At 46.2% G+C, this 54,898-nt stretch carries 46 protein-coding genes and 1 pseudogene; 24 read left to right on the forward strand and 23 right to left on the reverse strand.

Features of this window, described 5'->3' with window-relative positions:
• Positions 1 to 327 precede the first annotated feature (327 nt).
• Entirely contained in the window at positions 328 to 1,047 is a 720-nt protein-coding gene (locus QUA23_RS25325; RefSeq protein WP_333110569.1) for a TMEM175 family protein, read from the forward strand.
• A gap of 313 nt (positions 1,048 to 1,360) precedes the next feature.
• Here the strand turns inward: QUA23_RS25325 and QUA23_RS25330 are convergent, their stop codons facing one another.
• The gene (locus tag QUA23_RS25330; protein ID WP_333078706.1) at positions 1,361 to 1,507 is read right to left on the reverse strand and encodes an AraC family transcriptional regulator; all 147 of its coding nucleotides are present in this window, start codon (positions 1,505 to 1,507) and stop codon (positions 1,361 to 1,363) included.
• A 436-nt stretch (positions 1,508 to 1,943) separates the two neighbouring features.
• Between QUA23_RS25330 and QUA23_RS25335 the strand changes: the two genes are divergently transcribed.
• Positions 1,944 to 2,324 carry a DUF4342 domain-containing protein gene (locus tag QUA23_RS25335; RefSeq protein WP_333078672.1) on the forward strand — a complete coding sequence of 127 codons (381 nt, stop codon included), beginning with the start codon at positions 1,944 to 1,946 and terminating at the stop codon, positions 2,322 to 2,324.
• An 86-nt stretch (positions 2,325 to 2,410) separates the two neighbouring features.
• Here QUA23_RS25335 and QUA23_RS25340 read toward each other — a convergent pair whose 3' ends face one another.
• From QUA23_RS25340 to QUA23_RS25355, 4 genes are all read right to left on the reverse strand, one after another.
• Positions 2,411 to 3,742, reverse strand: coding sequence for a serine hydrolase (locus tag QUA23_RS25340; protein WP_333078673.1), 1,332 nt, complete (start codon positions 3,740 to 3,742; stop codon positions 2,411 to 2,413).
• 121 nt (positions 3,743 to 3,863) lie between these two features.
• A complete protein-coding gene (locus tag QUA23_RS25345; protein ID WP_333078674.1) occupies positions 3,864 to 4,004 on the reverse strand; it encodes a hypothetical protein in 141 nt (46 codons plus the stop codon).
• Positions 4,005 to 4,033: 29 nt separating this feature from the next.
• Positions 4,034 to 4,366: a hypothetical protein gene (locus QUA23_RS25350; RefSeq protein WP_333078675.1), complete on the reverse strand. Its 333-nt coding sequence runs from the start codon at positions 4,364 to 4,366 to the stop codon at positions 4,034 to 4,036.
• 40 nt (positions 4,367 to 4,406) lie between these two features.
• Positions 4,407 to 4,580 (reverse strand): hypothetical protein, encoded by a 174-nt coding sequence (locus QUA23_RS25355; RefSeq protein ID WP_333071041.1) that lies wholly within the window; start codon positions 4,578 to 4,580, stop codon positions 4,407 to 4,409.
• 276 nt (positions 4,581 to 4,856) lie between these two features.
• On the opposite strand from QUA23_RS25355, the gene QUA23_RS25360 reads away from it, so the two are divergent.
• Both QUA23_RS25360 and QUA23_RS25365 read left to right on the forward strand, forming a co-directional pair.
• Positions 4,857 to 6,722 carry an AAA-like domain-containing protein gene (locus tag QUA23_RS25360; protein ID WP_333078676.1) on the forward strand — a complete coding sequence of 622 codons (1,866 nt, stop codon included), beginning with the start codon at positions 4,857 to 4,859 and terminating at the stop codon, positions 6,720 to 6,722.
• 271 nt (positions 6,723 to 6,993) lie between these two features.
• Positions 6,994 to 7,593, forward strand: a complete 600-nt coding sequence (locus tag QUA23_RS25365; protein ID WP_333078677.1) for a Uma2 family endonuclease — start codon at positions 6,994 to 6,996, stop codon at positions 7,591 to 7,593.
• A 13-nt stretch (positions 7,594 to 7,606) separates the two neighbouring features.
• Here the strand turns inward: QUA23_RS25365 and QUA23_RS25370 are convergent, their stop codons facing one another.
• Positions 7,607 to 8,365 carry a 5-formyltetrahydrofolate cyclo-ligase gene (locus tag QUA23_RS25370; RefSeq protein ID WP_333078678.1) on the reverse strand — a complete coding sequence of 253 codons (759 nt, stop codon included), beginning with the start codon at positions 8,363 to 8,365 and terminating at the stop codon, positions 7,607 to 7,609.
• Positions 8,366 to 8,482: 117 nt separating this feature from the next.
• Here QUA23_RS25370 and QUA23_RS25375 point away from each other — a divergent pair, with 117 nt between their 5' ends.
• Positions 8,483 to 11,224, forward strand: coding sequence for an AAA-like domain-containing protein (locus QUA23_RS25375; protein ID WP_333078679.1), 2,742 nt, complete (start codon positions 8,483 to 8,485; stop codon positions 11,222 to 11,224).
• A gap of 33 nt (positions 11,225 to 11,257) precedes the next feature.
• Here QUA23_RS25375 and QUA23_RS25380 read toward each other — a convergent pair whose 3' ends face one another.
• Both QUA23_RS25380 and QUA23_RS25385 read right to left on the reverse strand, forming a co-directional pair.
• Complete coding sequence (locus QUA23_RS25380) at positions 11,258 to 11,722, reverse strand: COP23 domain-containing protein (protein ID WP_333071047.1); 465 nt, start codon at positions 11,720 to 11,722, stop codon at positions 11,258 to 11,260.
• A gap of 79 nt (positions 11,723 to 11,801) precedes the next feature.
• Positions 11,802 to 12,068, reverse strand: a complete 267-nt coding sequence (locus QUA23_RS25385) for a hypothetical protein (protein WP_333078680.1) — start codon at positions 12,066 to 12,068, stop codon at positions 11,802 to 11,804.
• On the opposite strand from QUA23_RS25385, the gene QUA23_RS25390 reads away from it, so the two are divergent.
• The 5 genes from QUA23_RS25390 (at position 12,068) to QUA23_RS25410 (ending at position 20,414) form a co-directional block, all read left to right on the forward strand.
• Complete coding sequence (locus tag QUA23_RS25390; protein ID WP_190659271.1) at positions 12,068 to 12,565, forward strand: HNH endonuclease; 498 nt, start codon at positions 12,068 to 12,070, stop codon at positions 12,563 to 12,565. The two genes, QUA23_RS25385 and QUA23_RS25390, sit on opposite strands and share 1 nt — an antisense overlap.
• Before the next feature lie 246 nt (positions 12,566 to 12,811).
• A complete protein-coding gene (locus tag QUA23_RS25395) occupies positions 12,812 to 14,086 on the forward strand; it encodes a bifunctional oligoribonuclease/PAP phosphatase NrnA (RefSeq protein ID WP_333078681.1) in 1,275 nt (424 codons plus the stop codon).
• A 745-nt stretch (positions 14,087 to 14,831) separates the two neighbouring features.
• Positions 14,832 to 18,473 carry a diguanylate cyclase domain-containing protein gene (locus QUA23_RS25400; RefSeq protein ID WP_333078682.1) on the forward strand — a complete coding sequence of 1,214 codons (3,642 nt, stop codon included), beginning with the start codon at positions 14,832 to 14,834 and terminating at the stop codon, positions 18,471 to 18,473.
• A gap of 67 nt (positions 18,474 to 18,540) precedes the next feature.
• A complete protein-coding gene (sixA, locus tag QUA23_RS25405; RefSeq protein ID WP_333078683.1) occupies positions 18,541 to 19,035 on the forward strand; it encodes a phosphohistidine phosphatase SixA in 495 nt (164 codons plus the stop codon).
• Positions 19,036 to 19,268: 233 nt separating this feature from the next.
• Positions 19,269 to 20,414, forward strand: coding sequence for a citrate synthase (locus tag QUA23_RS25410; protein WP_333078684.1), 1,146 nt, complete (start codon positions 19,269 to 19,271; stop codon positions 20,412 to 20,414).
• A gap of 418 nt (positions 20,415 to 20,832) precedes the next feature.
• Here the strand turns inward: QUA23_RS25410 and QUA23_RS25415 are convergent.
• From QUA23_RS25415 to QUA23_RS25430, 4 genes and pseudogenes are all read right to left on the reverse strand, one after another.
• Positions 20,833 to 21,338, reverse strand: a pseudogene (locus QUA23_RS25415) (DUF29 family protein).
• 132 nt (positions 21,339 to 21,470) lie between these two features.
• Positions 21,471 to 23,585 carry a bifunctional arginine dihydrolase/ornithine cyclodeaminase gene (gene argZ, locus QUA23_RS25420; protein ID WP_333078685.1) on the reverse strand — a complete coding sequence of 705 codons (2,115 nt, stop codon included), beginning with the start codon at positions 23,583 to 23,585 and terminating at the stop codon, positions 21,471 to 21,473.
• A gap of 385 nt (positions 23,586 to 23,970) precedes the next feature.
• Positions 23,971 to 26,736, reverse strand: coding sequence for a PAS domain-containing protein (locus QUA23_RS25425; protein ID WP_333078686.1), 2,766 nt, complete (start codon positions 26,734 to 26,736; stop codon positions 23,971 to 23,973).
• A 574-nt stretch (positions 26,737 to 27,310) separates the two neighbouring features.
• The gene (locus QUA23_RS25430) at positions 27,311 to 28,249 is read right to left on the reverse strand and encodes a glycosyltransferase (RefSeq protein ID WP_333078687.1); all 939 of its coding nucleotides are present in this window, start codon (positions 28,247 to 28,249) and stop codon (positions 27,311 to 27,313) included.
• A gap of 308 nt (positions 28,250 to 28,557) precedes the next feature.
• Between QUA23_RS25430 and QUA23_RS25435 the strand changes: the two genes are divergently transcribed.
• A complete protein-coding gene (locus QUA23_RS25435; RefSeq protein ID WP_333078688.1) occupies positions 28,558 to 29,766 on the forward strand; it encodes an argininosuccinate synthase in 1,209 nt (402 codons plus the stop codon).
• A 286-nt stretch (positions 29,767 to 30,052) separates the two neighbouring features.
• Here QUA23_RS25435 and QUA23_RS25440 read toward each other — a convergent pair whose 3' ends face one another.
• From QUA23_RS25440 to QUA23_RS25460, 5 genes are all read right to left on the reverse strand, one after another.
• Positions 30,053 to 32,695 (reverse strand): polynucleotide kinase-phosphatase, encoded by a 2,643-nt coding sequence (locus QUA23_RS25440; RefSeq protein ID WP_333078689.1) that lies wholly within the window; start codon positions 32,693 to 32,695, stop codon positions 30,053 to 30,055.
• A 9-nt stretch (positions 32,696 to 32,704) separates the two neighbouring features.
• On the reverse strand, positions 32,705 to 33,028 hold the full coding sequence (locus QUA23_RS25445; RefSeq protein WP_333078690.1) for a type II toxin-antitoxin system PemK/MazF family toxin: 324 nt from the start codon (positions 33,026 to 33,028) through the stop codon (positions 32,705 to 32,707).
• Positions 33,022 to 33,360: an AbrB/MazE/SpoVT family DNA-binding domain-containing protein gene (locus QUA23_RS25450; RefSeq protein WP_333078691.1), complete on the reverse strand. Its 339-nt coding sequence runs from the start codon at positions 33,358 to 33,360 to the stop codon at positions 33,022 to 33,024. The genes QUA23_RS25445 and QUA23_RS25450 overlap by 7 nt, the downstream gene beginning before the upstream one ends.
• 60 nt (positions 33,361 to 33,420) lie before the next feature.
• Complete coding sequence (locus QUA23_RS25455) at positions 33,421 to 34,821, reverse strand: 3' terminal RNA ribose 2'-O-methyltransferase Hen1 (RefSeq protein ID WP_333078692.1); 1,401 nt, start codon at positions 34,819 to 34,821, stop codon at positions 33,421 to 33,423.
• An 80-nt stretch (positions 34,822 to 34,901) separates the two neighbouring features.
• Entirely contained in the window at positions 34,902 to 36,353 is a 1,452-nt protein-coding gene (locus QUA23_RS25460; RefSeq protein WP_333078693.1) for a GTP-binding protein, read from the reverse strand.
• A 212-nt stretch (positions 36,354 to 36,565) separates the two neighbouring features.
• On the opposite strand from QUA23_RS25460, the gene QUA23_RS25465 reads away from it, so the two are divergent.
• Together QUA23_RS25465 and QUA23_RS25470 are read left to right on the forward strand one after the other, a co-directional pair.
• On the forward strand, positions 36,566 to 37,399 hold the full coding sequence (locus tag QUA23_RS25465; RefSeq protein WP_333078694.1) for a CPBP family intramembrane glutamic endopeptidase: 834 nt from the start codon (positions 36,566 to 36,568) through the stop codon (positions 37,397 to 37,399).
• A gap of 81 nt (positions 37,400 to 37,480) precedes the next feature.
• A complete protein-coding gene (locus QUA23_RS25470) occupies positions 37,481 to 37,855 on the forward strand; it encodes an S-layer protein (protein ID WP_333078695.1) in 375 nt (124 codons plus the stop codon).
• An 81-nt stretch (positions 37,856 to 37,936) separates the two neighbouring features.
• Here the strand turns inward: QUA23_RS25470 and QUA23_RS25475 are convergent, their stop codons facing one another.
• The 4 genes from QUA23_RS25475 to psbH form a co-directional block, all read right to left on the reverse strand.
• Positions 37,937 to 38,203, reverse strand: a complete 267-nt coding sequence (locus QUA23_RS25475; RefSeq protein ID WP_006633689.1) for a DUF3146 family protein — start codon at positions 38,201 to 38,203, stop codon at positions 37,937 to 37,939.
• The gene (gene pth, locus QUA23_RS25480; RefSeq protein WP_333078696.1) at positions 38,200 to 38,862 is read right to left on the reverse strand and encodes an aminoacyl-tRNA hydrolase; all 663 of its coding nucleotides are present in this window, start codon (positions 38,860 to 38,862) and stop codon (positions 38,200 to 38,202) included. The genes QUA23_RS25475 and pth overlap by 4 nt, the downstream gene beginning before the upstream one ends.
• Positions 38,863 to 39,123: a TatA/E family twin arginine-targeting protein translocase gene (locus QUA23_RS25485; RefSeq protein ID WP_333078697.1), complete on the reverse strand. Its 261-nt coding sequence runs from the start codon at positions 39,121 to 39,123 to the stop codon at positions 38,863 to 38,865.
• A 151-nt stretch (positions 39,124 to 39,274) separates the two neighbouring features.
• Positions 39,275 to 39,478 carry a photosystem II reaction center phosphoprotein PsbH gene (gene psbH, locus QUA23_RS25490; RefSeq protein WP_172189685.1) on the reverse strand — a complete coding sequence of 68 codons (204 nt, stop codon included), beginning with the start codon at positions 39,476 to 39,478 and terminating at the stop codon, positions 39,275 to 39,277.
• A gap of 213 nt (positions 39,479 to 39,691) precedes the next feature.
• On the opposite strand from psbH, the gene psbN reads away from it, so the two are divergent.
• The 7 genes from psbN to QUA23_RS25525 all read left to right on the forward strand — a co-directional run bounded on the left by psbN (position 39,692) and on the right by QUA23_RS25525 (position 46,561).
• Positions 39,692 to 39,823 carry a photosystem II reaction center protein PsbN gene (gene psbN / locus QUA23_RS25495; protein WP_006633693.1) on the forward strand — a complete coding sequence of 44 codons (132 nt, stop codon included), beginning with the start codon at positions 39,692 to 39,694 and terminating at the stop codon, positions 39,821 to 39,823.
• A gap of 249 nt (positions 39,824 to 40,072) precedes the next feature.
• Complete coding sequence (aroC, locus tag QUA23_RS25500; protein WP_190659307.1) at positions 40,073 to 41,173, forward strand: chorismate synthase; 1,101 nt, start codon at positions 40,073 to 40,075, stop codon at positions 41,171 to 41,173.
• Between the two features lies 1 nt (position 41,174).
• Positions 41,175 to 42,086: an MBL fold metallo-hydrolase gene (locus QUA23_RS25505; RefSeq protein WP_333048652.1), complete on the forward strand. Its 912-nt coding sequence runs from the start codon at positions 41,175 to 41,177 to the stop codon at positions 42,084 to 42,086.
• 561 nt (positions 42,087 to 42,647) lie between these two features.
• Positions 42,648 to 43,643, forward strand: a complete 996-nt coding sequence (locus QUA23_RS25510; protein WP_333110573.1) for a hypothetical protein — start codon at positions 42,648 to 42,650, stop codon at positions 43,641 to 43,643.
• Between the two features lie 825 nt (positions 43,644 to 44,468).
• Positions 44,469 to 45,101, forward strand: coding sequence for a class II aldolase/adducin family protein (locus tag QUA23_RS25515; protein ID WP_333078698.1), 633 nt, complete (start codon positions 44,469 to 44,471; stop codon positions 45,099 to 45,101).
• 262 nt (positions 45,102 to 45,363) lie between these two features.
• Positions 45,364 to 45,918 carry an Npun_F5560 family protein gene (locus tag QUA23_RS25520; protein WP_333078699.1) on the forward strand — a complete coding sequence of 185 codons (555 nt, stop codon included), beginning with the start codon at positions 45,364 to 45,366 and terminating at the stop codon, positions 45,916 to 45,918.
• Positions 45,911 to 46,561, forward strand: coding sequence for a hypothetical protein (locus QUA23_RS25525; protein WP_333078700.1), 651 nt, complete (start codon positions 45,911 to 45,913; stop codon positions 46,559 to 46,561). Before QUA23_RS25520 ends, QUA23_RS25525 begins: the two co-directional genes overlap by 8 nt.
• A 44-nt stretch (positions 46,562 to 46,605) precedes the next feature.
• Here the strand turns inward: QUA23_RS25525 and QUA23_RS25530 are convergent, their stop codons facing one another.
• Complete coding sequence (locus QUA23_RS25530) at positions 46,606 to 46,950, reverse strand: STAS domain-containing protein (protein ID WP_333078701.1); 345 nt, start codon at positions 46,948 to 46,950, stop codon at positions 46,606 to 46,608.
• A gap of 346 nt (positions 46,951 to 47,296) precedes the next feature.
• On the opposite strand from QUA23_RS25530, the gene QUA23_RS25535 reads away from it, so the two are divergent.
• Positions 47,297 to 47,920, forward strand: a complete 624-nt coding sequence (locus QUA23_RS25535) for a DedA family protein (protein WP_333063240.1) — start codon at positions 47,297 to 47,299, stop codon at positions 47,918 to 47,920.
• Between the two features lie 921 nt (positions 47,921 to 48,841).
• Here QUA23_RS25535 and purM read toward each other — a convergent pair.
• Entirely contained in the window at positions 48,842 to 49,870 is a 1,029-nt protein-coding gene (gene purM, locus QUA23_RS25540) for a phosphoribosylformylglycinamidine cyclo-ligase (protein ID WP_333078702.1), read from the reverse strand.
• A gap of 492 nt (positions 49,871 to 50,362) precedes the next feature.
• Here purM and QUA23_RS25545 point away from each other — a divergent pair, with 492 nt between their 5' ends.
• From QUA23_RS25545 to QUA23_RS25555, 3 genes are all read left to right on the forward strand, one after another.
• Entirely contained in the window at positions 50,363 to 51,439 is a 1,077-nt protein-coding gene (locus QUA23_RS25545; protein WP_333078703.1) for a septal ring lytic transglycosylase RlpA family protein, read from the forward strand.
• Between the two features lie 195 nt (positions 51,440 to 51,634).
• The gene (locus QUA23_RS25550) at positions 51,635 to 53,251 is read left to right on the forward strand and encodes a bifunctional pantoate--beta-alanine ligase/(d)CMP kinase (RefSeq protein WP_333078704.1); all 1,617 of its coding nucleotides are present in this window, start codon (positions 51,635 to 51,637) and stop codon (positions 53,249 to 53,251) included.
• Between the two features lie 498 nt (positions 53,252 to 53,749).
• Entirely contained in the window at positions 53,750 to 54,685 is a 936-nt protein-coding gene (locus tag QUA23_RS25555) for a polysaccharide deacetylase family protein (protein WP_333078705.1), read from the forward strand.
• The last annotated feature ends 213 nt before the right edge of the window (positions 54,686 to 54,898 follow it).

The raw sequence follows: 54,898 nt of genomic DNA on the forward strand, positions 1-54,898 counted from the left end.
TTATGTTGAGCGTGGGCGGGCAATAGCGCGCTCGAACTTTTTTGAGTTTTTTGGACTTATTCAGCAAGCCCTAATTATGAAGAATTTGGCAGCCCTAGAGCGGCAAAAATATTGCCACTACTCGCTCGCACCTTAATTTCCTCGCTCATTTTTCTCCTCCTTTAGGGTTGGAACAGTTATTAGATCATAAAACACACTATTACGATCTGCGATAAATATGGCATGATTCACGAAGCCATAAAGATTTGCCAGAGGACGAGCTAAAGATTAATTGTATTGAAGCTTTGGCAGAACTTGAAGACAACGAATGTCACACAACAACAAAATTTGCCAACAAGGAAAATCGTTAGCTTTGTTGGTAAGTGCAACCGGGCGATCGGTATAACACTTCACTGCAACCGACCTTATGCTAAGTTATTTTTGGAATTAGGAGCGATCGCCAGCGCAAGCAGAAAAGGAGGATGTACAAAAATGGGTAAAGGCAGGTTAGAAGCGTTCAGCGATGGTGTAATCGCAATTCTCATCACCATTATGGTGCTGGAATTGAAAGTGCCCCATGAAGCCGATTTAGCTGCGCTGCGTCCGCTAGTTCCAGTATTTCTGAGCTATGTACTCAGTTTTATTTATCTTGGTATCTACTGGAACAACCACCATCACTTGTTACAGGCGGCTCGGCACGTCAATGGTAATGTGTTGTGGGCTAATTTGCATCTGCTGTTCTGGTTGTCACTCATTCCCTTTGTCACTGCCTGGACAGGCGAGAACCACTTCGCGGCCTGGCCAGTTGCGCTTTATGGCACAGTGCTGTTGTTGGCTGCGATCGCTTACTTCATTCTTACTCGTGTTCTTATTTCTCACCACGGTAAAGATTCCACTCTGGCAATCGCACTTGGGCGAGACTTTAAGGGTAAGGTATCAGTGGTGATTTATGCCGTAGCAATCCTGCTTTCCTTTGTGAACTCATGGTTGGCTTTCATGCTGTATGTTTTAGTTGCAATAATGTGGCTGATCCCCGATCGGCGTATTGAGAAAACTCTGAATTCGTGAAGAAGATTCCACAAAAAGCCATCCCAGCCAGCTAATACTTCGCTTTACCAATTAACAAATTACAATTCATCAAAACGGACTTTTTGTTGAACCCGGTCAAGGTCATTCTTACTACTTTGGTCAAGACCTCTATACCTTCAAGGCAGTTGGTGAACAGACAGGGGAAGCCTATGCGCTTTGTGAGGTAATTGTTGCACCTAGTGGCGGTACGCCGACCCATCGGCACAACCGAGAAAATGAATCATTTTATGTTCAAGCTCGAAAGTTTCAACAATTGCTTTGCCCGTTTTACCCGTTGGGCGATCGAATATTCTCAAGGAGATGTGCCTATCAACTGCTTCAACAGATGGCTGAAATGAAATTGACTCATGCCCAGCAATTGAGCTAAATCTGCAAGCTTAATATCTTGATTCAGATGTTCGTTGATGTAGTCGGTTGGCCTTCCAGATTTTATTGTAATTCGCCAGTGCGATCGCTATCTCTGCGGTGCTTTTGAGAACTGGCATTGCAAGCCATAGCTTGATTGTGCCTAGATAGCAATCACTTTTGAAGTCATTGTAGAAATATAAAGTTTTAATTTTAATAATTTTCCCTGACTTTAGTTCGCTTGGTGTCCCACTTAAAAATCCAACACAAAGCAGCCACCTTGACAGGGCTGGCAGTACGCATCTTACTTGTATCTAAAGACGGGTTGTTTCAACAATGTTTTCTCTACCTTTGGGAAGAGATAAGCCCGCCCTGATATAACGCCACAAAAATAATGTTTTGCATAAAAGGCGGGGGTGGAAAGTACGAATGCAGATTGTAGGGTTTCCTGGCCTGTCGTTATCAAGTGCGATCGCCGAAGATAAGAGTATAGAAATTAAACGGCTGGTTTTCACCCGCCCTTACACAAAATGAACTCACAAGTAAATCGCACAGAAGAACAAGTAACGATTTTGCAAGACGAAACAACAGCGGCCGGGAATTCAGCCAACCCAACAGTTGAAACTCATGTATTCGCCTCAGAATTTGTAACAGAGGAAAAAGTCAGAGTGGAAGAATTTAAGATTAGCGCCGATAGTTTAATTGCTAAAGTCAAAGAACTAATTCAGCAAGGAAAACTCCGCCGCCTCGTCATCAAAAACTCGCAAGGGCGGACTTTGGCAGACATTCCGCTGATGGCGGGATTGGTAGGTGGCGTTGCAGGATCAGTAGTCTTTCCAATTGCTGCTGTACTTGCTACAGTGGGAGCAGTTGTGGCTCATTTGACTGTAGCCATCGAGCGCAAAGAATAGTCATTACTCATTAAAAATCTTCTCTTCAAGTCCGCGAAGGCGGACTTTGTTTGTTTAGTAGCGATTTTAATCACCGAAGTGTCTGATCAACGCAAATTCTCTGGTAGTTTCGCCGCAGATTGGTCTAAGTAATTGTAAACAATCCGCGAAATCCGACGCACAAAATCTCTCACAATCGGGTCATTGTAAGGACGTTTGACAAAGATTGCGGCCAAATAACGCTTGCCGTTGGGCATATCAATAATTCCTGCATCGCCAACTACAAAGCCGATATCTCCGGTTTTGTCAGCAATCACGGCTCCCGGGCCTAAACCGGAAGGAAGCAGCGTTCTAGTTGTTGTGTGCCGCAGTAATTCTAAAGCTTGTTCCCGACTCGATTCAGAGACTAATTTATCGCGAGACAGCATCGCCAGCAACTTTACCATATCCACAGAACTTGTGGTATTTGTTCCTTGAAAATCGCCGAGCCAATTGCGAATTCTGGTATCAGTTAATCCCCAACTGCGAAAACGCTCGTTGAGTTTAGCAATTCCCCCCAAACGTTCAATAATCATGTTGGTGGCTGTATTGTCGCTGATGGTAATCATTTTATCTACGGTTTCTCTGATGCTAAACCGAGTGCCATTTGGTCTGTCTTGCATAGTTCCAGAACCGCTGGCCACTAAGTCGGACTTCATAACTAATGTTTCGTCTAGGCTAACTTTGCCTGCGTCTACATCTTGATAAAAGGCTATCAGAATAGGTAATTTGATGGTACTCGCGGCCGGAAATACTCGATCGCCCTTGATATCCAAATAGTTTCCTGTATCTAAATCCAGAAAAAACATTCCGGCGCTCAGGGATCTATACTGTTCGATCGCACTTTCAATTTGAGGCTTAATTGCGGTCATTTCCGAGCCTGTGGACATCACCAAATCAGCCGAATAGTTTCTCTGATTTCCCGGCGAAACAGGGGGCGTAACTTGACCTGCTGCTTGTTCTATGCGGGTAATAGCTGTGGGTATAAAAGACTCGCTGCCCGCTATTTGCTCTGGATTTGGCAACTGAAACGACCAGCGCGTGGCAGATTCTCTAATGACTCGGACTTTTTGCGGGTCTAACTTATAACCGGGAGTTAATTGTATGACTAACCTCGTTGTTTCGGTGTCAAACTGTCCGACTCTAATTTGTTGAATAGCTGAGTTGTAGCTTTGAGGACTTTCGGGATACTCCAAGACTATTCCCGGTAAGTCAATTACTAAGCGGGTAGGATTAGCAATTAGTTTAACTTCAGGCTGAACTCCTGAATCTGTGGTTAAATTGAGCTGATTTCCCCTGGGATCGAAGTGCCAAGATGTTAGTGTATCAGCTTTTGCGGGCAGGGCGATCGAGAAAAGGCTAAGGGCGGCCGGCAACAGCCATCGCAGTTTAGGAGTCATGTGTGAAGAGAAAGAGTTTAACGGCTGCAACGAGAAAGCGGCTGAAAAAACCTTATCAACCGCTTTCGAGACGAAGCACCTAGCATCATACAGTCAACTCTTGCCTGCAGCCGTAAGTTTTTTATTTTCTTTGGGAGTATTCCGTTTCCGGCACTCCTATCAAATCCGGTTCTATTACCCCTTCTTGTTCCAGTTTCGCGCAGGCAGACAAAACTTTGTACACTGGCGGATTCTCTTGGCAGAATTCTTGTTTTGCAGGCACAAAATTTATTCACCTGCGATGAATTCAAGTTAGGCGACTTCTCGATTTCTAGCATCTTCGAGCGAGTCGATCGCGGCTTTTAAAAACACTTTTCCTTTAGCAACAAATCGGCGATCGCTCAAAGGATCGTAAGCTTCCCAATTACCGCTAACTTCGCGATCGCGCCACAAAAACCAGCAGCGGTAGATTTCCCCGCTATCTATATCATCGCACAAAGCCAGCCAATCATCCCCCGTGAGAGCGCTAGCATCTAATGCTACCAATTCCATCCATGCAAGTGCAGTGCAGGCATCGATCGCCTCAGCGTCAACGGAGTCAGGTTTGGTAGCTATAGGTTGTGGCGAACACAGTGTAGACTTCATAATTTCTCCTTAATTCAATTAAATCAATCAATCAATTGCCCTATTTATGCAACTGACCCGGTACGCCAAGTGGAAAAACTGTGTTTTGATGAATTTCTGGTTGGTCAAATTTACCCGCGGCTGATGCTTCTGTTAAATTATTAAGTGTATTAATTGTGAAAATGGCGGCGGTTCCCAAAGCGGCCATTGCCAGTCTGTGTAAGATTTTGCTCATTTGGCTGCTCCTTTTTTGCTTGGTGTATCTACTCTAAAAAGTTAAGTGGTGATTAGCGGCGGAGATTGGGGAGTTAAGAAAAACTTTTTCTCCTCAAATATATTCAACTGTTGAAGCCGTTATCAGGACAGAGTTTGAGGAGTCGATCGCCCCAAAAACCTCTCCAAGTAAAATCCCTTAAATTCCGGCTGGCTGATTATCTTCCTTAAAATCGCCCAAAATAGGAACTTAAGGCGTTAAAATTTCTAGATTCGTTCCCCTTTCACTGCAAGCGAAGTGCTCAAGTCAAAACGCGATCGCGGTCGCATTCTCACTGCCTCTGGCTTAAAGAAACTTAACGAGGCGCTCCAAGAATGGTCTGACCGAAATAACATTAGAGGTACTCTGACTGAAATCGAGGCTGAATCTGGCGTTGGTGCCGATACAGTCAGCAAAATTAAGCAGGGTAGAGAAGGTGCGGATTTGAGTAAAATTCGACAGTTGTTCGCGGCTTTTGAAATGACTCTGGCTGCTAGCGACCACCGATCGGCTAAACTTGAGGAACCGGAAAATTTAGACGAGCTGGACAATTCGCCGGCAGCGGAAGATACAGCCAGCAGCAGAATTGTTAAAGTATTTGTCAGTTATCGCAGCGCCGAACCCGATCGCGAGTTAGGAAAACAGTTAGAAATAGCCTTAAGCGCGATCGGTCATACAGTTTTTACAGCAGAAAATAACATTAGATTGGGAGATAATTGGTTCGACCGCATTAATTTGTTCCTCCAAGAATGCGATTATTTGCTGATACTTTTGCCGCCAACGGGAAATCAAAGCGAACTGCTAACATATCAAGTTCAGCAAGCAAAAGAACTGCAAGACTCCCGCCCAGACAGAAAACCAATAATTCTCCCCATCCGCGTCGGCTTTTCCCTGAACGCGCCTCTAAATCACGACTTGCGGGGCTATCTGTACCGCATCAAACAGAGGGAATGGAAAACCCCCGCCGACACTCCAATTATTATCGAAGAGGTTCTGAATTTACTAGCAGAACAACCCGCACCCGTCATAGAAGAAACGGAAGATTTAACACAAAAACAGCTATTAGAAATTAGCAGCGACGAAATACCTCTACCTGCAGCCGAACCTGAATTACCGGGAGGACAAGTCGATGTCGCTTCTCAATTTTATGTAGAACGCCCGCCCATCGAAGAACGCTGCTATCAAACTATTGTGCAGCCCAGCGCGTTAATTAGAATCAAAGCACCAAGACAAATGGGCAAAACTTCCTTAATGGCAAGAATTTTGCATCACGGAGCCCGTCAAGGCTATTGCACCGTTCCGCTAACTTTTCAGTTAGTAGATAAAGGCGTATTTGCCAACTTAGATAAATTCTTAAAGTGGTTTTGCGCTTACGTGGGCCGCGAGTTGCACTTACCCAATCAATTAGACGATTATTGGGACGAAATTTTCGGCAGCAAAGTCAACTGCAAAGACTACTTTGAAAAATACATTTTACCGCAAATCGACAGTCCTTTAATTTTAGGATTAGACGAGATCGATCGCGTTTTCCAATATCCCGACATTGCCGAAGACTTTTTAGGACTGCTGCGGGCGTGGCACGAAGAATCGAAGCGGCGGGACATCTGGAAAAAACTGCGATTAATTGTAGTTCACTCCACCGAAGTTTACATCCCGATGAACATCAATCAATCGCCCTTCAACGTCGGATTACCAGTCGATTTGCCAGAATTCAACCATCAGCAAGTACAAGAGTTAGCAGCGCGGCACAACTTGAATTGGTCGGAGGCAAAAGTTGAGGAATTGATGGCTATTGTCGGCGGTCATCCGTATTTAGTGCGAGTTGCATTATATCACATTTCGCGATCGGGTTTGACACTCGATGAATTAAAAGAAACGGCGATCGCAGATGCGGGAATTTACAGCGACCATTTGCGCCGACAGTTGTGGAATTTAGAAGAATATCCAGAGTTGGCGCAGGGGATGAGAGAGATTGTGGCGGCGGACTCTCCGGTGCCATTAAAGGCAATGCAGGCGTTTAAATTAGACAGTTTGGGGTTGGTGAAGTTGCAGGGGAACGAGTGCGTTCCGAGGTGCGAACTCTACCGGGAATATTTTCGATCGCACTTAAGCGCGATCGTGTAAAATTTTGTGCGTAAGTGCGGTAAGTAAAAATTAGGTGAATGATATCCATGAACGATATGTTTTTGATAACTTCCGATAATTGGCTAGATTGGATAACCGTGTTTGGTTATCTAGGTTTTACAGCTTTCATTGCATGGCGAGTGTTCACCACAAAGTAGATAGATTATGAAATTACCTTCTTCTTCTTCTTTCTTGCTTCGCGTCCTTTGCGCCTTCGCGGTTCGTTAAATAAACACTAAAATAAGACAAAAATCAACTCGCCCATACAGTTATGTCGCCCGTAGAAAGCGTTGCAGCAATTCCGAACGATCTGATTTTGCGCTTGAGCATCGAGCAGTATCATGCGATAATTCAAGCTGGCATTCTCACCGATGACGACTCTGTAGAATTGCTGGAAGGTTGGCTGGTTTTCAAAATACCAAAAAATCCACCGCATCGAGTCACAACTCGTCTTGTCAGAACAGCTTTAGAGAATATTTTACCCCGTGGTTGGTATGTCGATTCCCAAGAACCGATCACGCTATCCAACAGCGAACCCGAACCTGATATAGTGGTTGTCCGAGGGGATACGCGACAGTATCTCGATCGGCATCCGGGGGCTGAAGATATTGCCCTGATTATTGAAGTATCCGATACGACGCTTCAGCGCGATCGAACTGTAAAGAAACAGATTTATGCCCGCGCTGGAATTACGATTTATTGGATTGTGAATCTTGTGGAAGAACAGGTTGAGGTGTACTCTCAACCTCTTGTTGAAGTTGAGCAGCCAGATTACAGTCAAAGGTTGGATTTCGGGCGATCGGCTGTTATACCGATTATTATTGAAGGGAGAGAAATTGGTGCGATCGCTGTAGATGCTCTTTTGCCTTGATTTTGATTGAAAGCTATTGATTATTGGTTAATTGCTCTCTCAACTTTCGCAAAATCGGAATTTGTTCCAACTGTTCCGGCCGTATACTATCCCAGTTTAAGCCAATTGGACGCGGATAACTTGTATTAGTCTCAATTACATCCTCAGCAGTAACAATCCAATTCAGCGCCCAATCGTGAGCATGCATTGGCAAACGCGAATCGGCGACTATTTGCAAAGGATGCACTGTTGTTACAATTGGCGTATCGATTTGTACTAACCCGAATTCCTGCAACATAGCCAATTCCAAATCGGCAAATCCTGCACCTTTCCCGGTTCTTCCACCGTTGGGGCCGGCAGCTACGCAGCCGACTATTACTAAATCAATTGGCTCCATTTCTGCAAAACTTACCAATTTTCCGCAAGCGAGTGCTTTGCGGGCGATCGCACTTTCGGCAATTGATAGATTTTGCTGCTGCAAATCCTCAGCAGTTAACTCTACAAAACAGCGCTCGTCTGTCAATCGCGGTACTGCCATATACAGGCGTTTTCCCTCCTGCAAAGCTCGCATCCGCACCGGAATTTGGGGCGAATCTGGATTGCACTTAATCGTTTTTGCTTGTTGCCATATTTGTAAAGTTGCCAATCTTTCTGCAGCCACCTGTGCACCGACAAAGTTTGGAATATGACCGAACGGATCGCCAATAGATGCGGCTTGCTGCTTCAGCAAAGACCAAATTTCAGCTCTTAACTTGTCTTTGTCGTCGTTATATCCCGTCCAATCAGTTTTCATACTGTATTGTGCTACAATTTATCATACAGAATTATGCTTTAATACCGCCTCACTTCTTCAGTCCGCGAAGGCGGACTTTGTTTGTTTAGTAGTGGTTTCAACCGCCGAATAACTTATATGAATTTTACCACAAAGCCCAGTTACTATCAAGTCGGCGGCAGTCTCACCAATAACGCTCCCAATTATGTGAAGAGGCAAGCCGACGACGACCTTTATAACGGATTGAAGGCCGGGGAATTTTGCTATGTTTTGAATTCCCGGCAAATGGGCAAATCTAGCTTGCAGGTGCGGACAATTCAGCGGCTGAGAAAAGAAGGAATTGCTTGTGCTGCGATCGACATTTCGGAAATTGGCAACCGCGGCGTCACTCCTGAACAGTGGTATGCTGGTTTGCTACGCATTCTCGAAAATAACTTTAACCTGTCCGATATTGTCAACGTGCGGACTTGGTGGCGCGATCGCAATTTTTTAACCCCGGTTCAAAGATTGAGCGAATTCATCGAAACCGTACTCTTACCCAACATTTCCAGCAATATTGTCATTTTTATTGACGAAATCGACAGCATTCTCGCCTTAGATTTTCCCGCCGACGATTTTTTAGCCTTAATTCGCTCGTGCTACAACAAGCGCGCCAACAATTCAGAGTTCGATCGCCTAACTTGGGCCCTCTTAGGCGTAGCATCGCCGACAGATTTGTGCCGCGAGCAAAATGCCACCAGCAATACCCCTTTTAATATTGGCAAGGCGATCGAATTAACTGGTTTTGACGCAACAGAAGCTCAACCGCTAGCAGCGGGGTTGGCCGACCTTACAGACAGCCCTCATGAAGTTTTGAGAGAGGTTTTGTATTGGACGGGCGGGCAGCCTTTTTTGACTCAAAAGCTGTGCAAACTTCTGCTGGAAAATTCACAATTAATCCCGAATTTACCCCCCCCAGCCCCCCCTTCCCAAGGGGGGGAGAAAGATAAAATTAACACTTCTAAAGAGTGGGTGGAGAAAGTAGTGCGCTTGAAAATCGTGGAGAATTGGGAAACTCAAGATGTGCCCGAACATTTGTCCACAATTCGCGATCGGCTTTTCAAAGAAAACCAGCGCATTGTCAGGAGACTGGGATTGTATCAGCAAATTTTAGAACAAACTGAAACTGGCCCCGATGGTAGTGCTGAACAAATGGAGTTGCGATTAAGCGGATTAATCGTTAAGCGGGGGGAAAAATTAACAATTTCTAATCCTATTTATAAAGCTGTATTTAACCAACAATTAATTGAAGAAAAATTAGAAAAACTCTCGCCTTACTCGGAAGCGATCAAACTCTGGCTAAATTCTAGCTGTGAAGATGATTCTCAACTGTTGCGAGGGGATGATTTGCAGTCAGCATTAGTTTGGGCGGCAGGAAAAAGTTTGAGAAACGAAGATTTTCAGTTTTTGACTGCCAGCCAGAAAGTTATTTTGAGCGACCAAAATCAACTGCTGCATTTAGCTACACTAGAAACCAAGAAAGCAGTGTGCGATGCCGAAAAAGCTTGGAGTGAAGCTGACTCTGCTAAACAAAAAGCCAAACAGTGGATCGGCATCGGTTCTGCGGTACTGGCAGCATCGTTACTGGCGGCGATCGGCTTTTCAACTCTCGCTTACCAGCGGTTTAAACTAGCACAAGCCAGTATTGAAATCGAACAAAATGGCAGCGATGCTTTATTGTTGGCTGTTTCTCAAAAGACAGAAAACAGCGAAGCTTTATCAGAAGCTTTACTTAGAGCGATCGCCTCCGGGAAAAAATTAAAAACCTTGGTTAAAAACAAACATAAGCTAGAACAATACCCGGCAACTAGACCGCTGTTAGCCTTACAAATAATTCTCGATAAAATTAGTGAAACACAGCAGTTAAAAGCCTCATTAAGTCAGCAAAGAAAGATCGAGTGGCAAGCTCATAAAGGTGCCGTTACCAGTGTCACTTTTAGCCCAAAGAGGCACATTTTAGCAACCGCAGGAATAGACGATCGAGTTAGAATGTGGAACTTTTCCGGACAAAAAATTGCTGAATGGAAAGCTTTGCAGCAGTCAGTTAATATGGTAAACTTTAGCCCGAACGGTAATTTTTTAGCGACCGCCGGAAGGGACAGGACTGTTAAAATATGGAATTTATCAGGTAAAAATATTTCTACTTTGGAAGGAATTCAAGGCTCTGTTACCAGCATCAGTTTTAGTCCCGACGGAAAGTTATTAGCGGCGGCAGGGATAGACAGCTATGCTGCAATTTGGGATTTGTCTAAACTGCCACAATTAGTATCGTCTAGCATGAAACTCCCAGGTCACAACGGCTTAGTGAGAAGCGTAAATTTTAGCCCAAACGGCGATTTCCTAACGACTTTAGATGGCAAATCTACAGTGCGACTTTGGAATTTGTCTGGCAAGCTGAAAAAAACACTGCCTATTCAGGCAATTGGGCTCAGTTTCACTCCCGCTAAACACCAGTATCGCTTTGCTACAGTAACATTGAATGGCAAAGTAGGGCTGTGGAATCTATCAGAAAAAGGATTAGTTAAGGAATTTCAAACGTTGCATTTTGATGCGAAATCAATTAGTTTTAGTCCCGACGGAGAACGGCTTGCTACAGTGGGAATTGACAAGACTGTACGGCTGTGGAATTTAGCAGGGCGACAGGTTGCCCAATTTGAGTTTGAGGAGAATGTTGTTAGTGTCAGTTGGAGTCGAGACGGAAAGCAAATTGCTGTAGCTGGAAGCGACGGCACTGTCTGGCTGAGGCAGGTTGAAGGGTTAGAAGAATTGCTCAAGCAAAGCTGCAATTTTTTCACCACTCAACCGAAGTATTTTACAAGAGTTTCAACTCTCTGCAAGTAGGACACGGCAATGCCATGTCCCTAATGATGACTATCAATTTACTTTAACAGGCGAAACACTTACATTAGGATTTGTAACTCTTTTTAAGAGTTCTTGTCTGGCTTGTTCTGGATTTTGACCTTTGGGTACTTGATATAATAATCTACAGGAACCGTCTTGAGGATTAGCTGCACAAATAATTAGTTGACCGGTGGACGATGCACCTGCTGTGACAATATTATCCCAGCTTCCTTGCGGTTGCGAGTTGTTGAGAATTCCTGAGACTCTGGTACACCGAGTAATCGCATCTTCTCCTGATTCATTGAAATAGTTATCAGCTAGCCACAAAATAACGGGAATATTTTTGCCCTGTTGGACAGCAATTGTAGCTGGACGGCCGCCAGCAGCGCCGCAGAAGAATGAAGGCGTTTGGGCAAAGGCTGGACTGTTTGCTAAAATCGGAGCAGCAAGGGCAATAATTGACGCGCTAAAAACTGACTTTAAGAGCCGAAATTTCATGAGCAGTAATAAGCTTTTTCATTTAAGGTTACTAATAGTCTAAAAAGTTAAGCTGTTTGTTGCCGGGAAGATTAGGCATTTAGAGAAAAAAATAAAATTTATTCTGCAAATTTTTGCCATCGCACACACTGGCCTCATCTGGGCCAAAACTCTGGGAAAAAAGCTCGCTGACAAACAGGAAAGGCAGAAAATAGATGCAGCCATAGGGGGCGCAGGCGCGAAGGAATAGGGTAAAGGTGCGGTTTTTCACCGTTTTTTGCGCTCCCCTCGCTGTTCCTGATGCCGTCCCACCTAAAGTGGAACCTGTGTTAACATCAAAAAAAATATTCTCTTTAATAATCAACAATGGGCAATGTTCTGGTGCTGAACGCCTCCTACGAACCCCTTAACATCACCAATTGGCGAAGGGCGGTAGTTTTGTTGCTGAAAGGAAAAGCAGAACAGGTAGAACACAACGGGAAATTTATTGCGCCAAACTTCCCGCTACCAACTGTGATCCGACTGCGGCATTATGTCCGAGTTCCCTATAAGGATATTCCGCTGACCCGCCGGAACATCTTGCACCGGGATGCACACTCTTGTCAATACTGCAGTTATACGGGGGACGATTTAACCCTCGATCATGTAATTCCCCGATCGCGCGGAGGAGGCGACAGTTGGGAAAACCTTGTCACCGCCTGCGTGCGCTGCAATGTCAATAAAGGCAGCCGCACGCCGAAAGAAGCGGGAATGCCGCTGCGCTATCCGCCTCGGAAACCTCACAGCGGTCTTTATTTTGAAGTGACTAAACACGTTAAGAGCGGTATGCACAAAGAATGGCAAAAATATGTAATAGGCCTTTAAAACCCCTGTCAGCGCAAGCGCGGGGGTTTTTTGCGGAAGTTCTGAGTCCTGAGATTGCTTCGTTCCTGGGAACACACACTCTCTGCATAAATTAAAAAGTTAAACAGTTAAAGAGAGAATTTACGCTCTTAAATCAGGTTTCTCGTAAGAAGTAGGGGCTTTGACAACAAGGCATCTACAAAGAAGCCGGGTTTAAGATCGAATGTCGTGCAAATCCTGAAATAGTTAAATTGTTAATTTTCAACGATGAAAGACCATCTCCCTACCAATTCCGATGAAACATCTGGCAACCCCGAAGGTGAACTTGAGGCCAGCAGCGAGGTTGTACCCGCAGTAAGTGCGCCTGGAAAACGGCGCAACAAAGCCGAAGTTGCTTCCCAAGAGAATCGCGGCCGTCTCCGCGAGGAATTGCACGATCGCAAAGTCGAGCAATTGCGCCAAATGTTCGATCGGCACAAAAGCACTCGCCAGCTAATCTTGCTGCAAGATTTTCCAGACCCCGACGCACTTTCAAGCGCTTGGACTTATAAATTAATCGCCGAACAGTATGATATCCAATGCGAGATTATCTACGCCGGTGCCCTCAGCCACCAAGAAAATATTGCCTTAGTTAAATTGACAGGGTTGCCGTTGCAGCGGTGGACGCTGGAAACAGTAAAAACTAAGGATTTGTCGGTGTTTCAGGGGTGCGCTTTCATCGACAACCAAGGGACGACTTGTAGCTTAACCGAGTTTATTTTAGCGGCTGGAGTTCCGATCGCCTCCGTCATCGATCATCACAATTTGCAGGGGGAAATGAACGCAGAATTTATCGATTTGCGCCCTCAAATCCGCGCTACAGCCACTATTTTTGCCGAGTATTTACAGGCTGGACTGCTAGTTCTCGACAGCAGCGTCAGCCTGCACATCAAGTGCGCTACAGCATTGATGCACGGTTTGCGATCGGATACGATCGCCCTCAGACAAGCTCAGGAGGAAGACTTTTTAGCTGCGGCTTATTTGAGCCGCTTTTACGACCCGCAGTTGCTGAATGCGGTGTTGCAGTCGTCTCGTTCTAAGTGGGTGATGGATGCGATCGAGCGATCGCTCAAACACCGCACCGTCCAGAACAATTTTTCGATCGCCGGCATCGGCTATCTCCGCTATGACGATCGGGATTCTATTCCCCAAGCGGCAGACTTTTTAGTAACAGAAGAGAACGTACACACAGCAGTTGTCTACGCAATTGTTCACGACAAAGACGAAGAAATTGAAGTAGTAATTGGCTCGCTGCGAACTAATAAACTTACTCTCGACCCCGACGAATTCATTAAAGAAGCCTTCGGTCAAGATGCTCAAGGACGCTTTTTTGGGGGTGGCAGAAGTCAAGCTGGAGGTTTTGAAATTCCGGTGGGATTTCTTTCTGGCGGGAATGAGAACAGCGATTATGCAAGACTAAAATGGGAAGTATTTGATGATCAGATCAAGCAAAAGTTGCTGCATTTAATTAGCCCTAAAGACAATCCTGTTTACGACCATTAACTCGGGAGTTTTTAGGTGCGGCCTTAATTCCAGCAAGAGCCTCGGTTCTGCCTCCGGTTACTACGAGCTTTTGCCACGTTTTTTTCTCATTTCGGGCAAAATCTCAATTTGACAATCAGCCCTGGACGCATTCTAAGTCTCATCAACCTGGTTTTTTAACTCTTATTGAGGGTTTGAGCGAAGTAAGGGGGTTAAAAAACCCGGTTGCTATGTTTAGGACTAACAATAATAAATTTTCTCCCAATTCACCAAAAATACACACCCAAGAAACCGTTTTTTTTACTATGGTCAAGAGAGACAACGAAGTATTTTGGTAAAAACCCCATGTTGCGGGTAAAAATGAGTTTTATATAGTTTACTAAAGTCCACAATATAATTATTGTAATTTAATAATTATCGAGGGTTATTTTTTTGATGTTTACTATAATTTGTTTTAAACAATAACATTTTTTTAGAGTTGAGGCAGGAGAGTTTAGATAAATAACTTTTTATAAAAAAGCGCCGTATAATAAGGAAAATAAGAAAAATCAGGAAATAGAGAGGGATAACGATAAAATATTTTTTGGGCTAAGTTACCTAATTAAAAAGAAATTGTAGCATTTCATAAAAGTCTTCATTTCAACATAAAATGTGGGTTTCGTTTCTTAAGTAAGCAACCAGTTGCTACGATTTAAAATAAATTATTATATTTTTTTGTGGCAGGCTAGAATAGTAAAAAATTGCTTAACAAAAAAGGAACGCGGAGATGTCTACAAACCAGACTTTCTCTTGGTCGTTAGAGAAAATTCTAGAAAAAGTTTCAGAAATTGCACTTCAAATCAACGAGTTCGGGGAGCTGGAGACAATTTTGCAATGTGCGCTAGAGGAAACCAGGGTGCTGCTGCAAACCGATCGCGTGATTATTTATCGCTTCCTACCAAAGGGAAATAGTGTAGTATTTGCTGAATCGGTTGATGCTCAGTGGCCGCGAATCCTAGGAAAACAGATTTATGTTCCTTGCTGTGAAGCTACCTGGGTAGAGCGTTACAGCCAGGGACAAAGGAGCACCATTTCTGATATTCACAGCGGTTCTCTTCAAGCTTGTGATGTCGAATTGCTCGATCGCCTCCAGGTTCAGGCAAATTTAGTTGCGCCACTCTTGCTAGATGGCAAACCGCAGCAATCTCCGAAGCTTTGGGGACTGTTGATTGCTCATCACTGCCGAAGTCCGCGTCAGTGGGAACCTCTCGACGTTCAGCTCCTGCAACAGGTTGCAATGCACATCGGGTTGACGATGCGGCACTTGGAATCTCACCGCCCGGTACTGGGGCCAAATCAACCGCCGGAACTCGAAACAGAACCAAATCAAACTGCCACCAGTACAGAAAGCGCGCCCAGAGTCAATCATCAAAATTGTCTACCACTAGAGTTTGCCTATTCCCTGAGCGGCGATATTGTCCAGCTCAAAGCTTTTGACTTGTTGCAAAACCCGATCTGGATATTTGATATTCAGCATTTGCAAATGCGGTGGGCAAACCAAGCATCCTTGTACCTGTGGAATGCTTCTAGCCGGCAAGAACTTGTGAGCCGCAACTTTAGCGATGTGTCAGAGTCTACTGGGATTCGCTTGCAGACATATCTGCAGCAGTTTCAGCAAGGCAAAACCTTGTCCGAGCAGTGGACGTTTTACCCGGCCGGTCAGCCTGTTTCTGTCCGCTGTCGGTGTTCTGGGATCAGGATTGAGGGCGGGCGTTTGGCAATGCTAGTCGAGGGTACAGTCGAAAGCGCCGATCGAATGGAGCCGGAAATCCTGCGATCGATCGAGGCACTCCGGCACACCACGCTCATGGTTTCCCTGTACACCCTAGAAGGCTTACCGCTGCTGGAAAACCCGGCGGCATTGCGCTGTTATGGGGATGCACTGCACCCTCGCTCTGCGTCAGATAATGCTTTTCTAAGCCACTTTGTTGACCCTCAGGTAGGAGAGCGAGCAATGGGAGTTCAAGGGTACGGCGAGGTATCGATCACTGAGGCTCAAGTGATTACTCTGGCTGGGATTCGCTGGCACAGGATCGACGTGCGGTGTACCAAAGACCCGGTAACAGGCAACCCGATGTTGGTCGTCAACGAAAATGACATTACCGCTCGTCGCCAGCAAACAGAAACTGCCCTGCAACAGAATGAAATCAGGTTGTCAGAAGCCCAGCGAGTTGCCCAAATCGGTAACTGGGAATGGGACGTGATTAGGGGTAAAATTACCTGGTCTCCCCAACTATTTGAGATTTTGGGACGCGACAGGGCACTGGGCGAACCTACCTATGAAGAAAACCTGCGGCTTTACCATCCCGAAAGTGCCAAACAGCTACACCTGGTAGTTCAACGAGCGCTGGATCGGGGAGAGCCTTATCTATTGCGCCTCCAAGTCTTGCGCCCGAATGGTTCTATCCGCCATACTGAAGCCAGAGGACAGGCCGAACTCAATGCAGAAGGACAAGTCATTCGGTTGTTTGGTACATCCCAAGACATTACGGATCTTGTCAAAGCGGAAACAGAACTCAGAGAATTGAGTACAGCTCTTGCTAATGCAGTTGAGGGCATCTCGCGGCTGGATATTTTCGGACGGTACCTCACCGTTAATCAAGCCTACGCGAATATAGCAGGTTATCAGCCTGAAGAAATGGTTGGTATGAATTGGCAGAAAACAGTTCATCCCGACGACTGCGACAGGATGATGGGGGCTTATAAAAAAATGCTGGCCGAGGGCCGAGTGGAGGTTGAGGCCCGGGGTATCCGGAAAGATGGCTCGATCTTTTACAAGCAGGTGGTGATGTTGGCGGCCTACGACTCGCAGGAGCGATCGATCGGGCATCACTGCTTTATGAAGGATATCACCGATCGCAAGCAAGCAGAAGCAGCATTACAACTAGAGTTCCAGCGTCTGAGTATAGTGATTGCTACCCAACAGGAAATCGCCATCCGCAATCCCAATCTTGATGCAGTCATGGCTGTGATTGCAGAGAGGACTCAAGATTTGACCCGCGCCGATGGAGCAGTGATTGAAATGGTTGAAGGGGATGAAATGGTGTATCGGGCAGCCAGCGGTATCGCCAGCGCCTATATTGGATTACGGATCAAAGTAGGGACAAGTTTATCGGGAAAATGTATTGCGACTGGTCAAATCATGCTTTGCGAGGATTCAGAAACCGATGCACGGGTGGATCGGGCTGCCTGTGAGCGCATTGGTCTGCGGTCAATGGTGGTTGTTCCTTTGTTCTATCAGGACGATCGGGTTGGGGTCTTAAAAGTGCTTTCAGCTAAACCCTCTGCCTTTACAGAGTCAGATATCCAGACCTTACAACTGATGGTCGGGTTTCTGGCAAGCAGCCTGCATCTGGCTTCAGAGTTTGATGCCAAAAACATTCTCCTGAGTCAATTACAGGAAAGTGAGGAACGCTACCGTTCTGTGATTACTAGCATGACAGAAGGTGTCGTACTCCAGCTAGCAAACGGACAAATTACTGCGTGTAATGCTAGTGCCGAAAGAATTCTCGGGCTGACCCCGGAGCAAATGATGGGGCGCACATCCGTAGATTTAGACTGGCGAATCGTTCGGGAGGATGGCCAACCGTTCCCGGGCCAACAGCATCCGGCAATCCTCACCCTGCGCACGGGACAAGGGCGATCGAATGTGGTGATGGGCATTCACAAATCGGATAAAACGCTGACTTGGATTTCGATTAATTCTCAACCGCTGTTCCATTTCAATCAGTCTAAACCCTATGCAGTATTGACGACTTTTGCTGATATTACAGAACGCAAGCGGGGCGAGGAGATGCTCAGACACTGGGCGGAACAAGAAAGATTAATTGCTACGACAGATGGGTTAACACAAGTAGCAAACCGCCGCTGTTTTGATGAGCGATTGCAGTCGGAATGGCATCGGCTGATGCAGGGCCAACAACAGCTTTCGTTGATTATGTTGGATGTAGATTATTTCAAGCGATATAACGATTGCTACGGACATCAAGCTGGGGATACTTGTTTGGTGCAAGTGGCGAAAGCTGCTGCCGCCGCGGTTAAACGTTCTACCGATTTGTTTGTGCGCTATGGGGGCGAAGAATTTGCTGCTATCCTGCCGAGTACGGATGCTGCAGGGGCGATCGCGGTTGCTGAGTCGATGCGTCAGGCAATACGAGATTTGGGAATCCCTCACGAGCAATCTGAGGTAAGCTCGATCGTGACTGTGAGCATGGGAATTGCAACTGTGATTCCCACTGCGGAAACATCACCGGATGAACTCGTTGCCGTCGCCGATCGAGCATTGTACGATGCGAAACGACAAGGGCGCGATCGCTACAAAAGCGCAAACCCGATGACGGCGCCAGAGGTTAATCCAGTTGTAGAATAGGCAAAAGGTAGGTATATCCTAGATTGCTCCTAGAAAAACGGGACCCAATGCCTGGAAGTATTAATATATGGTTATTTACCTGATCCGGCACGGTATCGCCGCCGCACCCGAAGAATATGATACAGACTCAGAACGCCCGCTGACTAAAGAGGGCGATCGTAAAACCAGAAAAATTGCCCAACGGCTGTACGAACTCGAAATTCAGTTTGACCTGATTCTTACCAGTCCCCTACTGCGGGCGCAGCAAACCGCCAAAATCCTGCAAACAGTCGGTTTGAGTTCCCAAATAGAAGAATCCGCCACCCTCGCACCTTCAGGAGACATCGGAAACTGGCTGGAGTGGTACAAACAGTGGCAGGAAATAGGTAGCCGCAGCTTGGCCCTGGTGGGCCACCAACCCGACTTAGGCCACTGGGCAGAAACTTTGCTTTGGGCTCGATCGCAAGATGCCCTCATTCTCAAAAAAGCAGGTATCATCGGCTTAATCCTCCCGGAGACCGGCTCCCCAGTGGGCCGCAGCCAAATGTTTTGGCTAACTGCGCCTAAGTTTTTGCTGCACTAGAAACAGGGAACTGCCCCGACATTAACAGGACCCGCCAGCCCTCTTAAAACTGCATTCTGGGACGTGGAAACCGGGAAAAACCCGAGAAAATACGCAGGGGTGCGATCGGGCTGTCTGTTGAAACACTCGGTTTCTCAACCGCAATTAAATGATTATTTGTCAACACTGTGACACTATCTTCGTTTCTGGTAATGTACTTTTAGTAGATTGAACTCACACAAAACGGTATCGCAATGGTCGTCGGCGAATTCAAACCAGGTTTAGAAGGTGTTCCCGCCACCTTGTCCAGCATTAGCTACGTCGATGGACAAAAAGGGTTGCTGGAATATCGCGGGATTAGCATCGAGGAACTGGCACTGAAAAGTTCCTTTCTCGAAACTTCATATTTATTAATCTGGGGGGTACTTCCGACAAAGGGAGAACTAGAAGCTTTCGAGCATGAAATTCGCTATCACCGCCGGATAAAATATCGCATCCGGGACATGATGAAATGCTTTCCAGAAAGAGGACATCCCATGGACGCCCTGCAAGCTTCAGCGGCCGCCCTGGGCTTGTTCTACTCCCGCAGAGCTCTGCCCAACCAGGGATACATTCGAGAAGCTGTAGTGCGGCTGCTAGCTAAGATTCCCACAATGGTGGCGGCGTTCCAGCAAATGCGACGGGGAAATGACCCGGTGCGACCGAGGGATGACTTGGACTACTCGGCTAACTTTCTTTATATGCTCAACGAGCAAGAACCGGATCCGCTGTTAGCTAGCATTTTTGACACTTGTCTGACTCTCCACGCTGAACATACAATTAATGCCTCTACATTTTCGGCAATGGTAACAGCTTCGACACTAACAGACCCTTACGGGGTAATTGCTTCAGCAGTTGGCACTTTGGCGGGACCGCTGCACGGGGGAGCTAATGAAGAAGTGATTGATATGTTGGAGCAAATTGGTTCGGTAGAAAACGTGCGGGCTTTTGTCGAGAAGAGCGTTGAAAACAAGGACAAAATCATGGGGTTCGGCCACCGCGTTTACAAGGTGAAAGATCCGAGAGCAACTATTCTCCAAGGGTTAGCAGAACAGTTATTTGACAACTTCGGCCGCGATGATTATTACGACATTGCTGTCAAATTAGAAGAAGTGGTTGAAGAGAAATTGGGCCACAAAGGAATTTATGCAAATGTAGATTTCTATTCTGGTCTGGTTTACCGAAAAATGGGAATTCCGCTGGACTTATTTACACCAGTTTTTGCGATCGCCCGTGTTGCCGGCTGGTTGGCCCACTGGAAGGAACAGCTAGAAGCAAACCGCATTTACCGCCCCACTCAAATATATACGGGGACTCACGGTGCTCCTTATATTGCGATCGAGGATAGGATCCCTTCCTAAAGCAAAATTATCAACCCAGATCTGAAAATGGCGAGAAGAATTGTTTTGCTTTCGTGAAGTGTTGAAGTAAAAATTGCTTTCGCGTTGCGAGTCAGGAAGCAATTTCTGTCTGCCAAAAGCTGCCGTGCTGGGTTGCGCCCCCCTTGTATGTTGTGCTGTGTGTTGGCGACAATAGTAAGAAGTGACGATTTTCAGGAACTCCGGTCCTCAGACTTGCGGGTCTGAGGTTTTTTATTGGAATATCAGGCGCTGCTGCGGATGTAGGGGGGAATTGACCAAATCGGTAAAAAAGCCAGTTCAAGGCAGTCAACCCGCCCCAGCTAGGCTCTGATTTACGAATAGCTTTCGATAGGTGCGATCGCACGCATCGTTTATTACCGTCAGTATTATACAGCAATGAATTTTTCTATTTTTGACTCTATACATTCCAATTTTCACCCCCAGGTAAATGCGACAAATATTCGTCGATCGCATCCTCGAATTCACATCGAGAATAAGTGTATGTCAGGGACAGTAGCCCTGTTGCGATCGCCATAATTTGCTCTCTGTCCACTCTGTGATTGAGTTGAGCGCGGCTTAACTTTCCTTCCAACACTTCCCTGCTAGCCTCACGAATTGCGGCTTCTAGTTCATCTTCTATAAAAGACTCCCACTCAGCAGAGTTGATGTAGTAAGATGTTTTATCTTTGAGATTGATCTTTTTAATACCTCGGACCCAATTAGCAATAGAAGCAGCCCAATAATTTGTCAAACGCTGTTCAACTTGGTTTTTAATTAGGTGGATTAACAGAATCAGTAAAAAAGACCCAATATTCCGCAGAGTTGCTTGTTTGCTCATGCCCTCTAACTCATCGACAATTGCTAGAGCATCTTCATTCCTGCCTTCCAAAATACAATTTTCAGGTCTATTAATTCCTGTACCATTGCTTTTGCTCTCAATATTTATAATGATTTCGTAAGGTGCGCGGTGCGCACCCTACGCGCTTTATCCTTCAGTCCGCAAAGGCGGACTTCATTTGTACAGACGCGGTTTCAACCGCCGATTCCGCGCTACATCTAAACAGATTGAGTTACATGATGGCGACTGGTCAATTTATCCAATTGATTCACTAACAAACTCAGGAACAATCCCACATCGGTAACAACTCCAATAGACTCGATCGAACCCCGATCGCTCAATTTCGTCACCACCGCCGGATTAATGTCCACACAGACCATCTTCACACCCGCCGGCGTCATATTTCCCACACCAATTGAGTGCAGCATAGACGACAGCATTAACACCATATCCGCACCTCGTAACAGCTCAGTATATTCTTCTTGAGCCTTAACTAAATCCATTTGCGTGTCAGGAAGCGGGCCGTCATCGCGGATAGAACCTGCTAGAGAAAACGGGATATTATGCTTCACGCATTCGTACATGACACCGTTAGTAACCAGCCCGGCTTCAACAGCTTTTGCAATACTCCCGTAACGTCGCACACTGTTAATTATTTTCAAGTGATGGCGGTGCCCGCCGCGCACAGCCACACCGCGTTTCATGTCAACCCCTAAAGAGGTTCCCATGCTCGATTGTTCCATGTCGTGAACCGCGATCGCATTTCCGCCTAACAGCGCTTGTACGTAACCTTCGCGAATCAAATGCGCTAAATGTTCGCCACCGCCAGTGTGGATAACAACAGGCCCCGCCGTAACTACAACTTTGCCACCTCGATCGCGAATTTGGCGCAATTCCCACGCTACTTGTTCCACCACCAATTCTACGCGGCGCTCGCTAGAAACGCTGCCGGACATAAAACTGAACTCTTGAGAATTGCGCTGTTCCCGCGATTCGGTTTTGCGGATAGTGCGGATACCCACTACATCTACAACGACTTTTTCTCCTACTTTTAAATCGCGCAATAATTTGCATTTAGCCACTGGGCCATCAGCAGTTTCCGTAATAGCAACAGCACCGTCCATCCGCTGATTTTGCGCTTTCACCCACTGACCGTTTACCCGCACTTCTGTAGGATAAATCGTACTCACATAAAAGTCGTCCGGGGCGACGCCATCTTGCACTACCGGCTCTAAAATAGCGTCGCAAATCTCTTGCGGCGGAGGAACTGCACCCAAGTCAATCAGCATTCCCATGATTTCTTCCATCACATCGTGGGAAGGAGCCGAAACTTTAACGTCCGCAGATGATGTGCTTTGGCGCTGCTCTCCTAAATTGAAATTGAGGACTTGGAAACTGCCGCCGTTTTCGATAATTAAGTCTAACGCGCGACTGATTAAACCAGCATCTAGCAAGTGACCTTCCATGCGAATTGTGCGGCTTTCTACCATCACGTTTGCCGATCGCTCTTGTTGCACCGGTTCCGTTACCCGCAGCGTCAAACACTTACAGGCGCCGCCCGCTTTCAGAAATTCGGTCATCGGCGTTTCAATTACTTGAAAACCAGCATTAGTGATGCGCGTTTTCAAAGCTTCGCTAACTTTATTCATTACCACAACTTTGTCAATATTGACGGCATTGCAGGCAAAATTGGCGGCATCTGCTTCTTCAATGGCAATGCGTTTTTCCGGCGCCACTCGCATTTCAATTAAGCGGTTGGAGTACGAGTCAAATGCTGCTGGATAGTAGAGCAAATAGCCACCTGTCAGGGGACAAAAACAGGTGTCTAGGTGATAGAAACGTTCGTCAACTAAACGCAGCGAAAGCACTTCTATGTTGAGCCATTTGGCTAGTAACGGGTGCGAGTCGAGTTCGGAACGGAAGCCGTATCCGGCCCACAACCAGCGTCCTTCGCGATCGAGCAAAGCATCGCCAGCACCCTCAAACGGCAAGTCTTTCGGCAGTTCATGCACGGTGAAACCTTTGCTTTCAAACCATGCTTTGAAATAGGGTTCTTCGCCTTGGCGTTCTTTGTGATAGAAACGGCTGAGGACGAAGGTATTGCCTAAAAGTAAGCCTGCGTTGGCGGTAAAAACCATATCGGGCCAGCCTTTTGCGGGCGGTACGAGGTCTACCACAGCGTTTTCTTTGAGGACGTGGTAGAGTTTTTCCCACTGTTCGACGGCGCGATCGCGCGATGATTTGTGTACGTTGCCCTCCATCCACGGATTAATCACGTAATCCACATCGTAGTGGTCAGGAGCACACATGAGGAAGCGAATTGAGTCAGTCATAATTCAGTTAAAATGTGGTAGACGCTACAGCAGACGTATGTTGACAGAGTTTGTATAATAGCAACTGTAATATTCACTACTAATTTTAGCATCGCAACGTCTGGGCCTCATAAGGCCAACTGTTAATTATATCACGCTTAGGATTAGATTAAACTAAATCACAAACCTTCTTATGAAATACTCGTGAAATACTGGAGAAAATGTCTGGTTATTACACACACTATAAGAGGTTTTGATAGATCATTAATAGGATATCCGTTGAATTGTCCCAAATCGGACGATCGGGGCAAGTTTACGATTTTCTCTGGCTGATATTATAGATAGTTGATGAACCAGCCCCAGAAGAGTTATAGTTAATTTAACGCACATGATATAACAGCTTCTCTTAACTTTTTTTAACTTTCAACTTTTGCGAAATCGGAAGTTCGATCGCAAATTCTGTTCCCCGGCCAACTTCTGAATGACACTCCAAATTTCCGCCGTGGGTGTCTTTAACTATTTGGTAACTAATCGACAATCCCAAACCAGTGCCACTGCCGATCGGTTTGGTAGTAAAAAACGGGTCAAATATCCTTGACTGAACTTCGGGACGGATACCGGGCCCGGTGTCAGAAATCCGCACACACACTTGATTTTCTCGGCTGACTTCAGTAACAATGCGAATTTGGTTAACTTTGCAAGTACAGTTTGCTGATGACTCTTCCACAGCGTCGATCGCATTCAACAACAAATTCATAAATACCTGGTTTAATTGAGCCGGATAACACTCGATTTTTGGCAGTGTGCCGTAATTTTTAATGAGTTGAATTTCCCGACGTTTTTGCTGTGGCTGCAATCGGTGCTGCAAAATCACCAAAGTGCTCTCTATCCCTTCATGAATGTCTATTACTTTGCGAGCTGTTTCATCAAGTCTCGAAAAGTTTCGCAAAGACAGCACGATCTGCTTAATTCTGTTAGCACCTTCTTGCATTGAAGCCATGATTTTATGAAAATCTTCCGCGATAAAATCTGCCTCTATTTCTGCCAATTCTTGAGCTATTTCAGGAACTGGTTCGGGATAGTGTTGCTGATAAAGACTGAGCAATTTTAGTAAATCGCGAGCGTACTGTTTGGCGGGAATAATATTGCCGTAGATGAAATTGACAGGGTTATTAATTTCGTGGGCAACTCCCGCTACCATTTGCCCGATACTTGACATTTTTTCGGATTGAATTAGCTGGGATTGAGCATTTTTTAAGTATTCCAGAGTTTGTTCTAGCTGTTGCGCTTTTTCTCGTTCTCGCAGTTCGCTAAGCAGCAACTCTGCTTCGGCTTGTTTGCGATCGCTAATATCCATTACTGTTCCCAACAGTTTGATTACTTCCCCGGTTTCGTTAAAAACCGCTTCTCCTCTTCCTTCCACGTATAGGATTTGACCGCTAGGATGAATAAATCGGAACTCTCTTTTGTAGGAAATGCCTTGCGAGATAGTGAGGGTGACAGTTTTTTGAAACACGTCTCTGTCGTCGGGATGACACATCTTTAAAAGTTTTGCAGATGTCGGTTCAGTTGCACTTGAGTCAAGACCAAAAATGCGGAACACTTCTTCTGACCAAGTAATTTTATGAGTGACTAAATCAAATTCCCAACTGCCGATATGGGCAATTTTCTGGGCGGCTGCTAGACTAGCTTCGCTCTGTTGAAGTTTAAGTCGCTGTTGTTTATCTTGTTCGACAAGATTGGCTTGAGCGATCGCAATTCCCATTTGTGCTGCCACAGCTTTCAATAATCTGATCTCATCTTGTGTCCAGTTACGCGGGCGATCGTACTGGTGCAAGCATATCATTCCGTTGGCTTTTCCCTGGTAGGAAGTGCGGATGGATATCATCGACTTCAAACCTATTTGACAGCACAAATCTCTGACATTTTCTAGCAGGGGATCGGAAAAAACATCGTCAGAAACTACAGCTTGCTCTTGGGACAATAAAAACTGAACGTGAGGATTGCCCTGTACGGGAATTTGTAAATCTAAAAGCGATTTTGATGCGGCTTTTCTGTACTCAGCGACATTAAAAATTTGGGGAAATGGGTTTTCTTTGTAAGTGTGAATCAAGCAGTAATCGGCATTAAAAATTCTACCTATTTGGGCTGTCGCTGTTTGAAAAACTTGCTCTGGATTTAAGCTGTAGCGGATTTCGAGAGTAATTGTTTCTAGCAGAAATCTTTGCTTGATTTGCCGTTCCAAAGCAGCTAAAGCTGTTTTAAGTTCTAGTTCTGCTTGTTTGCGATCGCTAATTTCAGCAGCAGTTCCCAGAATTTTCCAAGGTTTGCCCTGCGGTGTTCTGGCAAACACGCTCTCCCGGCTGCAAAACCACCGATATTCACCATTCTTCTGCTGTATCCGGTATTCAAAATCAAAGCTTTCGCCATCTTTTGCTGCCTCAAGTTTTTTTCTTTGTTCGGAGAATGCAGGGATATCGTCAGGGTGTATTAACTTAGGAATAAATGTGGCTGCCATCTGCTGTATTTCTTCAAACGTGTAGCCAATATCGCTAGAAATATCGCGGTTGACGTAGAGACTTCTCTCTTCTATCAAATCGTAAACGTACAATAGATTAGGATTCGTTTTAATTACTGCCGACAGCCAGTGCTGGCTTTCTCGTAATTGTGCTTCGATCCGCTTACGTTCTTCTATTTCAGCTTCTAGCAGCGCATTTTTTGCTACAAGTTCCTTAGAAAGCCGACTGAGCAGCAGTTGATTTTCGACGCGAGCCACGACTTCTTCTATTTCAAACGGTTTAGTAATGTAATCTACCGCCCCCAGCGAAAAAGCTTTGACTTTATCAAAAACTTCATTTAAAGAGCTGATAAAAATCACAGGGATATCTTTCGTTTTCGGAGAAGCTTTTAGCTGTTCGCAGACTTGATAGCCATCCATACCGGGCATCATGATGTCCAGCAAAATCAAATCCGGTGGACTCGATAGAGCAAAGTTGAGAGCTAATTTGCCATCTCGTGTCGGCCGCAGTTTATATCCCCGCTTAGACAAAAGCCGGGATACAAGTCGCAAGCTTTCTGGATTGTCGTCCACCATTAAAATATTTTGTGGGAAAGCAGTTTTTGGAAGTCTAATTGTTTCTCGTCTTGGATTTTTATCGTCAGTTGTATTCACAGCAGACCCTCAAATTATTCAAACTTTTTATGTGGGAATACTTTTAAGTCATTAACCGTTTGTAGCTAACGCTCTCAGGTAAACCAGCACAACTCTTGGGTAGATAGCACACTCCTAAATTATTTGTAATTATATCAAAAATAAGAATAGTTTGAAAATGTGTGAAAATCTAATTATCGCAGCCCATCAAGAAAACAGGCGAGATTCATCAAATCACACGCTCAGCAAGCAAGTTTGATTAAAGGTAAAATTTTTACAATGTCTAGAAACCGATTTCGCCTGCCTTTATCTGGTGGATCGCTATTGTGTGTTCTAAGTAAATATCCTTAGTCGAAATGACAATTAAAAACCTCCCCGATCAGTGGTATCAACTTAAGACTAAAATCCTTTGCTTCTCTGGTTTTTATCCAAGTCTTGAGTCCGGTAAATCCCCTTTCTTAAGCAAGGCTAGGAGAATTTAGGCATAATTGTCCAACAGTATACCGTTAATATATTTGAGCTTAAGTTGACACCAATGGACCCTGAAACACTCCTACAATCTCTTATATTTTATTTACACCGTCCGGCGGCTGATTTATGGTATCTTTGTATCAGCCTGCAATTCCCCACAAGCGGCGTACACGGCTTTCACGTTATACCAATTCAGAAAAATTCGAGCAATTTCTAAAGCTAGCTGGGGCTTACCTTGGTCAATCAACCACTGCAAAAAAGGAGTCATTGTCCGCTCGTTCAGCATCCCACCTAATGATAAAAATCCCCACAGTATTTGGTGCAGAACAGTCATTTGAATCATCATCCGCACTTCCCAATTAGGGTGCTTTTGATAAAACAAAACTCCCATTCTCCCGCGCTGAATTTCTCGGTCTATCATGCCAGGAATTTGCTCTAAACTAAAAGGTGGATGCCAGTGATAGCCGACAGCAGCCGGACATTTAATTAATTTTAAACCTAATTTTTTCAACCTCACACCCAACTCTAAATCTTCCCATCCGTACAGTTGAAAGCGAGTGTCAAACAGTCCAGCAGCCAGCAGCCAGTGGCGGGCGATCGCGACATTTCCCGTAGCAAAATAAGCAGCCGAAAAATCGGTTATTTTGTAGGGTTCCGAAGTAGGATTATCGAAATTACAAGTATTAATCACGCTGCCGTAAGTAAAAACCGCATCAGTATCTTTGTAACCCTGTAGCAAAGCATCTGCGTGGGCTTGCAAAAAATGCTCTGTTACCACCAAATCGCTGTCAATAAAAATAATCGTATCGCCCTTAGCATCTTCAACGCCTAAATTGCGCGCAGCGGCGGGGCCTTGGTGACATTGGGCGATCGATCGCACATGAGGCAACAAGTCGGCATCTGCAGCCAACCACTCCAGCGTCCCGTCCGTCGAGCCGTCGTCCACCACAATTATTTCATACTCTCTCACAATCTCACCGAACTGCTGATTTTCCAAAGCCAGTAGACATTTTGCCAAAATCGGTTTACGATTATACGTCGGAATCACAACACTAAAAAACACGGTTTTTCCCCATCTCCACAGTTACCGTATCCCACGGTAGCAGATTTTTCGCAGCAACTCCCTAGGGAAATAGCCAAGTTTAGCAAAAAAAGAATATATAAATCTGTGCTATTTCTGACAAGAATCGATCTCAATTAGGTGCATAATGAAAAGTCGGTTAAACCTCACATTAGGCACCATTCTCAAGAACAGGCAAGATGCCTGTTCCACAAAAATGATATTTTTTTGTGGGGTGGGCATCTTGTCCGCCCTGAAAAGCTTAGTGACAAGGGTGCAAGATGTCAGTTAAATTCAGGATGTAAATAGCAATGAGTCGCGCTAAAAAAGTTGTCCTAGCATATTCGGGCGGAGTCGATACCTCCGTCTGCATTCCTTACCTCAAAAACGAGTGGGGTGTTGAAGAAGTAATTACTCTGGCCGCGGATTTGGGACAGGGAGACGAATTAGAACCGATCCGCAAAAAAGCTTTAGCATCCGGTGCTTCGGAATCTTTAGTTATTGATGCTACCGAAGAATTTGTCAAAGACTATGCGTTTCCAGCGATTCAAGCTAACGCACTTTACGAAAACCGTTATCCTCTTTCGACTGCCCTGGCTCGCCCGCTGATTGCTAAATTGTTAGTAGAAGCTGCGGAAAAATACGGTGCAGATGCGATCGCCCACGGTTGCACAGGTAAAGGAAACGATCAGGTGCGGTTCGATGTGTCGATCGGCGCGCTCAACCCCAAGATTAAGATTTTAGCACCTGCGCGGGAGTGGAAAATGAGCCGCGAGGAAACGATCGCATACGGCGAGAAATGCGGCATTCCGTCCCCGGTGAAAAAGTCTTCGCCTTACAGTATCGATCGCAACTTATTAGGAATGGCAATCGAAGCCGGAATCCTCGAAGATCCTTGGGCGGAACCGCCGGAAGAGGTGTATTTGATGACAAAGGCGATCGAACAAACTCCCGACACACCCGAATACATAGAAATCGGTTTCGATTGCGGAAATCCTGTCACTTTAAACGGCAAAGATTTATCACCAGTCGCCCTAATTTCCCAACTCAACGAAATAGTTGGAAACCACGGAGTCGGCCGGATTGACATGATTGAAAACCGCTTAGTCGGGATTAAATCGCGGGAAATTTACGAAACACCAGCGATTTTAGTTTTGATGCACGCGCACCGAGATTTAGAAAGTTTGACCTTGACAGCAGATGTGACTCGGTACAAACGCGGCATCGAAGAAACCTACAGCCAAATGATTTACAACGGTCTTTGGTACAATCCTTTGAAAACCGCTTTAGACGCATTTATTCAGGACACGCAAAAGCGAGTAACTGGAACCGTGCGGCTCAAACTGTTCAAAGGAAATGCCACAATTGTCGGCCGCAAATCTGAAAATTCTCTGTACAGTTTCGACTTAGCAACTTACGGCGCAGAGGACGAATTCGATCACAAAGCTGCCGAAGGATTTGTCTATGTTTGGGGACTACCAACCCGCATTTGGTCGGAGAAAAATAGAGGTTATAAATAGGAGCGAATTAGGGTTAAAAACTCGATGTTAGCCCACCGAATCGAATTCGGATGAAAATTCGATGTTAATTAAGAGCCGGGTGGGCATTGCCCACCTGTTTCGCGGATTAAAAGTAGGGCGCGCATCGCTTGGCGGCCGAATCAGCCTTGCGCGAGCTCGTTTCTCAACTGTTAAATTCGGGCATGAATTTAGCGCAAGTCGCACAAATGATGAATTTATCGACATTGGAAGTACAGCGATTAGTAGGAGGAAATGAATGAGCGAGCCCCTGCTTTCTACCTTCAGATTACAGCCTCGGATCGACAGGTTCGCTCTCCATCGCTAAAACTCCGAAAACGCACTCGTGAACTCGTCTCAATGGAGCACCCGCAACAAATCTCTCCAATGCTTCTACACCGAGAGCAAACTCTCGCAACGCCAAAGAACGCTTACCGGAAAGGCCGCGCGATCGCAATTGTTCTAAATGTTCCGGCAAAGAATATTCCAGACCATAAATAATTCGCAAATATTCTTTTCCGCGACATTTTACCGCAGGCTGTACGAGTCCTTTGCTATTTTTCACAATAAAATCCATTGGTTTAACAACCATTCCTTCGCCTCCCGCCGCCGTCAGTTTTTCCCACCATTGAATCCCTGCGAATCGGCTGTCGAAATCGGCAATTTCAACTATTTTGTATTCAGTAGCTAACAGCAATTCAGGGTCAGCTTTACAAATTTCTGAAATCTGTTCCATGTGCCAACAGTGATTTTTGTCAGTGTGAACAGTTCCCTCGGTTGCCAAGATGTGGAAAGGCGCTAATTTGAGGTCCAAGAGCGATTTCACTGGCCAGCAGTAGCGCTGATAGGCATGAACATAGCGATCGGCTAGTTCGGCTCTTTCTTGGTAGCTAGTCAGCAAAGAATTAATTTCAACTCCCCGCTGCTTTGCCTGTTCTAAGTTCTTAATCGCCTCCGCAAACCCGTGACGAGATGCTGTTCCCACGGCGGCGTATTGCTCTTTCAATAAACCTTGAGCTTTAGCTGACCAAGGCATTAATTCGCAGTCCAAACACACCCAATCGGTTTGAAATTTTTCCCAAAAATTGCTCGCAGTGAGAGCGACATTTACCCGCGCTAAAAATTCTATTTCTAAGGTAGAATTATCGAAAAAATGCCGTCCCGTGCGGGTGTAGCAAATGCCCATACTCTCGCTGAGAATGCCAAAGCGGCGTAAAGCTGCTGATGCGTCGCGGCAAACAATCACAACTGCACGGGAACCCATGTGCTTTTCTTCGCACACAACTGTCGATATCCCCTGCTGTTGGTAATAGCTAAATGCTTCGGCTGGATGTTCTAAAAGTCCTGGTTCGTTGGAGGTAGCAGCGGGAGACATTGTGGGCGGCAAATAAATCAGCCATTTGGGATTGGCGGCAAACCGACTCATTACTTCTAGGGCTGCGATCGCATTTTCTTCTTTAATCGTAATGTTACGTTGCAGGCGAGTTGAAATAATGCGTTTTCCGAGTACGTCGCTAATGTCCAGTACGTCATCAAACTGCTGTTGGGCGGTGAGATTCACTGCCGCCAAACCGCTATTGATAACGGGTGAATTCATATCTCTATTGTTAAGTGGAGTTGGGCTGTCTAGAAAGAGGATCGGTTTGGCAGGTTCGCAGTAAATTCTCGCAGCAGCAACGCTGACAAATTCTCTTTCGGGATACCGCAAAGCTGTTAGTTTGCCCCCGAAAACGCAGCCGGTGTCAATATCAACAGTATTGTTCAACCATTCTGTTTCTGGAACGGGGGTGTGTCCGTAAACAACCGCTGCCTGACCTCGATATTCGGCGGCCCAATTGTAGCGGACGGGCAAGCCGAATTCATCGATTTCGCCAGTTGTTTCTCCGTACAAGGCGAAATCTCGAATGCGGCCCGATGCGCGTCCCTGAAATTCAGCTTTCATCCCGGCGTGGGCGACGACTAATTTTCCGCCATCGAGGACGTAATGCCCGCTCAAACTATCTAAAAATTTGCTAATTTCTCGTACTGCTGATTCGCGCGATTCATCCGGTAAAGCGGCAATTTCTGCTAATGTTTGTTCGAGTCCGTGGTTGATTTTGACATTTTTGCCGTTGAGTTTTCGCAGCAGTTTGATATCGTGATTTCCAGGTACGCACAAAGCTGTTTCTGCGAGTACCATGTTTCGCACGAGTTTGAGGGTGTCGAGAATGCGCGGGCCCCGATCGACCAAATCGCCCAAAAACACGGCCTTACGGCCCTCCGGGTGCGCGTAGGTGGGAAAATTCCCCAAATCGGATTCGCTGGATTTTTCGATAATTTGATAGCCCAACTGTTGCAGCAATTGTTCCAATTCGTCGCAGCATCCGTGAACGTCGCCGATGATGTCAAAAGGGCCGCAGTCGCCTTTGCGATTGTTCCACAAAGGTTGTCTCTCGACTTCCACCGCGTCGATTTCCTCTGGGGAACGCAGGACGTAAACGTACCGAAATCCTTCCCGATCTAGAGATTTGAGCGATCGCTTTAAATTCTGAACGTGGCGGCGAATTACATGATTTCCGAAATTGCGGTTTGCACGTTGTTGGTTGCGATCGCCACACAATTTTTCTGGTAAATCTAGCACAATAGCAACCAAAAAGCAATGATATTTTCGGGCTAATTCCAACAAAGGTTTGCGGCTTTCCGGCTGAACGTTGGTGGCATCAATCACAGTTAGCTTACCTGCGGCCAGACGTTTAGCAGCGATTAAATGCAATACTTCAAAAGCATCAGCGGTGACCGCTTGATTGTTTTCGTCGTCGGAAACCAGACCGCGGCAGTAATCCGATGAAATGATTTCTGTAGGTAGGAAATGCTGTCGCGCAAAGGTAGATTTGCCGGAACCGGATGCACCGATGAGAACGACTAAAGATAGTTCTGGAAAAGTAATTTTCATTTAATATTATTATTCAGCAAACATCTGTACCAAAGTATCTAAAACTGCTTTTTGTTCGTCAGCGCTGATTTGACCGAGATATTCATCTAATCGATTTTTGTCAACAGTCCGAATTTGATCGAGGACAATTTGCCCATCTTTGCCTTGAAAATGACAATCTATGCGGCTGGGATATTGTCGCCCCTTCGTTGTCATTGGAGCAATGATGACAGTGGCAATGCGCTTGTTCATCTCATCTGGTGAAATCACCAAACAAGGTCTAGGTTTCCGAATTTCACTGCCAACAGTGGGATCAAGGTTAACTCGAAAAACATCAAAACGTTTGACTACCATTGCCACTCAAGCTCCTCCCACTCCGTAGTGGTGACATCATCAAGAAGGACATCATCATGTTGCTCTGCCATTTTTGCGAACGCTTCCTCCCAGCCGGCACGCGGTTTTGGGGCTGCACCAATGACGATCCAACCGGCAGGCGGTTTTTGGGCTGAACCAATGACGTACCAATCGGCACCCGGTTTTTGGGCTGCACGAATGACAATCCGATCGCCGTGAACTTCGATTTCTACTGCTTCGCTAATACCAATTTGCTCTAACAAAGATTTGGGAATGCGAATGCCCTGAGAATTGTCAATTTCAACGATCTGGGTTTGAATAGATTTACTCATAGCGTCAGCCTGCATTTTTCCAAGTTTAACTATATTGTAAGCACAAACAGACTGTGGGTATTATTTGTACTGGGTGAATATTGCCATTTGCGTAGGCGAACCTACTTCTAAATCTTCAGTTCCCACACAACGAAACTCTACCCCACAGCCAAACCGTTCGGCAACTCTATTCGCCCAAGTCTGAAACTCTGCCCTTGTCCACTCAAAGCGGTGATCCCGGTGGCGAAATTTGCCCGCCGGCAAGTTTTCAAACCTAACGTTATATTCAATATTTGGACTTGTGACGATCGCACTTTTGGGTCGGATAAATTCAAACAAAACCCGTTCAAAAGCAGCTAACCGTTCTAAATCCAGATGTTCGATCACTTCAATTACCGCCGCCGCATCAAAACCAATCAAGCGGCTGTCCCAATAAATTAGCGAACTTTGAATTAGTTGAATGCGAGATTGTTGTGCGGGAGACAATCGATCGATCTGCAAACGTTCCCTGGCAATTTCCAATGCACGAAAGGACACATCGACGCCTGTAATTTGTTCGATCGAGCTTTCTTTCAAAAGCAGTTTCAGCAGTTTTCCCTCACCGCAGCCCAAATCTACCACTCGCTTAGCACCACTTTGCTTTAAAACCTCCGTCACAGCTTCCAAGCGCTGTTGATTCAAGCTAATTTGCTGTTCTAAAACTTCCTCTTCTTGCTGATGAGAAACTTCGAGATACTCAGGGTCGATATTATCTGCTTCTGCTAACTGTGCCACAGCAATGCGCGTCAGACGGCGCTGGCGTTTCAGATAGCGGTTGGCAATTTGTTCGCGGGCGGGATGCGCGTTCAACCAACCTTCGCCGTGATGCAATAATTTCTCGATTTCATCATCGCCTACCCAATAATGTTTGTCGTCATCCAACACGGGAATTAGCACGTAAAGATGGCTTAACAAATCCGCCAAACGAACTGTATTTTGGAGTTCCACAGAAAAGTAAGGACTTGCGCCCCACTCGGGAAATTGCTCGTCAAGAATCAGGGGTTTTGCTGCGACTTGATAGCCAAGCGGCTCAAACATTTGCCGCAGAAACTTCTCGCCACCGCGACAGGGCAAAACCGCCAGATTAACTGTCAAAGGAATAGCTGTTTCTGCGAGTTCTGGGCGGTCTTTGCAGCGACCGGATAGAGCTGTACTAAAGACTTTGGCGAGGGCGACAGACAGAAACGAAGAGGCAACGTAGGGGCGATCGTTCACGTATTGTTCGAGAGGGCGATCGCCCGATTTTGACTTGCCCCGCACCAAACCAACCGGATCGACATCTAACAGTAAAGCCGCCGTGCACCTTTCTGCATTGGCCTCTGGATAAAACACGCTGGCTTTCCCGAAAGTCATCGGAAAGGATTGATGGCGATCGGGATGTTTGTGCAGCAAATAGCCCAAATCTGTAGCAGGGACGCGAGTTGTAGAGATGGTTAATAACATAAGCTATTAATTTTTGAAATTATCTGCGTTTATCTGTGTTTATCTGCTTTATATCTGCGGTTGAATAATTCCCAAAACAATCAATGAAATTTCTGTTTTTCCACACTTCCCAAATCCAACTTAGCCCGCAACTCTTCCTTAATCCGATTTAAAATAGAATCCTCATCCAAAGAAGACAGAATCTTGCTCACCACAGCCTTTGGTCCATCATCTCCCCAAGAAGCACCATTAGCCAAATAAGCCTTAGTAACTTGACCGATACCGTAGGAAGAAACCCCCGCGATCGCAGCTTGCGTCACCGCCACAGACAAATAAGGCCCTAAAGCCAAACCCCCCGTCGCCGGCGTCGCCAAACCCAACAATCCTTTCAAAGAACTCAAACCAAAATTAGCCAACAATTCACCCGCAGTAATTCCCCCCATACTAATCGCAATCTTTTGCAGCAATTCCACCGCGCCCGCTTCCGTCATCGCAATGCCGTAAACTTTAGATAAAGTTAAGATCATCACCACATCAATTACCGCACCGCTAAGAATATCAACTACAGTAATTGGATTAAGTGCGATCGCCACCGCTTTCGTCATTACCGCGTTCCAGATAATTCGATTAGCCGCCTCATCTCGAATTTCCATTTTTCGCTGCACCAACTGCTCGTTAATATCCCCCGCACAGAGCATCGTATTCAGCGCGACCAAAGATTTGCCTTCTCGGTCTAAAATCTCCAAAATCTTTAATTTTAAATCTTGCACTTGTGGCAAACTGCGAGTCATTTGCACGCCCATACTTCCGTCGGGACGGCGCACCGCCCTCGCCGTCAAAGGGGAAGCCGCCGCCATCACAATTTCATCGGGAGACAACAATTCTCTTACGCGATCGTCTCGAATTTTATGATAAATTGCCAGCCTGTCTGCATCAGGATACTGGTCAATTTTATTAAACACTAATAACATCGGTTTTCCGGCTTCCCGCAACTGCGAAAGTGCTGCGTATTCCACCTTTGTAATGTCGCCAGCAACTACAAACAAAATCAAATCTGCTTGTTGAGCAACGCGGCGGGCTAAAAGTTCGCGAGTTTCGCCGTCAACTTCATCTATTCCCGGAGTATCGACTAATTCAACTTGCGACAAACGGTAAATAACTGGCGAAAGTCGATCGGGCAAATTCTCATCAATTCCCTCTCCTACATCCCACTGACCGATAGTCGTGGTGCGAGTCACCCCGTGAGTCGGGCCAGTTTCAAACACATTTTGACCTAGCAGCGCGTTCAAAACCGAAGATTTTCCCCTTCCCACCATCCCAAACACAGCTATTTGCACGCAAGCGCGCTCTAGCTTGTCGAGCATTTTCTCCAACCCGCCAATTTCCGGCTCAAGTCCAGTTCGCTCTTGAACTGTCAAGTCGAGATTTTCTACTATATCTCGCAGAGCATCTTTAGCGTGGCGCAGGTTGAGTTCTGCCTGAATGTCTGCGAAGCTTAAAATTGTGTCATCTAATTCGCGATCGACATTTGAAAAATCCGAGGCTTCAGTCATTGTTACCTGATGTTATAGCTTTGCTTCACTTAAAGTTTCAACCGATATGATGCCATTCTAGCTTTTTCCGTCTGCTTTGTACATTAGGGGTACGGCAATGGCGTGTTTATAATCCGGGTAGGGAGACAGCAATGCTGTGTCCTAATCCTGGTAAGGACACAGCATTGCTGTCTCCCTACAGATATCATGTAAAACCTGTTTAATTTACAACAATGATTAAGCGCCTCCAAATAATAGCCAGTTATCCATTTCCTTTACGTGTAATAATTTTTCTATTAATCTTGCTAGCAATTTGGCTGCCCCTAGCAGCACCAATTTATCTCTTGGTTAAAGATAGTAACCTAGCAACTATTCTGACAATGGGATTGTTGTTTACTGAGTTTCTGTTGCTAGTGCCACGCTGGGGAAAACAGGTTTACGGACAAACCCAATTACTCAAAAGTTACGGTTTAATCAATACGCGAAAAAACGGTTTTGAGCTTTTAATCGGATTGGCGATCGGGCTTTTGCTCACTTTCAGCTTATTTGCGGTGCAAGGGCTGTTCGGCTTAGTCGCGTGGCAAAATTCTGATAATTTGCCTAGAATCATCGCAGAAGGGCTGTTAAGCGCCCTTGGAGTCGGTTTTGCGGAGGAGTTGGTATTCCGTGGCTGGTTGCTGGACGAGTTGCAGCGGGATTACAATTATAGAATCTCTCTGTGGGCGAATAGCCTGGTGTTTGCCTTATCTCATTTTATCAAACCTGTCGCGGCCATGCTGCGGAGTTGGCCGCAGTTTCCGGGGTTGTTGTTGCTGGGTTTGATTCTGGTTTGGGGAAAAAGATCGCGCCAAAATCGCCTCGGTTTGTCGATCGGGCTTCATGCAGGTTTAGTCTGGGGATATTACATGATTAACATCGGGCAGTTAGTGCGATATTCGGCATCTGTTCCCGACTGGGTGACAGGAGTTAACGGCAATCCGCTAGCTGGGGCGATCGGGCTGTTGTTTTTGAGTGTCTTGGCCTTGGGAATGCGAAAAATGTCTGAACATTCCAAAGGTTTCGAGTAAGGACGAAGATTCCTTATTTGCCACAACTTTGAGGACTAAATTCCTCACTACCACCCAACTAATTCAGCAATTTATAAACTTATGAAACTCAGCATCTTTGGCACTGCTACACTGTTAATTTATACAGGTTTGTTAGCTCCGGCAAACGCACAAAATCCGGCACAACTCAAGCCAAATAATTCTTTAGTCCAAGTGCAGACAACGCCAGAACAAATTCTCAATGCTTGCGTGCAGAATCAGGTTGAAACCCTGCCAAATGCTTTTACCGATGTACCTTCCAATCACTGGGCTTACAAAGCTGTTTTGACAATGTATTATTGCGGGGCTTACCGAGAAGGGACGCCACCTGCTTTAATTAAAGAATCACTGGAATCGGGACCTCCTACTACAGAAAGTTTGCCTTCCCGATCACCGTTTCCCAATTTCCCCTTAGAGCCATTTCCCGTGATTAATTAAATAATTACTGGAAGCGGGATATCCTACTAAAGTAAGTTTTTATTCCCGATTACCTTTTCCGCATTTCCCATTACCAAGATTTTAAAACTGAGCCCGAACCGTAAACGAATAATCGCCACCTGGTTCTAATTGATAATCCCATTTCTCCAGGAAACGGTGCAGCGGTTCCTGAATCAATGCCCTACCCTGAGAAGGCTCAAGTATCAGTGTTTTTTCTGACGTGAAACGCCACTGAAACTGCCACTCAAAATTGCCGGCAGTCACTTCACCCTCAATCGTGCCTTTTTGCCAAGATTGGCCAGTAACCCGGACATATGCAGTTGTTTCAGGCAAACGTCTCGAACTCACCTTTTTGTTTCCGCGTTTGTTTCTGCAATTGTGCGACTATTGTAAAGGCTCATGGCTTTTTCTACTCCTTGGTGCAGACTTAGTTCCACAGCTTCTACAACCAGTTTAAGCACTTTTTCTACTAACTGACTTTCCTCTGAGGAAAACTTTCCTAACACGAAGGAAATTGTATCTTTCTCATTTTTAGCAGCATCGTTTTGAGGTTTGCCGATGCCAATGCGCAAGCGGGGAAATTTGTCTGTACCCAAATGAGAAATTGTCGATTTCATGCCGTTGTGTCCGCCGGCTGAACCGGCAAGCCGCATTCTCAATTTCCCGATCGGCAAATCCATATCATCGTATACTACTAATACCGACTCCGCAGGTATTTTGTACCAATCCGTCGCTGCCCGAATCGCTTGGCCCGACAGATTCATGTAAGTAAGCGGTTTCAGCAAGCGAATTTTATGTCCCCGCTGCGGGTTTCCCTCGCCAAATATGCCTTGAAATTTGCGATTTTCCGACAGGGAAATCTGCCAAGATTTAGCCAAGGCATCGACAGCATTAAAGCCTATGTTGTGTCGGGTGCGATCGTATTTAGGTTCGGGATTTCCCAACCCAACTATTAGCTGGGGAATCACTAACTCCGCTGGTGTTTCCGACTTCTGAGTGTTGTTCATTTAACTGTCTGTGCTATCTTCCTTGGGCTTCGCCGCCGCGAGTTTTTCAGTTTCGGGTTTGCTGTTAGTTGCTACTGCTTCTTCTAACTGCTTAGCTTCCCGCGTGAACTCCGACTCAAAATCCCGCGAAGCATCTTGAAATCCCCGAATTGCCTTCCCCATACTCCGACCTATTTCAGGTAATTTTTTCGGGCCAAATACCAATAGGGCGATCGTAAAAATAACGGCCATTTCCGGCAAACCAATGCCAAAAATATTCATGGTTTTTCTCCTGCAATTTATTTAGTTACTTCTTGTTTATTTATGCCAAAAGTAATCGGAAAGGGTAAGGAAAAACGGGAAAACTTAGCTTTTACCCTTTCTCCTCAACCCTCAGCTTTTACTTTTAGCCTTACTGTTTTGCGATCAATTTTTAGCGGCCGAGACTCGACCAATCCATATCCACATTCTCCAGAATCAGCGAAGAGTTGTAGATTTGCAAAATAATCAACAAGAACACGAAAAACAGTCCAATGAAAACGCTCATCAACAGCGTGGTGCCCCAACCCGGAGCGACCTTGCCGTACTCTGAGTTAAGGGGTTTGAGTATATCTCCTAACCAAGTCCGTTGTGCCATAAGTCACCTACAATGAATCTCTACAGAAAAGTTTGACATATTTCTACCGCTAATTGCGATCGCAATTTCTCAGAAATGTGGCATGGGGGACTGGGAGAAGGGGGAGTGGGGGTTGGGGGCCATACCGTATTGCGCCTAAAATCACTAGACTTTCAGACGGATTGTTATTTTTTGTAATATTATAGAGTGGATCACTCATAATCGATCAAAAATATGGAACCTGCAGCAGTTCTTGGCATTTCACTGGGTGTGTGTCTGGTGGCAATCACCGGATTCTCGATCTACACCGCTTTCGGTCCCCCTTCTAAGGAATTGAGAGATCCTTTTGAAGAGCACGAAGACTAAAGAAGAAGGAAGTTCGGTAACGAGCAATGTATCGGATGTAACGGAGGTCAGGAAGAAGGAAGATTTTTTCCCTCTCCCCATCTCCCTCTCTCCCTCTCCCTCGGGCTCGGAGCTATTTTTATAGCGGGAAAAAAGTGATGCTGTGGGGCGATTGCCTGTCGCCTACTCGTCAATGGTATATTTTTCATAAATACAGTAAATCTCTATTCCATTTAAGCTAAAAATTATCAAGTTTCAGGGCAAAGCATAATGGGCAATACCTTTGGGCATTTATTTCGAATATCGACATTTGGGGAATCTCACGGCGGTGGTGTCGGAGTAGTAATTGACGGTTGCCCTCCCCTGGTGTCGATCGACGCATCGGAAATTCAAGCCGAACTCGATCGCCGCCGCCCTGGCCAAAGCAAAATTACTACGCCCCGCAAAGAAGCAGATACCTGCGAAATTCTGTCAGGGGTGTTTGAAGGCAAAACTTTGGGAACGCCGATCGCAATTTTAGTCCGCAATCAAGACACTCGCCCCCAAGATTACGGCGAAATGGCGACAACTTACCGCCCTTCCCACGCTGACGCTACCTACGATGCTAAGTACGGAATTCGTAACTGGCAAGGCGGAGGTCGATCGTCCGCAAGAGAGACAATTGGTAGAGTAGCAGCAGGGGCGATCGCAAAAAAAATTCTCAAACAAGCAGCAGGAGTCGAAATAGTCGGCTACGTCAAACGCATCAAAGATTTAGAATGTGTCGCTGACCCGGACACTGTTACCTTAGAACAAGTAGAAAGCAACATCGTCCGCTGTCCAGATGCCGAATGTGCCGAAAGAATGATTGAACTGATCGAAAAAGTTCGCGATAGCGGAGATTCGATCGGCGGTGTAGTTGAATGCGTCGCCCGCAATGTCCCCAAAGGCCTGGGAATGCCCGTATTCGACAAACTCGAAGCCGACTTGGCCAAAGCCATCATGTCCTTGCCCGCCAGCAAAGGCTTTGAAATTGGTTCCGGGTTTGCCGGGACTCTGCTCAAGGGCAGCGAACATAATGATGAATACTATACTGATGATAAGGGTGTAATTCGTACAGTGACGAATCGCTCTGGCGGAATTCAGGGTGGAATTGCTAACGGCGAAAATATCATTTTGCGGGCGGCATTCAAGCCGACTGCGACAATTCGCCAGCAGCAGCGCACCGTTACCCGAGAAGGCGAAGAAACGCTGCTGGCTGCCAAGGGACGGCACGACCCTTGTGTTTTGCCAAGAGCTGTGCCAATGGTGGAAGCGATGGTAGCTTTAGTGTTGTGCGACCATCTACTGCGCCATCACGGACAATGTGGAACCTTAAAGCCTGAATTTTAAAATGGAAATCAGCTTGTCCTCTGTAGCGGCAACTCCCCTTGATTGCCCTCAACCCTCCGAATCAATAAAAGGTATAGATGATTTTGTAGTACAGTTTTGGGGCGTGCGGGGCAGTGTTCCGACACCCGGACAGGAAACTGTTCGCTACGGCGGCAATACTTCTTGTTTGGAAATGCGAGTCGCTGGCAAACGCTTGATTTTTGACGGCGGAACAGGCTTGCGGATGCTGGGAGACCAGTTGGTGCAAGAAATGCCCGTGCAAGCTTATATGTTTTTTACTCACTATCACTGGGATCACATTCAAGGTTTCCCGCTGTTCGCCCCAGCTTTCATCCGCGGCAATAGCTTTGATATTTACGGGGCGACTCCGCCGGATGGAGATTGCATGAAAAGGCACTTCGTAGAACGGGTGCTGCACTCGAATTCGCCGGTGCCGCTGATGGGTTTGCAGGCAGATTTGAATTTCTACGAACTCAATCACAACCAGACGATGATGCTGGACGATATTGAGATTAGGACGGGTTCTCTGAATCACCCGAATACTGCTATGGGATATCGGGTGACTTGGCAGGGACGATCGGTTGTTTATTGTTCGGACACTGAACATTTTCCCGATCGCCTAGATGAGAATGTCTACAATTTAGCCCTCGACGCTGACGTGCTGATTTACGACGCGATGTACACAGACGAGGAATATCACAACCCCAAGTCTCCGAAGGTGGGTTGGGGACACTCGACTTGGCAGGAAGCGGTGAGAATGGCTAAGGAGGCCCGGGTGAAACGAGTGGTGATTTTTCACCACGATCCGGCTCATACTGACGATTTTCTCGATCGCATCGCCGAAGATGTGCAAATCGCTTTTCCGAAGGCTGTCATGGCACGCGAGGGTCTGATTTTGCCGATCGGCTTCTGAACCTTCGCCCTTGTGAGATCGATCGAACCATCAACCGATCACACCATAATTGTTATGTGAATATGTGGATCTGGTCTCGCGCCCAGCTCCACAATTTTTTTAATACGCAGCAAACTCTTAACTGCATGGTATAATTCTTGCTTGTTAAGTTTTAAGGCAGAGTATTTAAGGTTTTTTTTATTCTTCAACCGCGTCCGCAAGACGCCAAGACGTAAGATAATTGGAGAATTGCCAAGGGTGAAAAGGAGACTGTTTTGAATGTCAACAAACACGGGGAGGCGAGGCGATCGCACGCCTGAGTGCTAGTCTGATGCCAGTAGACTTCCAGAAGCCTTGTTACAGATTAATTATTAAGGACAAAAACTGAAGTTATAGCTCGGCTCAAATAAAAGCGCGATCGGTTTTTTCGGATCATGAATATTGACAACTCTCAAAAGCTAATAGCTTTTAGGTAGAAGCAGAGAAAATTTTCAGCAGTCAATTTGACTAACCAGAAAGAAACGATGGCTCTTGGGTTTGGCAGGAGCTGCGGCAAGTGAATGTTATGACTTGACTATCAAAATGGGAAATTTACGTTTTAGATCTTCAGCACATCAATACAGATGGATTGCCTTAGGCAGTTTTGCTGTAATTATGGGTATTTCAGGCGCCCTGGCCTACCGCCTCGCCCCGCCCCCCGGATTCATGGCTCAAGGCACTCTCACTTCTAATAATCCGCCAGTCAAATTTTCGAGTACGGGAACGACAATTCTCAAGCAGGGAGAGCAACTCACCCCAGAGGTTCTGCTGGCAGATAATGTTGTCAAAGCAGTGGCAGATGCAGTTAAGCTGTCGCCCCAGCAAGTTCGACAAAATGCTAGTGTCAAGATTTCTAAGCCGGAACAACCCCTAGAGATTGTTGTTGGGTATCGCTCGCTCGATCAGGAGCAAGCAATCCAAACGGTGGATATGTTGATGAAGGGCATGGTGGAAAAAAGCCGCCTGATTAACAGATATCGGTGGCAATCAGTCAATCAGTCGCTCAATCAACGCTTGGCACAAGTTACTCAAGACCTGAAACAAGCTCAGCAAAAACTCGACCAATACGAAAGAGAACGCGCTCGCCTGTTGCAGCAAATGAAGCTTCAGCAAGACTTTTACAACAAAACTCAGCTTGCAATGGCGGATACGCAAGCTTCGGAAAAGGAAATGGTCAGCAGTTTGGCCGCCGCTACAGTGCCACAAATTGTGGCTACGCCCACGAGCGATCCGACAGTGCCTCTGATTTTGGGAATTGGCCTGCTGTTGGCAATTTTGGTCAGCCGGGGTTTGATTCCTTCGGTGGCGGATTGGAAATACAAGGCAGCTTTTCAGCGAGAAGAAAGCGAAAGGCTCCAAAGTGCTTTGTACCGACTGATCAAAGAAGGCCGCGGCGAAATAACTCTGGTGCGGTTTGCGATGGAAACGCGACTGTCACCGGATGTCGCTCAGCGTTTTTTGAACCAACAAGCTGAAGTCTTTAATGCCAATTGCGAAATTAAAGACGACGGCAGTATCTTGTATCACTTCCACATTTAAAGGGCTACGAGCGATCGCACTCCACAGAAGACTTTAGCCGATCGAGGTATCACTCCTCGATCGGCTTGTTTTTTTCTTAATAGGACTTATATCAGGTTCGGTCGATCGACTATCCCGCTCTAGGTGGACACTGGTTTACGGGAGCTATAACTTATACTACAACTACACATTGTGGTAAGCCCGCCGACGCGAGCTGGCGTTGCGGTGATTTTACCCAACCTGATATTACCCTCAACTCGGTTTCTTAGCTTGTAGGATGACCCGGAGCTAAACATTGCTCGATCGACAGAGGTGTTGACTAACGTAGAGCACCCGAAGATTGTGCCAGTTGCTCCCAGACAGGCTAAAAAATATTTTTTGTGTTCCACTTGCTTTTTGCTTAAATATATGTATAATGATAAAAATCAGTAAATATACGGTTGCTTTTTACCTGAGTTACCGAATTAAAAGGTACTTTATCCTTAAATCTTTCTTAAGGTCAACTCAACTCAGTAGAAATGCGGTAGTATAGAGCAATAACCGATTCAGCGAGATTATGTAGTTTCACATCAGAAACTAGATCGGGCAAAAGCCTGGAATCAAACTCCCCAACTGATAGCTTACATTTTCATATTGAACTTTTGTAATCACCTAGAGGCTAAATCATGATTTTAGGAATAATTGGTTCTTCTTTCCTAGCTTACTTTTTGCTAATGTCGGTCGCTAATTACGGCGACACTGGAATGTAGATTAGTTAAGGCACTTATGTACCGAGACATAAGGCAGCCGGAAAAAAAAGCTGTTTGACAACTTCTTGAGAACTTCGATTAAGTCTCAGCTTAGGCAATGTCTGTCGTGTCAGCTCGGACAAAAAAATGGATGGATGAAGGAGTCGTTAAGTACCGCTGTGACTGGGAAGAAGCAGACCCTGTAGCTGGCAGGAACATAGCAGATTTGATGGACTGGCGCGATCGGCTCCACGCTTGGGGATTAATTGGCGTCTACGAAAATGGCATAGGGTTTGGCAACGTCAGCGTCAGACTCGGCAATTCTTGCCAATTCGTAATTTCGGGCACCCAGACTGCACACTTGAGGACTCTGGGACCAGAATTCTACTGTACTGTTACCGAATTTAATTTAGAACAAAATTACCTCGGCTGCCGGGGCCCCGTACAAGCTTCGTCGGAGTCCCTGACTCACGGGGCGCTGTACCTTCAGAGAGAGGATGTGGGCGGAATAATTCACGTCCATAATCCAAAGCTATGGCAGCAACTGCTGTTTAAGATTCCTACTACTAGAAAAGAAATACCTTACGGCACTCCTCAGATGGCCTTAGAAATGTTTAGACTTTTTGAGGAGGAACATTTGGCAGAGCGCAAAATTCTGGCGATGGCCGGTCACGAGGACGGCATTATCTGTTTTGGCAGAACCGTGGACGAAGCTGGCAAAGTGCTTTCGGCTGTGATTGGTTACACCTGAGATCTTGCACTATTCTGAGAAAAAGCTAAGAAACCGGGTTTATTGACAAAAAACCTAGGATTTTACCTGTGCCTAGGGCAAGAAACTAAGGTGATGGCGTGGATGCCTGATTTGAGTTAGACTGAGCTTTACCCTTGACATCGGACCGCTGGCTCGATTTAGCTTAATGGGTTCAAAACTTTTGAAATGCCTCTTGCCTCTGCGGTAAGGGAAAGATATTTTTAAATAGAAACACATTATATAACAAAAGCTGAGAGTCATCGTGAATCAAACTAAACTTGTAAGCTCAAAAGAATTGCAATCAGAGGTATCTCGTCTCACCGAAGAGCTGCAAATGCGCGACCAGTTGGTGCAGCAGTTGTCTCAAGAACTTTTCAGGTTGGTGAAGGGCAATTCTAATTTTGTGCCGGCGCCGGAAGTTTCCGATCGCCACCAAGCTCAAATGCAGGCAATGCGGGAACAACTCCAAGCTGTTGAAGAACAGGTGGGTTTTTATCAAGAACAAATTGCCGAGCGAGATGCTGAGGTTTACCAACTGCGGCAGTCGGTGCAGGAATTGACGGATCGCTCTCGGATGCTGGAACAGGTAGTACAGGAATTGCCGGGGGTTTACCGCCAGAAGTTTGCCGAACGGATCGAGCCGATTAAGGAAAAGTTGGATCAACTGCAAAAGGAAAACCGCCAGTTGCACACTGAGTTGCAAAGCGTAACTTACCGTCTAGCTGTGCGGAACCGCAAGGCTAAGGGCTTGGATCTGCCGAGTGTCGATGCTGAGGACGATCGGGGAATTCAAATGCCGAGCTTTGGCAATGTCTAAGGTTTTGATTGTGGCGGGTGGTGAGCAAAGTCTGGCCGCAAGTCTCAAGGCAGCTATCGCTCAATCTCATCCTTTAACTGAAGTCAATATCTGTGGGGTTTCTGAACTCCATTCTGGCGCGATCGCTCCGGGTGGGGCGATCGTTTGTCCTTTGACGCTGGATGTGCCAGAAAATCTGGTTTTTCCGGCTCAAGATGTGTTTCGATTTTGTGGCAATGTTTCGGCGGCGCGCGATCGAGTGTCGCAAGAGTTACTTTTTCCCGTCGGGGGTGGCAATTTTTGGCTGCCTGTGGTGTTGACGGCAAAGGGGCCAGTGTATGCTGAAGTGATCGGTGGGGAACCTGACAAGCAGTCTGGCGAGTTGAGTTACTCTCAACCGGTGCATTTGTCGGATGTTTGGCGACAGCAGTTGTATGAGTTGGCTTACCGCTTGCTGAATCTTTTAAATGCGCCCCCGGCGACTTATTTGATGCAGTTTGGGTTTGTAGGGGAAGGGATTTGTTTCGATCGACTTTGGCCTTTTCCGGCTGCACCTGCGATCGCTTCTGTCGGCCTTCAAGTGCCTGATTTATTTGTTTGTCATTGGTATTGCTTGACAAATCAACCTATTTATGATATAGAAATTAGCTCTACGCTTGCTTGAAGTCTCTTGCAAACTTGAGATTTAAACTGGGGATCTCATTTTAATCAAGCAACTAAAGCCGGAGTTTCAGGGGAGACAATTTGGTCGAAACTGTCGAAGATTTCAAAGAGTTGGTCAAGTTGAGTAATTTCAAAAATTAGCTTGACTGTGGCTGAGAGGTTGCAGATGACGAGGCGACATCCCCGGTGGCGGGCAGCGTTGAGTCCACCGACTAAGGCGCAGATCCCGGAACTGTCGATGAAATCTACCGCGCCCATGTCTATTACCCAGAGTTTGTGGCGATCGGGTACAATCTCGGCTAGCTGTTGCTGGAGGAGGCTGCCGGCTTGGGAGTCGAGGCAGTTGTGAGGTTGAAGGACGATGGGTGGGTTGAAGTTTGGAAATTCCATAGCAGTTATCCTACGATCGTAAAGTATGAATAAGTGAGTTTATTTGCTGACTCTCTTGAAAAACTCAGGCGATTTCAGCGTATGTTTTAGGAGGCGCGATCGGGCTAGGGAATCGGTGGGGAGAGCCGTTGTGATAAATTTAGTAGGAAACTAGGTAGCGATCGCGCGGAACGCAACCGCAACAATTCCGTATTCCTCTAGTATGCCTGAAAGGCTAATTTTTAGTTGGATTAGCGATCGCGACAACAGTGTGTTCTTAATCACAGCGAAAGATTGCACTATTGGCTGAATCGAGCCAATATATAAATGTATTGAGCTTTGCAAAAGTTTACGAAGGCAGTATCGAATGTCTTTTGAGTTTTTATCGTTAGAGACTATTCAGCAGTTTGCGCGTGATTACGGCTACTGGGCAGTATTTCTGGGAATTTTGCTGGAAAATCTGGGAGTTCCTCTTCCAGGCGAGACAATTACGATTGCTGGCGGCTTTTTAGCTGGCAGCGGGGAACTGAATTACTGGTTTGTGCTCGGCAGTGCGATCGCCGGTGCTACATTGGGGGGAAATTTTGGTTATGCGATCGGCAGGTATGGTGGCTGGCCACTGCTGCTGAAGCTGGGACAATTTTTCCGCTTTCGAGAAGAACAACTGTTTGACTTAAAAGAACAGTTTAGCAAAAATGCAGCTAAAGCCGTATTTTTGGGTCGTTTCATCGCACTGCTGCGAATTTTTGCTAGCCCCCTAGCAGGTATTGCAGAAATGCCTTTTTGGAAATTTTCACTGTTCAATGTTCTGGGTGCTGCAAGCTGGGCATCTGTAATGGTGAGTTTATCCTACTTCTTGGGACAAGTTGTGTCTTTAGAGAAGTTGGTAGGTTGGGCCGCTCAATTTGCGGTATTTGCTTTGCTGTTAGCAGTTGCTTGGATTGCAATTCCTATTTGGTTGGAGTCGCGGACTTTGGACAAGACTAAATAAGATTGGTGGTTAGACTTTTTGCAAGAGTTCTGGATTTTCTGTTTTTAACCGCAGATAAACGCAGATATTATCTATTTTTGCAAAAAGTCTAATGGCCGCCTATTAATAAGTCAGGACTGCTGTCCTCCCAAGCATCAAGTTGGTAGCGCGAACTTCTGTCCTCAGTCCAATCTCTGCTTTGTATGAGGATATTCCTGGATTGAGTTAGATAGGGTTTCAAAAACTCTATTCCTATAATTATAATTCACCGAAGGCTGCGAACAAAGGAGCAGAGGAAGTGCGATCGCAATAATCAGCGTGTTCGCTGAAAGTCGATGTAATAAATACTCTAGTTCTTCAATTACTTTAAACACTCCATTAGCAATATATTCAGGACTTAGGTAATCAAGGGTTTGAGATTGCTTCACTAGGTTCTCTTCGGACATAAAATAGTAGTAAGCCTCTAGATTCTCTGGATATCCCTCAATACACCAATGAAACACATTATTTACGATGTAACCCAAAAAATCACCAATTTTTAATTGATTTTTTGGGTTATTTAGCAATAACAAAATCATAATTTTTCCTCTACCTCCTTTTTTTATTTTAATGCTTATTGCAGTTGCTATATTTGTTTGGGGTTCCGATACTTTTGAACGGATACTTTTGCACTCATTGACGGAAATAATCTGGAATTATACCGTACTCAAAGGCACAAGAGCTTATTTCAATTTCATTTAAAATTAAAGCAACGAGTCCTTAGTTGTGAATTCCTTTTTCTCTTTCTTCCTCTATCTCCTCTGCGTCCTCTGCGGTTACTTTCAAAATTATAAATTTAACCGCAGATATACACAAATGAATGCAGGTTGAGATTGTCTGTTAGTGGAGAAAACAAAGCGAAGCAATCTTCACCCCCTGCGATTGCTTCTTACTAATTACCCATTACCCATTATTTATAATTAATTCTCCGTTCCCCTCAATCACTTCCCCGATCGCGAACGCACCAATTCCTTGAGATTCAAACCATTTAACAGCCTGTTCTACTTCCCTGGCATCGACCAACAGCACAAACCCAATCCCCATATTAAAAGTATTGAACATATCTGCTGTGGCAACTTGACCCGCTTCAGCAATCCACTGGAAAATTGGCAAATTTGCCCAGCTATTGCTGTCAATTTTCACAGATTGATTAACTCCCAAACAGCGGGGCAAATTTTCCGGTAAACCGCCGCCCGTAATGTGAGCCATGCCGTGAATTTCTAGACCGCTCTTAATTGCTTCGAGGACTGGTTTAACATAAATTTTAGTCGGAGTTAGCAGCACTTCTCCTAAAGTTTGGCCACCTAACTTTTCGGGTTGGGAATGCCAGTCAAAACCGCAATCGCCCACAATTTTTCTCACCAAACTAAAACCGTTGCTGTGCACGCCCGAACTTGCCAGCCCCACAGCTACATCTCCCACCTGCACCCGCGAACCGTCCAACAATTTGCTCTTTTCGACAATTCCCACACAAAACCCCGCCAAATCGTACTCACCCGCTTGGTAAAAACCGGGCATTTCTGCCGTTTCCCCTCCGAGCAAAGCACAGCCCGCTTGCTTGCAACCGTCAGCAATGCCGGCCACCACCGCAGCTAATTGTTCGGGATTTAACTTTCCCGTGGCTAAATAATCGAGAAAAAAGAGGGGTTCGGCCCCGGATGTCAGTACGTCGTTGACGCACATCGCCACCAAGTCGATACCTACCGTGTCGTGCCGATCGAGATTGTGGGCCAATTTCAACTTAGTCCCAACGCCGTCAGTACCCGAAACCATCACCGGCTCTTTTAAACCCTCCGGGACGCTGAAAAAACCGCTAAACCCGCCGAATCCGCCCAAAACTCCCGATCGGTGCGTGCTCTTGACCATATTCCCGATGCGCGAGACAAAAGCTCTGCCCGCCTCAACATCCACACCTGCTTCTCGATAATCCATAAGTCCGCCAAATCGATTTCCAGTTTTTAGTTTATTCCCATAACAGTTGACAAACAGCTTTTTTAAGACTAGCCATTCGGCAGCCCACAAAAGACAATAAATTTTTGTAAATTTTTGTAAATATTTCTGGAATAGCTGAAACGGCTGTAAGCTCTGGAACTAAAGGATTTTATGATAGAGGGTTTTGAGAAAATTTGATGAAGATTTGGTGAAAATCGCGATCGCAGCGATCCCCAACCACAAAAGTTTGTGGTAGTCTGTTGCAGTTCGTGAACAAAACACAAATTGCGGATCGAGTATGAGTTGTCAAGTGTCAGGGAAGTTTCCGCCAATTTTTTTTGGGGCGGAAACATTAAAGCAAAAACGCACCCCGATACTTTACTTTGACTCACGGGGGAATGGCGAAGGGCAAGAGAGAAATCCTTGACGCCCGCCGCCAAATGGCCAATCCTCCAATCTCGGTTGGCAATGGCTATTCACAAAAATGGACGTATGAAGGAAAAATTTGTTGGTGGTCTACTCGCTGTCCTGTTAGTTCCTGTGGTAGGAACGGCATCCTCTTGTCACGCACAAGCAACAGGTGCCGACAACCAAAACTCTCAGGTTTCCGAGCAAGTAATTGCCACCCAACCGTCCCAGCAGTTAAACGCTACTCGGGTCGAAGCGCAAAAAGTCGGACAGTATCAGTATCAAGCAAGAGCTGAAATTGCCCGAGACTCGATCGCCAAAATTCAGCCCCACGAGTTAGACGGGCGACAAGCAGCGACAGTCTACGTGCGAAACATTCCAGTCATCACCTTTCTGAACGCGAATCCGGAAACAAATACGGCTTTGGGAGAAACTGGCAACAGCCAAGCCGGTGCTAGCAGTCCGTCAAAAGTAACCGGCGCCAGAGAAAATCCCAAAGTCGGAAATATTGCCAGCAAATCCAGCAACCAAGAACCCGATCCAGTTTGGCGGGCATCAACCTTAGCAGCAAGACTCAATCAGCTAGCCCGCAACAACATCGATCCCAACAGCATTACCGTTAAGTGGGAAAAAGGCGATCGCTACATTATCCAGGCAAACGGCGAGGACTTGGTAAACATCAACGCCGAAACCATCCTCCCCGACACCACCAGCGACTTTAGCCGAGACGCCCTGCAAGCAACCAATCGCCTCCGCCGACTTCTGGGTAACGCCCCACCCCTGGAAGAAGTCGCAGGCAAACCCCAACCAGAACCCCCCGTGCTGTCTATGGGCCCAGTTCAAGTGCGCCTCAGCGGCTGGGCTTCCTGGTACGGCCCAGGATTTAACGGCAACCTCAGTGCCAGCGGGGAGCGTTTCAACCAAAATGATTTGACCGCAGCCCACCCAAATTTGCCTTTTGGAACGAGAGTCATGGTGAGAAATCTCGACAACGGCCGCACCGTGGTCGTCCGTATTAATGACCGCGGCCCCTATGTGGGCGATCGGCTCATTGACTTGTCTGCAGGCGCCGCCAGCGTGCTGGGAATGATGAGCAGTGGCGTTGCGAGAGTCGAAATCGAAGTGATCGAACCGCCGCAGCAAACAACTGTTGAACGCTGAAGGCTACTCTCAGGCAGAATACAAAAGTTATCCGAAGTGTAGAAGGCAGAAAGTAGAATAAAACTGACATCTTGCACCATTATTTGTGGAAGAAGCCCGAAAGCCTGTTCTTAAGGATGGTGCAAGATGTCAAGTCGAACAAATTCTGACAAATAAACTCTGCATTCTGCCGAATGCCTTCAGGAGATTCTACCGGTGCGCCTGTTTACTACCATTGCAGCACTTCGCTGCTACTTAAATTTACAAAAGTCTGCTGCACCTCATTTGACAGTCGGTTTGGTGCCGACGATGGGAGCTTTGCACGCAGGGCATCTGAGCTTGATCCAGCGGGCAAGGCAAGAAAATGCGATCGTCCTGGTCAGCATTTTTGTCAACCCGCTGCAATTTGGGCCGACAGAAGATTTTCAAGATTATCCTCGGAATTTGGAGCAAGACCGACTTTTGTGCGAACAAGCTGGGGTTGATGCCATATTTGCTCCCTCAGCAATTGAAATGTTCGGCAACCAAGCGGTCGATTCCCTACGGGATAGCTTAGCCGCGCGTACAGAAACAGAGCAAACCGCCCAAAAACAGATAGAGATTCACCTTTCATCCTTAACTCAAGTAGTGCCGCCACCGGCGATGACATCGGTTTTGTGCGGCAAAGCAAGGCCCGGTCATTTTCAAGGCGTCGCGGCAATTGTTACTAAACTTTTGAGTTTGGTGCAGCCGACAAAAGCTTATTTCGGTCAAAAAGACGCCCAGCAGCTAGCAATTATTCGGAAGCTGGTCTTTGATTTTAACTTGCCTGTAGAGATTGTCGCTTGTCCGATCGTCCGCGAAGAGTCGGGACTGGCAATGAGTTCTCGCAATCTGTATTTAACAGCAGAGCAAAAACAGCAAGCCTCCGTACTCTACCGCGCGCTGCAACAAGCCTCGGAAACTTTTTCTTCAGGGGACCGCACCGCAGCAGCCGCACTCGCTGCAGCCCGCGCAGCAGTCGCAGAAGAACCCGCAGTCAAGCTCGAATACGCCGAAATTGTCGATTCCGACACTCTGACGCCGTTGCAGGTTGTGGAAACAGCGGGACTTTTAGCCGTGGCCGCCAGAGTTGGCTCTACTCGCTTGATTGACAATATAATTCTCAGGAATCGCCGGCCCATTGTGGCGATCGACGGCCCGGCGGGAGCAGGCAAATCTACCGTAACTCGCCTTGCAGCAACAGCTTTGAACTTGTTTTATCTGGATACCGGCGCGATGTATCGGGCGCTGACTTGGCTGGCATTGAAAACAGACACGCCGATTTCCGACGAATGTGCGATCGCCGAATTAATCAGTTCCAGTTATTTGGAATACAACCTCGATCCCGCATCAAAGATGTTGAAGATTAACGGCGAAGACGTAACCGAGGCAATTCGCAGTTTGGAAGTGACATCCCGCGTCTCGGAAATGGCGGCAATTCCCGCCGTGCGGCAGTTTCTGGTGGAGGAACAGCGGCGCTGCGGCACAAAAGGCGGAATTATAGCAGAAGGCCGCGATATCGGCACTAACGTGTTTCCCGATGCGGAACTGAAGATTTTTTTGACGGCTTCGGTACAAGAGCGATCGCGCAGGCGGCTGTTAGAACTTAAAGATACCGATCGGGCTAATATAAGCTTGGCCCAATTGGAACAAGACATCGCCCTGCGGGACGAAAAAGACAGCACCCGCGAGGTTGCACCTTTGCGTAAAGCGGCCGATGCTGTGGAAATTCAAACAGACAATCTGACTGTTGCTGAAGTTATCGATCGGATTGTCGGCTTGTACAAAGAGAGAATCGGCCCTAAAAGTTAATTTTACGACCCTGGGGGCGCGTGATCGCCCTCATATCAAATCGGGTTAAACTCACATCTTGCACCATTCTGGCTTAACAGGCTTTCGGGTCTATCCCACAAAGACTAAATTTTATTGTGGGGTAAAATCTTCTAGCCCGCCCTTGAAAGGCTGATTAACAATAGTGCAACATCTCAGGTTAAACTCACATCTTGCAGTGTCAGGTAGGGACGCGGGCTGATGCGGGCTGAGTCCCGAAGAATATCGTGCCATGAATCCGACTTGAGCGCCGTCCCCCTAGGTGGGGAAAAAGTTCAACGATCCCACGTTTTTATGGGTTAGGGGATTTCTGGCACACAAATCTTAAATTTTTTTATCCGGACGGACTTCCCCGCGATCGGTTATTTCCAGTAGCATTTTTAGGAACAGTCCAATTTAAGATTATTCTCTTAAGTGGATTAACTTGATATCAACATAAAATCTCAAATTAACTGTACAAGGTGTGAAGGAGACAATGACGTGACAAAATTGAAACGGCTGTGGAGGCGGCGAAAAAATTTAATCGTTGCTTTGATGGCAGCAACAGGAAGTTTTTTGCTGGGTGTGACATGGCCAATTAACTTCCGGGCCAATCAGCCATTGCAACCGATTCAGGCGCAAGTCTTGGCCGTATCCCAGTCGCAAGAACAACAGCCGATGTCCACTCTTAATAAGTTCTCCCAGGCGATCGCCAATCGAGTAGAATTTTCCCAACAGTCTCTAGCCCAATTGCAGGCAATCCGATTTCAATCAGCCGTACCGTCGCAGTTTCAAGGTACAACCATTCGTCATGCGAAACTTGACTCCCAGCGCAAGGCGATCGCCCTGACATTTGACGACGGCCCCTGGCCTAAAACAACTACACAAATCCTAGATATTCTCAAGGAAAATAATATTAAGGCTACATTTTTCTGGGTAGGAAAATACCTGAAAAATTCTCCCGAAATTGGCCAACAGGTCGCAGCGGCCGGTCACGCGATCGGCAATCACACTTGGAACCATGAATACCTTCAGTATAACGAAGACGGTGCTGCTCGCGAGATCGATCGCACTTCATCCTTAATTGAGGACTTGACCGGCATCCAAACATCGATGTTCCGCCCGCCAGGAGGCATTTTAAACAATGGATTGACAGCTTACGCTCAAAAGAACAATTATGCAGTTGTGATGTGGTCTGCTGATTCTTTTGATTGGCGCACTCTTACGGAATCTTTAATAGATAACGTGATGAGGCAGGCAAATTCCGGCGGTATTGTGCTGATGCACGACGGCGGGGGCAATCGAGCGAGAACTGTAAAAGCTTTACCTGATATTATTGCTCGATTGAGAAATGAAGGGTACAGTTTCGTAACAGTTCCCGAGTTATTGCAGATGCAAGAACAAGAATTAGCACAACAGGAAACAGCACAGAAATAACAATTTGGAAAAGTGGGAATTTACACCATTATGCCATTTTTTTGTATGGCGTTAGATTAATTTTTTTTTCATAACTCTAGCCGAACGAAGAAGGAAGAAGGAGCAACCGCGCCCGATTCTAGGCGACATTCTTAACTAGGGCTTGCTGAATAATTAGCTAAAAGGTTTATACAGCAAGGCTTAGGGGATAGGGCGATCGAACAGATCGTGCAA

Source organism: Microcoleus sp. Pol1C5 (genome assembly GCF_036701115.1).
In the GTDB taxonomy this organism is placed as follows: domain Bacteria; phylum Cyanobacteriota; class Cyanobacteriia; order Cyanobacteriales; family Microcoleaceae; genus Microcoleus.

Bases quoted from the DNA above. Each gene is read 5' to 3' on its own strand.
- QUA23_RS25515 (WP_333078698.1), top strand. From the start codon at position 44,469: ATGTCTGTCGTGTCAGCTCGGACAAAAAAATGGATGGATGAAGGAGTC.
- QUA23_RS25505 (WP_333048652.1), top strand. From the start codon at position 41,175: ATGGAAATCAGCTTGTCCTCTGTAGCGGCAACTCCCCTTGATTGCCCT.
- aroC (WP_190659307.1), top strand. From the start codon at position 40,073: ATGGGCAATACCTTTGGGCATTTATTTCGAATATCGACATTTGGGGAA.
- QUA23_RS25525 (WP_333078700.1), top strand. From the start codon at position 45,911: ATGTCTAAGGTTTTGATTGTGGCGGGTGGTGAGCAAAGTCTGGCCGCA.
- QUA23_RS25375 (WP_333078679.1), top strand. From the start codon at position 8,483: ATGAATTTTACCACAAAGCCCAGTTACTATCAAGTCGGCGGCAGTCTC.
- QUA23_RS25485 (WP_333078697.1), bottom strand. From the start codon at position 39,123: ATGAATATTTTTGGCATTGGTTTGCCGGAAATGGCCGTTATTTTTACG.
- QUA23_RS25365 (WP_333078677.1), top strand. From the start codon at position 6,994: ATGTCGCCCGTAGAAAGCGTTGCAGCAATTCCGAACGATCTGATTTTG.
- QUA23_RS25400 (WP_333078682.1), top strand. From the start codon at position 14,832: ATGTCTACAAACCAGACTTTCTCTTGGTCGTTAGAGAAAATTCTAGAA.
- QUA23_RS25440 (WP_333078689.1), bottom strand. From the start codon at position 32,695: ATGAAAATTACTTTTCCAGAACTATCTTTAGTCGTTCTCATCGGTGCA.
- QUA23_RS25455 (WP_333078692.1), bottom strand. From the start codon at position 34,821: ATGTTATTAACCATCTCTACAACTCGCGTCCCTGCTACAGATTTGGGC.
- QUA23_RS25370 (WP_333078678.1), bottom strand. From the start codon at position 8,365: ATGAAAACTGATTGGACGGGATATAACGACGACAAAGACAAGTTAAGA.
- QUA23_RS25340 (WP_333078673.1), bottom strand. From the start codon at position 3,742: ATGACTCCTAAACTGCGATGGCTGTTGCCGGCCGCCCTTAGCCTTTTC.
- purM (WP_333078702.1), bottom strand. From the start codon at position 49,870: ATGGATTATCGAGAAGCAGGTGTGGATGTTGAGGCGGGCAGAGCTTTT.
- QUA23_RS25510 (WP_333110573.1), top strand. From the start codon at position 42,648: ATGGGAAATTTACGTTTTAGATCTTCAGCACATCAATACAGATGGATT.
- argZ (WP_333078685.1), bottom strand. From the start codon at position 23,585: ATGACTGACTCAATTCGCTTCCTCATGTGTGCTCCTGACCACTACGAT.
- QUA23_RS25445 (WP_333078690.1), bottom strand. From the start codon at position 33,028: ATGGTAGTCAAACGTTTTGATGTTTTTCGAGTTAACCTTGATCCCACT.
- QUA23_RS25355 (WP_333071041.1), bottom strand. From the start codon at position 4,580: ATGAGCAAAATCTTACACAGACTGGCAATGGCCGCTTTGGGAACCGCC.
- QUA23_RS25390 (WP_190659271.1), top strand. From the start codon at position 12,068: ATGGGCAATGTTCTGGTGCTGAACGCCTCCTACGAACCCCTTAACATC.
- pth (WP_333078696.1), bottom strand. From the start codon at position 38,862: ATGAACAACACTCAGAAGTCGGAAACACCAGCGGAGTTAGTGATTCCC.
- QUA23_RS25460 (WP_333078693.1), bottom strand. From the start codon at position 36,353: ATGACTGAAGCCTCGGATTTTTCAAATGTCGATCGCGAATTAGATGAC.
- QUA23_RS25465 (WP_333078694.1), top strand. From the start codon at position 36,566: ATGATTAAGCGCCTCCAAATAATAGCCAGTTATCCATTTCCTTTACGT.
- QUA23_RS25530 (WP_333078701.1), bottom strand. From the start codon at position 46,950: ATGGAATTTCCAAACTTCAACCCACCCATCGTCCTTCAACCTCACAAC.
- QUA23_RS25380 (WP_333071047.1), bottom strand. From the start codon at position 11,722: ATGAAATTTCGGCTCTTAAAGTCAGTTTTTAGCGCGTCAATTATTGCC.
- QUA23_RS25470 (WP_333078695.1), top strand. From the start codon at position 37,481: ATGAAACTCAGCATCTTTGGCACTGCTACACTGTTAATTTATACAGGT.
- QUA23_RS25410 (WP_333078684.1), top strand. From the start codon at position 19,269: ATGGTCGTCGGCGAATTCAAACCAGGTTTAGAAGGTGTTCCCGCCACC.
- sixA (WP_333078683.1), top strand. From the start codon at position 18,541: ATGGTTATTTACCTGATCCGGCACGGTATCGCCGCCGCACCCGAAGAA.
- QUA23_RS25395 (WP_333078681.1), top strand. From the start codon at position 12,812: ATGAAAGACCATCTCCCTACCAATTCCGATGAAACATCTGGCAACCCC.
- QUA23_RS25450 (WP_333078691.1), bottom strand. From the start codon at position 33,360: ATGAGTAAATCTATTCAAACCCAGATCGTTGAAATTGACAATTCTCAG.
- QUA23_RS25535 (WP_333063240.1), top strand. From the start codon at position 47,297: ATGTCTTTTGAGTTTTTATCGTTAGAGACTATTCAGCAGTTTGCGCGT.
- QUA23_RS25335 (WP_333078672.1), top strand. From the start codon at position 1,944: ATGAACTCACAAGTAAATCGCACAGAAGAACAAGTAACGATTTTGCAA.
- psbH (WP_172189685.1), bottom strand. From the start codon at position 39,478: ATGGCACAACGGACTTGGTTAGGAGATATACTCAAACCCCTTAACTCA.
- QUA23_RS25350 (WP_333078675.1), bottom strand. From the start codon at position 4,366: ATGAAGTCTACACTGTGTTCGCCACAACCTATAGCTACCAAACCTGAC.
- psbN (WP_006633693.1), top strand. From the start codon at position 39,692: ATGGAACCTGCAGCAGTTCTTGGCATTTCACTGGGTGTGTGTCTGGTG.
- QUA23_RS25435 (WP_333078688.1), top strand. From the start codon at position 28,558: ATGAGTCGCGCTAAAAAAGTTGTCCTAGCATATTCGGGCGGAGTCGAT.
- QUA23_RS25545 (WP_333078703.1), top strand. From the start codon at position 50,363: ATGAAGGAAAAATTTGTTGGTGGTCTACTCGCTGTCCTGTTAGTTCCT.